The sequence below is a fragment of the Acinetobacter sp. 22323 genome, assembly GCF_052044895.1.
Classification (GTDB): domain Bacteria; phylum Pseudomonadota; class Gammaproteobacteria; order Pseudomonadales; family Moraxellaceae; genus Acinetobacter; species Acinetobacter schindleri.
In genome coordinates this window covers 115344-167083 of the sequence record NZ_JBQEOL010000005.1, presented here as the reverse complement: position 1 = coordinate 167083, position 51740 = coordinate 115344, and the positions used below count along the sequence as shown (strand labels likewise).

The following is a 51740-nucleotide window of genomic DNA, read 5'->3' as shown; positions in this document are numbered from 1 at the left end:
GGCAGAGTAAAACTTGAAGTGCGACATAAACCACCTAATTAATTTAAAGGGTTTATGGAGTATATAAAATTGTCATACCATCATCTTAACTTTGAAGATCGTACTGCATTAATGCTTGAGTCAAGAAAAGAAGGCTTTTCAGCCAGAAAATTTGCTGAACTCATTAAAAGACATCCTAGTACGATCTATCGTGAGCTTAAAAGAAATAGCATCAATGACGTTTATCAAGCTCGATATGCTTCTGATAACACCTTCGCTAGACGTAGACGTGGTCACAGAAAACTCAAAATCGATTCAATCCTCTGGAAATTTATTGTTGAAGCGATCCGTTGTTTATGGTCTCCTCAGCAAATAGCAAAGCGTTTAAAGACATTTCCTGATTTGGATCAAACAATGAATGTAAGCCATACAACGATTTATTCAACGATACGAGCATTACCAAAGGGTGAGTTGAAAAAAGACTTATTATCCTGTCTGCGTCATGAAAATAAAAAGCGAAAAGCTAACGGTGAACCTAAAAAAGATTCTATATTACAGGATATTAAAACTATTCATGAGCGCCCAGCCGAAGTTCAAGAAAGAAAAATACCGGGTCATTGGGAAGCTGATTTAATTAAAGGTAAAGACAATAAAAGTTCGATAGCAACACTTATTGAACGAAATACACGGCTCTGTATCTTGGCAACATTACCTGATGCAAAGGCAGAATCAGTGCGCAAGGCTTTAACTGAAGCTCTGAAATATTTACCTGCAGAACTGCGTAAAACGTTGACCTATGACCGTGGACGCGAGATGTCAGAACATAAAATACTCGAAGAAGATTTAGGCATAGATGTATATTTCTGTGACCCACATTCACCTTGGCAAAAAGGCACATGCGAAAATATGAATGGTTTAATTAGGCAATATTTACCTAAAGGGATTGATTTAAATCAGGCAGATCAGCATTATTTAAATCAAGTTGCCATGTCACTGAATACTCGTCCTAGAAAGGCGTTAGATTGGCTTACACCATTAGAGAAATTTGCTCAGCTTGTTGATTATCATATGGCTTTTGAAACTGTCGCACCTCATGTTTGAATTCGCCACTATTCCAACTTGATTAAAAAATAATTTATTTAATTTATTTGTTTTAAAATAAAAGTAATTTTTTAATATTTTAATTTTTATTAATAAATAATTTTTTTAATATTAAATAAAATGAATTAAATAAGTGCGTTTAATGCAATTAAATGCTATTAAAATGTGCATTTATATTTATAATAATTTCTGTAAAAATAAAAACCCCATTCTTAAAATGGGATTTTCTTCTAAAAAGGCTTATCTGCTTTGCCAGAATTGCTGTTGTAAACTGACCGTTTCAGCTTCAATCTCAGGTACTGGTCCAATCAAATCAATGTCCTTTTGTCCATGGCTAAAGATATAGTGTGAGCTGACACTCATCGTTGGGTTTTCCTGATGATTACCGGTACATTCAAGTAAATGTTCTTCCGAAATACCATAAACTACACGGCCTATATTAGCCCAATAGATGGTTCCAGCACACATACAGCAAGGTTCTACAGCCGTATAAAGCGTACATTGCCATAAATAGTCCGCTGGATAATTGGTCGCAGCAATACGGGCTAATGTTGATTCTGCATGATTGACCGTATCAATATTACATTGGGTGAGCAGCACCGTTTCATGATCTGGCGCCACCAGTACTGCTCCAAAAGGATGATGTCCCAGCTGGGTAGCACGCCGTCCCACGTCATTGGAAAGTCTTAAAAACTTTAATATCTGCTGATGATTTGGACAGCTCATTTATTTATACCAGAATAAATTTTAAATGATTGAATATTTAAATAGATTCTTTTCATTTTAAGAAAGTTTAATTTATTTAAATATAGCTCCTGCTTGTTAAATAAAAATCTAATGGTTATTTTAAACAATATAACGTTTACTTAATCCCCATTCTGCCAATATACGTCGATAAGTTGTTGATGAGCGATCTGCTTCAAAATGTGCTTCCATTGAAATATCCAATGGCAGCTCTTCCGGTTTTTGACTTTCTACCAGTTCCTGGTCTTCAGCAAAGATCTGTGCATTAAAATCATAAACTGCCTGCAAATCGCCAGTGGTATCAAAATTTCGGGTTAATGGTACAAACAGTCTGGTTTGGTTGTGTGACACTGGACAGCATGCATTCAGGATCTTAAGAATGCCTTCATTTGGAAAATGCACAGTTAATATCGCAGAAAATGGTGGATAGACATCAAACACGCGTTTCCATAAAAAGCCTTCAGGTGCCAGATGCTGCATGCCATGAGGATAATTGCTGACATTACTGACATATTCAGTATGCAGACCATAAGGCGTACGTTCGGTATTGTATTTCGGCACCACCGGATTATCACGATCAGCAAAAGCATTGTGATGTACCCAGGCAAAATGCGCTACATCAATAAAGCCTTCTAACTGACGACCACTCGAACCGGCAATATCCACAAATGGCGGTAAAATAGATTGATGTTCTGCGGTATCCCAGGTATCTAGTACCGGGAAATTGGCAGCACTTTCATTCCGACTAAACAGGCTGGTCCAGATCAGACCGTATTTTTCTACGACTGGAAATTTTGTGAGCGAGAAACGGTCTGAGATTTTAGTCAACTCGGGTTGCGCTGGGATTTTGATACATTTTCCCTGTTCGTTGTATTGCAGACCATGATAGGGACAGACAATATTTTCCCCAGAAACCCAGCCCTTGCTCAATGGTACACCACGATGCGGACAGATATCGCGTACCAGATGAATGACGCCGCTTTCAGTTTTATAAATTGCCAGTTTGACATCCAGCAAAGTCACTTGCTGTGGCTTTTCGTTCACGTCCTGAATACGTGCAACCGGATACCAATGATGCGCCAGAATCTCCCAATCCTGATCATCAAACTGGCTGTAGCATGGCTTGCTAAATACATTGATCATTGGAATAGCGTTCATATCAAACCTTTTTTCTGCAAAATCCTGAATGTTTTAATCCCCCTGAAACGCTGTTTGTGTTGGCTAGCGTTCCGGTTATTTACAATTGAAATTACTCGTTTTTTTACTTTTTCGTCTATTAGAATGTTTCGTATAAATCATTCTAAAAATTAGAACAGTACCTTGTAATACTTGATTGGCTTGGACCTTAGCTTCCTGCTTTGGCATAAAACTCGCATAAAGCTTTTATTGAATTTTAAGTACAGGTGAAACAGGCTTGAGTAAATTGATAAATACCCCGTTTTCACGCTTTTCTGATTACTTTATTGCAGTGGCGAAAAGTGGCAGTTTACGTAAGGCTGCAGATCAGTTGTTTATTTCGGTATCTGCGGTTCACAGGCAGATCGCCCTGGCTGAAGAAGAGCTAGGTATTGATCTGTTTGAACGTTTGCCAAACGGACTGAAGTTAACTTTAGCGGGTGAAATGCTATATGCCGATATTCTAAAATGGCAAAAGGAGTTTCAGCAGACCTGTATCCGCTTTGATGAAATTCAGGGACTCAAACGTGGCAGTATCGAATTTGGATTAATTTCTGCCTTGAGCGAAGGCTTTGTAATGCAGTCACTACAGCATATGTATGCGCAGTATCCTTGGATCAATTTCAATATACGTGTGGCAGACAGTGAAGTGATTGCCCGAAAAATTATCGATACCGAACTGGATTTCGGGCTGATTCTTAATCCCAAAGCCCATCATCAGCTGGAAGTACTGCATTTTCTGGAATTACCTTTGGGCTTTGTCATGTCCAAACAGCATCCCCTTGCTGAGGCTGAACGAATCTATTTTTCAGATACCTTGGATGACAATCATTTTATTGCAGCAGAGCCGCTAATCATTCATGACTATGTACAGGCCATGTACAAACATCACAAATTCATTCCGGCACGTAAAACGGAATCTAATGATATCCGCCTGATGAACAGCATGATCAAGGCCAATACCGGTATTGGCATCTTGAGTTATCTGGATGTCTTCCCGGAACTGCAACGCGATGAACTGATCTTTAAACTGATTACGGAAAAAGGTGTACGTCCTTTGACCATTGCCCTTTGCGTGGCACCAAAACGTCAGATTTCAAGAGCCTCCCAGCTGATGATCAAGCATATCATTGAACAGATGGAACAATTAAAAAGTCAGATTTCTCAGCAAGCAGCCTAATAAATGATTTGTGATGTCTACCTTTTCCGTAAAGACGCGTTAATTCTCAAAATATGCTCACATATAAAAGAGAATGATCTTCAAATGGTAAAGAGTGTTCTAATTTTCTCAATACCTCATACAGATTTCTCTAATTTCGGTGAATAGGCTGTTGATCTATATTCAATCGAATAACACCGATTTGAGGCAATCATGAATAGTAAAACCATCCTCACGTATCAGCCTGACTTACCTGTTCATATGACATTTTCAGAACATGACTGGCATCTGTTAGCGCAATACTGGTATCCGGTAGCCTTGGCACGCGAAGTCTCTGAACAGCCAATCGGGACCATGTTGCTGGATATGCCCTTGGTAATTTATAAAATCGGGGATGAAATTATTGTGGCGCGAGATACCTGTCCACATCGAGGGGTTGCTTTAAGTCTGGGAAAAAATGATGGACAAGGTGTGGTTTGTCCTTATCACGGTCTACGCTTTGGATCAGGTGGAAAATGTAATCGTATCCCGGCCCATCCGCAGCAAAAAATCTCTGAGCGTTTCAATCTAAAAACCTATGCCGCCGTAGAAAAATATGGTCTGATCTGGTGCTCACTGCTGGCAGATAAACAGGCTGAAGTAAATATTCCGCAAATGCCTTACTGGGATGAAGCAGATTACCAGCAACTGGTTTGCCCGAAAGTTGATATTCAGTGTTTTGCCGGTCGGCAGCTAGAAGGTTTCATTGATGTCGCACATTTTGCATGGGTACATCCAGATACTTTTGGCGATCCGGATAATTCAGAAGTGCCCGATTACCAAACCTATGAAACCGATGATGGTTTTGCTGCTGATTATATCAGTACCGTTGGACGCTATCCGATCGGGCTGGATCAGCGCGGTGCAAAAGACTTTAAATGGCTACGCCATTTTGAAATCAGTATACCCTTTACCGCTACCTTGACCATTCATTTTCCCAATGATGCCAAACAGGTCATTATGAATGCAGCTTCGCCTATGACAGCACGTACTACGCGGCTGTTTGCACCCATCTGCCGGAATTATGACAAAGACCTGCCAGTTGAAGATGCTTATGACTTTAACCTGAAAATTTTTGAAGAAGACCGGTTAATCGTCGAAAACCAGAAACCTGAATATCTGCCTTTGGACTTGTCTTTAGAAGCACATTTCCCGGCAGATCGCAGTTCCAGCATGTACCGGAAATTGCTGCGTAAGCATGGATTCAGTCCATTATTTGCGGCTTGAGTTGAAATAAAAGGCTCCGGTCTTGGCTGGATTATTTTCAAGCTTTCAGTTTGAACAGTGGATCAGAGTCTTTCTTGAATAACACATACTTTCAAAGAAATGGTAACAAGCGTTAATCATAATATGCCTCTCTTTTCTTGGAGAACCGTTCTAGCTGCTTTAGGAATCCTTCAAAATAATCTTTCTGTTTTTCTTCAGTGCGATAGCCTGCAAATAAAGTACGACGTAACCCTTCAGGTGCGACGCAATCCAGACGGCGTGAGCTTACCCAGCCTTTCTGCTCATATTCATTCACCACCCAGTCCGGTAGTGCTGCAATGCCGCGTCCACTTGCCACCAGCTGAATCAACATCTGGGTTAAATCAGTCGTCCGGATCTGCTTTGGTAAAATATTTGCGGGAATAAACAGGCGTGACATGATGTCCAGGCGATGTTTATCCACCGGGTAAGTCACCAGTGTTTCTTCTGCCAGTTGCTGTACGCTAATCTCTTTGGCACGTACCAATGGATGAGTATTAGAAAGTACCAAACGTGACTCATATTCAAAAATCGGAAAATACTCTATCCCTTTTAATGCGATCGGATCGGCGGTAATCAGTAAGTCAAACTCACCAGTTTGTAACAGCTCATGCGGATTGGCTTCAAAACCTGAGGCAAAGTCTAAATCTACATCTGGATATTGGATGCGATACTGATTGAGTAAAGGCATCAGCCAGTCAAAGCAGCTATGACATTCAGAGGAGAAAATAATACGTCCCGTCTGTCCATGGACAATACGAGTAATATCACTTTGGGCAATCTGTACCTGAGGCAATATTTCATCTGCCAGTTTAAGTAATCGCTGTCCAACATTGGAAAAGCTCACAGGCCGACTACGGCGATTTACGACTTCTACGCCAAACCATTGATCAATTTCACGCAATTGATGAGATAAGGCTGAAGGTGTAAGACACAAATCTCCTGCAGCGGCGACCAATGAACCATGTTCTCGTAAAGCAACTAAAGTTTTTAAATGACGAAGTTCTAACATGTCTTCCTGCAGAATTTTCATAAAGCATTTTCAATATGCTGATCATAAAGCATAAAATTTTTATCTGTTAGTTTTTTTCAGTTTTAAATAATAATAATGATATTTATTCAATTTGTATTTATAGCTACTAACATTCCCAAGAGATAATCCGACTTATATTTTAAAAGCTAATTTTGAAAACAAGAATGATTTGATGGTGAGGCTTTGCCTTCAGCAAATTCTGAATTTTATCCAGCCTTAGAGTAATACCATTCACCGGATCATTTTGAATCGCATCAACTGGTAATACACCCAGCAAGTCAACCAGACTCATCCATAATGGGATAAAGTTGGGATTAAGCTGCCGCCATTGAATAAAATATCACGGTAACCATCACCAATTGGTACCATTGGAAATGCGGCTTTTACGGCTGGATGCTGGGTAGACGCCCCTAGCAGGCTGGTAATATCTAGATAAGAAACACCATAGAGACCAATATTGCCATTTGACCATGACTGTTTGCTGGCCCAGTCAATAATTTCAAAACTGTCCTGCTGTTCAATGCCATCAAATGCCTGCCATCTCCCTTCTGAAGAACCGGTACCACGTATATCGGCAACTACTGTGGCATAACCACAGCGTACAAACTCAGGATTCGGGCCGCCTGCCATATCCGCAATCTGGCCTGCAAAGCCTGTATTGTAGGCTGTCTGGATTAAAATCACTGGATGAGGTTTAGTAAAATCAGGTTGTTTATTCTGATCAGCTGGCAAGGTAACACGAATTGCGATTTTGGTACCATCACGCATTTTAATCCACTGTACAGGCAAAGTGACCATATTGGGATAATCATAATCGCGAGTGTAATTGCTCTATTTTGCATCTGCATTTGTGAGTAATGGTCGTTGAACTTGACTTTCGAACTGTCGTGTTCCTAATTTAGTATTTTTTAATGTAATGGCAGGTTGTGTTATGCCTGTAGAGTCAGTAAAAGATTGTGGTTCTAGGTAACTTAAATCTGAAGTAACTTGCTGGGTGGGGGTGAAAGTTTTATTGACTACACCCACAGTCACTGCAACCACAGTGACCGTCGCTGCCATGGCAGCATAAAGTTTATTGAGCAGCTTCATTGCTTATATCCTAATTATTAGGATGATGCATTCCTCGATCAATGAGTCATGCATTTTTATCTATGTTCATAGTTTTTATTAAGTTTGATTTAACGAAATGATCTCCTTCTCTCTGTTTTTCTTTTTAGGTCACTTCTTAACACCGCATTTATAAACTGACAATGCTCCTTGTCTGTTATAAAAATTCTTATACAAAACTATGCTTATTCATATCTTGATAGATTTTAGAAATTTCTGATTGAGAAAAATTTTTATAGAAATGTGATTTTCAAGACATTTTTACAAGATATTGCAACGTTACAGTAGATAGGTGAAATGTATTATTCATTATAGGAATAAGCAGATCACAGATCTTGACATGTTATAAAAATAATCAATGCATCAAGAGACTGTAATTTATTACACCCTAACAATGAAAACTACAAATGCTGTTCTAGATTCTATTTATACCGAGATAGCGAAAAAGCTGGATCGGAGAGCTAAATATAATTCCTTACCCTGTATTTTATTTTTAGACATTGACGGTACACTTTCAGAATTTCATCCAAATCCTGAACAGAGTTTTATCCCCTCTTCTACCCTAAATAATATTGCACAAATCCAGCAATTTTTACCTTTATATCTGGTTACTGGACGTTCTATCGAGCAAGCACAACGACTGATTCAACCTTATCGCTGGAATATTATCGGATCACATGGCATAGAGCTGCTACAGCAAGACGGTATAGGTCAAAAACTAGTTTATATCAATCACAAAGAACTCGAACAACTCAAATCTAGTGTGCTTGAGCAGCAGCATAAATGGCAGCCGATCCGGGTAGAAAACAAAACCCATTCAGTTGCCCTGCATTTCCGTGAACATCCTGAATATGCAGATCAGGCAAAAGCCATTATTGATAATTATCTTAAACAATTTTCAAGTTTTGAATTAAAAAGCGGCAAATGTGTCTATGAACTGGTTCCCCACGGTTGCAATAAAGGTGCGGCAATCCAGCATATTTTAGAGGATCTTGAAGCTGAGCAGTTTTACCCCATTTTCATTGGGGACGATTTAACGGATGAAGCTGGTTTTCACATCATTAATGACTATGGAGGTATGTCAATCAAAGTTGGCCCAGGAGAAAGCGCAGCCAAAGCTCGTTTAGACGACGTGGCAGATGTCGGTTTTTTCTTACATGAATTTTTAACATCACTAAAAGCGTTAAAACAAGAAATGAAAGGAGAAAAAACGTGTCCCGACTCATTGTATTATCCAACCGTGTAACATTACCGAACCCGAATGCCACTCAGGCAGGTGGTCTTGCGGTTGCTCTGGAAGATGCCCTAAATGGTATAGGCGGCATCTGGATGGGATGGAATGGCAAAAAGACGGCGTATAGGCAGAATTCCTTTGACGTCCTGAAAGATCAGCAGATTGAATATCATACCTGTAGTTTCTCTGAAGCTGAATATCAGGGTTTTTACTGTGGTTTTGCGAATGGTGCACTATGGCCGCTAATGCATGACCAGAATCAATATATTGATTACTCAGATCAGGATTACCGGATCTATCAGGATGTTAATTTCAAGTTTGCCCGTCAGTTGCAGAAAATTATCCAACCGGGTGACATGATCTGGGTGCATGACTATCATTTCTTAAGTGTTGCACATTACTGCCGTCAGCTGGGCATGCGCAATCGTATCGGTTTCTTCCTGCATATTCCATTTCCAGAGACACAAAAATGGCAAGATCTAGCCTGCAGCCAGCATCTTGCAGCGCATCTGGCACAGTACGACCTGCTTGGCATGCAAACGCAGCAGGATCAGAGAAACTGTTATGATTTCCTGAAAACTACCCTATCTCTAACTGCACATACCAACAATATTCTGCGTAATGGACAGCGTCAGGTAGAAGTAAAAGCTTATCCGATCAGTGTGCATCCTACTGCAATCCAGCGTCGTGCGGGACAACTCACTCATACTGAACTGCCATTTGATTTCAGTTCATCACCTGATGTTAAACATATCATTTCAGTAGACCGAATTGACTATAGCAAGGGCTTATTACAGAAGGTGGATGCGCTGCGTCAATGTTTCCAGGAAACTCCTGAAATGTTGTCGAAGATACGCCAGTTTCAGATTGCCTGTCCTTGCAGACTGGAAGTTCCGACCTATGCCAATCTGTATCGGGATTTAAAACTAGGTGTCGATCAGCTAAATCAGGATTTCCCTCATACAGATCAACCGGTCTTTGACTGTCATTATGATGCTTTAGGCCATCATGCCTTGATGCGTTTATATCGCAAGTCGGAAATCTGCTGGGTCAATTCGGTACGTGATGGCATGAATCTGGTAGCGAAGGAATATATTGCTGCTCAAGATCCAGAAAATCCGGGCATTTTGATTCTGTCTAAATATGCGGGTGCTGCTGAGCAGATGCGTGAAGCTTTACTGGTTAATCCTTATGATAACAACAGCATGATCAAAGCCTTAAAGCTGGCAGTGAAAATGCCGAAGTCTGAACGTATTGCACGTTATCAGGCGCTATTTCAAGGCCTGATGGACTATGACATTGTGCATTGGCGTGATTGTTTCTTGAAAGATCTTAAACATGTAAGTAGCCAGTATATTTACCAGCCACTTAGCAAATCACCCTCTCACGATCTTTATTTACAGCATTAAATTGCTTTGATTTAAACAAAAAACACCAGCTTTATGCTGGTGTTTGTGTTTTTTCTGCTTCTGCCGCAGTTGCTGGAGCAGAAGTCAGCTGGTTTAGTACAGTAATGCTGATCAGGCCAACTGCAATGATAAAGAATACCTGGCTTAGACCCATGATCTCGCTTCCGAATCCCACCAATGCTGGCCCAAGCAAAGAACCGGTATAAGCAAATACAGAAACATAAGATAAAGCAATATGTTTTGGTAATTCAGTTTGACGTCCTGCACGTGAGAACATCAGCGGAACGATATTGGCGCTACCCAGACCCAGGATCGCATAACCAATCAAAGCCACATACCACACAGGTGCAAATACTACAGTCAGAAGACCCAAACCTGCCAAAGTGGCACTATACAGAATCGTGTTCTTTTCACCAAAGAATCGAATGATCAGATGGCCACTTAAACGTCCTGCAACCATTAAAGCAGCAAAGCAACTGTAAGCTAGACCAGCTTGAGATGCTTGAACTTTAAATTGAGTATTCAGGTAAATTCCACTCCAGTCCATCGCTGCGCCTTCAGACAGAAAAGCGATAAAACAGATCAATCCCATGCAAAGAATTGCAAATGTCGGACGTGGTTTATGGGCAACTTTCTGGGTAGTATCTTCAGATTCTGTTGCTTCAGGTGCAGCTTCTGCTTTTAGACAGAATGGCACAGCAAATACCATGATCAGTAAAATGCTCATACTGATCACCAGCACACTTAAAGGCAGTGCAAGACCAAATGCCAGCATACTGGTCATACCCAATACACCTGCCAAACCACCTAGGCTACATACGCCGTGGAACAGTGACATCATGCTTTTACGTTGCTGACTTTCCAGTTTAATTGCCTGAAGGTTAACCGATACGCCGAGTGCGCCAGCGCTAGCACCGAAGCAAAATAAAGCGGCTGCCAATAGCAATTTAGTCGGGCTAAATGCCAATGCAGGCAGAATTAAAACAAATGCGGCCAATACTGTAGCGATAACAGAACGACAGCCGTAACGATGTGCCATACGACCTGCCAATGGCATGGCGATCATTGAACCTACGCCCGCGGCAAGCAATAACACACCGAAATCTGAATGACTTAAATTCAGGCGCTGCTGCACCAGTGGAATCAACGGTGCCCAGGCAGCAGTACTAAAACCCAGAGCGAAAAAACATAGTGCAGTGGCAATACGTTGCCAATGACTACGTGGAAGCGCACGAAGAGAAGCAGGTAATAACGGAGCGTACATAGTAAGAACCAGTAAAAATTTCGGTGCGGTATCCCAAACCGTTGATCCATAGAAAAACCCCATGAACTTATACTTGAAATGTATTAGTTCACAGGGCTTAATTTGGATGAATTATAAGCAGTTTTATTTTAAATGGAATAGGTTTTAATCAAAAAAATCGGCCAAATTGTTAAGCCTATGATTCATTGAAAAATATAGTTTCAAAAACTTTCAAATAATTTTTCTCAGGCATTTTGTATTGGATTTGTTATCCTGATTTTGTCGTTCAATGCTCCATAAAAATTGTGAAAATCCTTCACGGACACGTGAAATCAGGCGACTGCTGGTCACCACTCTCAACTGGTTAGACCAGGTAATATGCATTCCCATTTTTTCTGCGCGTTTAACCAGATCTACATCTTCATGACATGGCATAGGTTTGAAGCCGCCAAGAACCTTATAACTCGATGCTTTAAAACAAAGGTTGGCCCCATGAATATGCCGATGCCCCATATAATCCTGATAATGGTGCAGATATTTTTTTTGGGTAGCTAAACTTAAGTGATCCCATTGCGCAATTTCAACGACTCCGCAAATCACATGTGTAGGCTGATGCAGCAGCATGGTCTTAAACCAGTCTGGATGTACTCTGGAATCTGCATCCGTACAGCAAATCCAGTCATAGCCTTGTTGGATCAAATGCTGTATACCGAGATCACGGGTTTTTCCTACACAACGATAATTACAACTTATAGCTAAAACATTATAAGTTTTTAACTTTTCTGCTGTAGTATCAGTACAGCTATCCATCACCACAAGAATTTGAATTTGTATGCCATGACTTTGAGGCATGTCCTGATAAAATTTTTGGCGTGCCCGTTCCAGTGCCTGCAGACAATATTCGATTTCTTCTTCTTCGTTACAGGCCGGAATGACGACACCAATTTTTTTCATAACAATCCTTCCTGTACGGCTATCGAATTTACATCATGTGTCCAGACATCCAGAAAAAAATCGGCATCCTGTAACTGTGTGTGGTGATAATAATGCAATCGCTGTTTTAAAATCTGATGAACCTGTTCTCCATTCAGACTAAAGCCTTCAATCGCATGTCGCCAGTGGCAGGCCACAATACAGCCTTGTGGACTGAGATGCGTATTCATCCATTCAACCAGTTGCAGCAGAATATTTTCTTCAAGGTAATATAGCATTTCGCTGGCAACAATCAGATCAAACTGCTGTGTTGGCAAATCCAGTGGCACAATCCCCTGCACCACTTTGACATGATCATGGATCAGGCGCTGATTCGCTAGCTGTATGGCGGTCGAATTGGCATCCATACACAGTAAAGCTTCGCATCGTTCAGCCAGCTCGGCGCTCAGTACCCCATTACTACAGCCAATTTCAATACCATTTTTAAATTTCGGATAAGGTAGTACAGCCAAGGTCATATCGCGTTTGCGCTTCTCATACCAGCGCTGTTCATACTGCCAGGGATCGCCATTATTTATGCGATACAGCTCGGCGAAGTAGTCATGATTATAGATGGCCTTCGTCATCAATATAGACCTCCCATGGCTGTAAAAGACGTGCTAATGCGCTGCCCGATACGATAGCAGCTTTACCTGTACTGGAGTCCGGTTCAAGCTGGCTTTTAAAACATTGCATGGCTTGTATTTTACGCGCTAACTGCTTTGCGTTGAGTTCAAGTCTAAGGGCTTTATGCCAGGGAATACGATTATCTCCAGGACTGGCCCAATGCCAGGTCCAGATCAGCACCTGTACACATTTTAAAGAATGCGTTGCTGCAAACTGTTTGCTTACCTGACCTGTAATCTCATGATCAGGATGGCCATCATGTTCAAAAGTGGTTACCAGAATATCATTTGCTTGCAAATACGGTTTTAAAGCAGCAACCAACTGGTCACGTTGTTGCGCTACTTCACCATCCTGGATATTCAGCGCAATACGCGGTATCGATTGTTTCAGATCGAGAACGCCTAAAGCATTTATTGTTTCCTGAGGTCGGATATGATCCAGCTGCTCTGGTGTATATAGTATCGAGTCGGGATGACTGGCTGTGCCATTGGTGACTGCAAACAGAACAATCTCATAACCCGCTGCATCCAGCTGCTGAATCAGTCCGCCACAGCCAAGAATTTCATCATCCGGATGTGGAGCAACAATACAAATGCGACTATTTAGGGGAAATATTTTACTCAGTTCAAGCGCTTTTAAATGATGGAGCTGCTGACTCTGCTGCCATTCTTCTAGCGCTGTTCCTTCACCCTGAATAATACGGTCTTCAACGATTGGATGTTTTAAAGTGCCCATGTCTGTTCATCCTCCATCGTCAGTTGACCAATACACTGCAAATCAAATGCAGCATGGCTTTGCCGGATAAATACGGGCAAATCTGCTACACAGCGGGCAAAATCCACCTGCTGGCAATATGGTGCTGCACCCAAGGCTTTACCACAAAGTTCCAGTACTGCCAGTGCAGTGTCTTCGACCTGGGCACGTAAAGCTCGAATTATCAATTCATGGTTATATCTAGGGTCGGCATCAATCAATTTAGCAGTTTCATGAAATAGTGCACGAGTTGCATACAGCTTGCTACTGACCTCACCCAGATACATTTCTCTAAATGGATTAGTTTTATGATGCATGGCATGTTTTAAATAACCAGCCAGTTTGAGTGTTGCACCAAACCAGCAGGCAGCGACGCCAGCCGCACCATGCCAAAATCCATGACGATCCAGATAATAGTTTGGCTTGCTAATGGTTTTGACTTTGACCTGATTGAAGCTGACCTCAGCCGTGCGTGTATATTGCATCCCTACAGCATGCCAGGCACTGGTATTGATCTGAATCCCATGCTGGGTCATATCTACCAGTAACAGTTGCGAGTGTTCTTCTTCATCCCGATAGGTCAATAAAGCCTGCTGTACCTGACCCGCGGCTGAACACCATGGTTTAATTCCGGAAAGCAGATCATCTTCCAGCTGCAAAGGTTTAGGACCACCCTCTGCCGCCCAGATAGCAGTCAATCCGACAATCTGCTCAGGATCAGCATGTAGTTCATGCAGTATCGCCAGTACATCCAGATGCGATTCATATAGCTTGGCCAGACTCAAGTCTATGGCAGAAACCTGACTCAGGATTTGCCAGCGTTTTAAGGTCTGTCCTTCACCCGGGTATGGCACCTCCAGACTGTGTGGAATCAGCTGATGTAAAGCGTGATCAATCCGCTGCTCAGGATCAGTCGAAGAAGAATTAAATTCTACTTTTAATTGTTCGACCAGCTGTTTGAGGTACATTCATCTTCCTCATTAAATATCATTAAGATTCTTTTATCGGGTTTTTAAAGATGAATAGCAAAGTGAGTATTTGACTATTCATTATGTAAATCACTGTTTATGAATTAATTTATGCCCAGTATTGGCGCAAAATACTGTAGCTTTTTGTCAGGAATTTGTCTGATTTGTAAATCTTAGATATTTAAAGCCATCAAAAAACCGCCTATCTTGAGGCGGTTTTTTGATGCAGCTATCTATGGATTACTGCTGGGCTACAAACTTGGCACGTGCTGCATGCAGTTTTTTATAGCTATCAATCAGGCGTAAATGACGATCCAGACCTTCAAGCTTCATACTGGTTTCAGTCAGGCCATAGAAACGAACTGTGCCCTCAACTGAACCCATCACCGCATCCATACGTTCATCACCAAACATACGGCGGAAGTTGTGCTCATAATCTTCCAGTTCCATGTCATCATCCAGCATGACTTCCAGAACGACATTCATGCACTGGTAGAACAGGCCACGTTCAACGGTATTGGTATTAAACTGCAGGAACTGCTCAACCAGATCTTTGGCTTCTTCAAATTGCTGCAAAGCCACATAAATCAGAAGTTTCAGTTCAAGAATAGTGAGCTGGCCCCATTCAGTATTTTCATCGAACTCGATACCGATCAAGGTTTTGATCTCGGTATAGTCATCCTCATCTGCTTCTTCCAGACGCTCAACCAATGCTTGCAGTTGTTCATCATCCAGTCGATGCAGATTCAGGATATCTTCACGATATAACAAAGCCTTGTTGGTATTGTCCCAAACCAGATCTTCTACCAGATAGATTTCCGAATAGCCCGGTACCAGAATACGGCAAGCGGTGGCACCCAAATGCTGATACACCGCTATATAAACTTCATGGCCCATGTCTTCAAGAATCGTGAATAATTCCTGAGCTTCATCCGCATTCGAGTTTTGACCATTATTGGTGAAATCCCACTCGACAAAATCATAATCTGATTTCGCGCTGAAGAAACGCCAAGACACTACACCACTAGAATCAATAAAGTGCTCAACAAAGTTATTCGGTTCAGTTACTGCATTGCTGCTAAAGGTTGGCTTTGGCAGATCATTCAGACCTTCAAAACTACGGCCTTGTAACAATTCAGTCAGACTGCGCTCTAATGCCACTTCAAAGTTAGGATGGGCACCAAATGAGGCAAATACACCGCCGGTACGTGGGTTCATCAGGGTGACACACATCACCGGGAACTGACCGCCTAGTGAGGCGTCTTTAACCAGCACCGGGAAACCTTGCTCTTCTAAGCCTTTAATGCCTTCGACAATTTTTGGATATTTTGCCAGAACCTGTTCAGGCACATCTGGAAGTGCGAGTTCACCTTCCAGAATTTCACGTTTTACCGCACGCTCAAAAATTTCAGACAGACATTGCACTTGTGCTTCCGCCAAGGTATTGCCGGCGCTCATACCATTACTGAGGTACAAGTTTTCGATCAGATTCGACGGGAAATAAACCGTTTCACCATCAGACTGACGTACAAATGGCAATGAACAGATGCCACGTGCAGTATTACCGGAGTTGGTGTCATACAGATGGGTACCCAATAACTCATCTTCAGGATCATAAATTTCACGGGTATGTTCATCTAAAACTTCTGCAGGCAGTTCGCCATTTGGACCCGGCTGAAACCATTTTTCATCTGGATAATGCACAAATTCTGCATTGGCAATATCTTCACCCCAGAACTGATCATTATAGAAGAAGTTGCAGTTCAGACGTTCAATAAATTCACCCAAGGCAGATGCCAGCGCACTTTCTTTGGTTGAACCTTTACCATTGGTAAAACACATTGGCGACTGCGCATCACGGATATGTAGCGACCACACATTCGGCACGATATTACGCCAAGAGGCAATTTCAATCTTCATGCCAAGTCCTGCCAGAATTGCAGACATATTGGCAATCGTTTCTTCTAGCGGAAGGTCTTTACCCGGAATAAAAGTACTATTTTCGGATGCCAGACTTGGAATTAACAAGGCCTGAGCATCGGCATCAATGCTTTCCACTTCTTCAATAACAAATTCAGGACCGGTTTGAATTACTTTTTTGACGGTACAACGGTCGATCGAACGTAAAATCCCTTGGCGGTCTTTTTCAGAAATATCAGCCGGCAGTTCCACCTGAATTTTAAAAATCTGTTTATAGCGGTTTTCAGGATCAACAATATTGTTTTGCGAAAGGCGGATATTATCGGTTGGAATGTCACGTGCTGCGCAATAGACTTTGACAAAATAAGCCGCACAAAGTGCTGATGACGCCAGAAAATAATCGAATGGACCGGGTGCCGAACCATCGCCTTTATAGCGGATCGGCTGATCGGCAATCACCGTGAAGTCATCGAACTTGGCTTCCTGGCGTAGATTATCGAGATAATTGACCTTAATTTCCATGTGGATACCTAAATATTCTTATGTGCCGTCACGGACAGATAAGATGCTGAATCTGAATATACAAGCCGGTTCACGGAGGAGAACTTGAATGAAAAATAGAAAATGGTCAGGTTATGCCATTTGACTAAGTGTCTGGATAACGCTGCCGAGAATGGCCGCTATTATAGAATTATTTTATGAAATTGATAATGTTTGTCTGAAATTCTGGCAGATTAAACTAGGCCCTCAGTCTTTCCTGAGCTACAGGAGCATGAATCTACTTCAAGTCATGAATTATATGATCAATCAAGGTTGCGGATGAGGCAGATTTTCACCTGCCTAGTCTGAATGATTTCATAATTTTAAAAATCATAACTCAGTGCAACTACTGCAAGATTACGCTGCTTGTCATCATAACGGTCATAACCGCCAAAGATATATTCACCAGACACACTCAACTGCGGTAAAAGCGTATAACTAAGTCCGGCAGAAGCATAACGAAAGGCAACCTGCTTTTCGGTATCGCCCAGTTCACCACCCTCATATTTGCCTTCATCGTTAAAATAGCTCCCTGCTGCCGTAACGCTGGCATTCAGACGATCATTTAACTGGTGGCTCAGATTCAGCGTATAAAAGGTATCGCCCTGATTGGCATAAGCCACATCATACAGATAGGTCGATACGCTGGCGCCGATACTGGTCTGATCATTCAATGCACGACTTACATTTAAGCCCAACTCATTTCCAGTGGTGTTCTCACCGCCCGGATAATAATAGGTAGCATTCCATAAATCCCAGTCATAGTTTTCGCTGCTATGGGTATAACCCAGCAAAAAATCATGCTCGAATTTGTCTGAACGATGTCCCGAACGTCCCTGCACTTCTGCATAAGAGTATCCAAGCGTAGATCCCCAATATCCGACATAAAAATTGCCATAAGCCAGATTCAATGCTGCCTGCACAGCAAGGTCGTCATTTTCAGGTGCATTGGTTAAACCACGGGAGACGTACTTGGAGACCACACTCAAGTTTCCGCTTGCTTCTATTTTTTTTACTTCCGCATCATCGGCATAACAGTAAAGACTTGAAACAGCAGCACAGCCAAACAGCACTGCTTTATATAACATTTTCATAAAATATAAATTGTATTAAGCACAGGCTAAATAAGACCTAAACCGGTGACGGCCTTATAAAGCTTGAGGTAAAGTAAATTTTGCTTTATTCCTGTTTGCATTCGGCAACAGAAAATTAAGCTATGAGTTAAGCGTGAGATGCCTTGTAGAAAGGTGCAGATGAAGGCGTAAGAGCAGGCTTGCCACGAATATGATCTGCCAGTTTTTCAGCGATCATAATTGTAGTTGCATTGAGGTTACCGGTAATGATCAAAGGCATGATCGAGGCGTCAATCACACGCAGACCCTGCATTTCATGTACGCGTCCATAACCATCGACAACCGCCATGTCATCCTCACCCATTTTACAGCTACACGATGGATGATACGCGGTTTCTGCATGATTACGAACAAATTCATCAATTTCAGCATCTGTTTGTAGATGTTTTCCCGGACTGATTTCTTCACCGCGATAAGGATCAAGTGCCGGCTGCTGCATAATTTCCCGGGTGATCCGGATCGCATCGCGGAACTCGCGCCAGTCCTGTTCCGTACTCATATAGTTAAACAGAATACTTGGATGCTCAAACGGGTCTTTGGATTTCAGACGGACACGGCCACGCGACGGCGAACGCATTGAACCAACATGAGCTTGAAAACCATGCTCATGAATGGCATTGGTGCCATTGTAGTTAATCGCAATCGGTAAAAAGTGATACTGAATATTCGGCCATTCAAATTCATCTGAAGAGCGGATAAAACCACCTGCTTCAAACTGATTGCTCGCGCCAATGCCCTTACCCAAAAATAACCATTCTGCCCCAATCATCGGCTGGTTATACCATTTCAAAGCCGGATATAAGCTCACCGGTTTTTTGCACTGATATTGCAAGTACATTTCCAGATGGTCTTGCAGGTTTTCACCCACTCCCGGTAAATCCTGAACTACAGGAATATCCAGACTTTTTAACAGTTCAGCCGAACCCACACCAGAACGTTGCAGGATTTGCGGTGATGCAATTGCACCAGCACAAAGTAGCACTTCACGATCGGCAAACACCTGAATCGGCTGCAAGGTATTTTGCCCCTCAAAATATTCCACACCAATCGCCTGATTACGATTAAACAGAATACGGTTGGTCATAGCGTGGGTAATAATCGTGAGATTATCCCGACCTTTGGCCATATCGAGATAACCACGTGCTGTACTGGAACGACGGCCTTGCGGCGTCACAGTTCGATCCATCGGACCGAAGCCTTCCTGTTGGTAACCGTTCAGATCATCGGTACGTGGATAACCGGCCTGTACACCCGCTTCGATCATGGCATGAAACAGTTCATTATTGCCCTGTTTAGGCGTTGCCACCGAAACCGGTCCAGAATCGCCATGATAATCATTGCCACCAATATCACGGCTTTCCGCTTTTTTATAATATGGCAGACATTCGGCATAGCTCCAGTGTTCAAGCCCCTTCAGGCTGGCCCACTGTTCCAGATCCATGGCATTACCGCGAATGTAGCACATGCCGTTAATTAACGAAGAACCACCCAAGCCTTTACCACGACCGCATTCCATCCGACGGTTATTCATATGTGGTTCGGGGTCGGTCAGGTAGGCCCAGTTATAGCGTCGTCCCTGTAATGGATAAGCCAAAGCGGCTGGCATCTGGGTTCTAAAATCCAGCCGATGATCCGGACCACCCGCTTCCAGCAACAAGACTTTGATCTCTGGATCTTCCGTTAAACGCGCTGCCAATACATTACCCGCAGAACCTGCACCAATAATAATATAGTCGTAATTCATTCATCCTCCCCTTATGCGTTAAACACGGATTGGAAAGGACTCAATTCCACCTGAACTGATTTGGTCTGGGTATATTGCTGTAGTGTGACAATACCGTTTTCGCGACCGACACCCGAATGTTTAAAGCCACCCACTGGCATTTCTGCTGGAGATTCACCCCAGGTATTGATCCAGCAAATACCGGCTTCGATTTGATGAATAATACGATACGCACGTGCCAGATTTAGTGTCACGACACCAGCGGCCAGACCATACTCGGTGTCATTGGCGCGACAAATAGCCTCTTCTTCTGAGTCATAACTCAAAATACTCATGACTGGACCAAAGATTTCTTCACGGACAATCGTCATGTCGTCACGGCAATCGGTAAATACCGTGGGTAGCACATAAGCGCCTTGGGCAAATTGCTCATCTTCGGCACGGCCACCACCACAAAGTAAACGAGCGCCTTCTTTTTTGCCCTGTTCGATATAATCCAGCACTTTTTCCATATGAGAGAAGCTGGACACTGGACCAAAATTGGTGTCAGGATCAAGTGGATCCCCCATACGGATATAAGGAATGCGCTGCAGAATCTTTTCTTCGAATTCTGCTTTTAAGGCTAAAGGTACAAATACGCGGGTACCATTGGTACAGACCTGACCGGAACTGTAGAAGTTGGCCATCATGGCTATATCTGCTGCCAGATCCAGATCGGCATCTTCGCAGATAATCAGCGGGGATTTTCCACCGAGTTCCATGGTGACTTCTTTCAGACTGGAATTCGCAGCTTGGGCCATGACTTTTTTGCCGGTGGCAACACCACCAGTAAATGAAACTTTAGCTATGTCCGGATGTGAGGTCAGATAAGCACCAATTTCACCGCCACCTGTCACCACATTAAAGACACCATGCGGAACACCGGCTTCGGTATAAATTTCTGCCAGTTTTAACGCAGTTAAAGGTGTTACTTCACTGGCTTTAAAGATCATGGCATTGCCTGCTGCCAGTGCAGGAGCCGATTTCCATAAGGCAATTTGAATCGGGTAATTCCATGCACCAATTCCGGCCACCACACCCAGAGGTTCACGACGGGTATAAATAAATGATGTTTCTCGTAGTGGAATTTGCTGGCCTTCGAGTGCTGGCAAAATACCCGCATAATATTCGAGCACATCAGCGCCCGTTGCAATATCGACAGTTGAGGTTTCACTAAAAGCCTTACCACTGTCGAGAGTTTCTAAACGTGCCAGCTCGTCATTGCGTTCACGAAGAATAGCGACAGCCTTGTTTAAGATACGGGAACGTTGAATCGCCGTCATTTCTGCCCAGACTTTCTGGCCTTGCTGAGCGGATTTTACCGCACGGTCGATATCGTCTTTGCTGCAAATCTGGACTTCTGCCAGAACTTCGCCGGTCGCCGGATTAATTGTTTCAAATGTGCTGTTGGATGTAGCATCGACAAATTGTCCGTGGATATAAGGACGTTGCAGATTAAAGTGTATCAATGGGATTCCCTCGCAGTTGAGTCATTCTTGAGTTGCTGTCGGATATATTCACTACAAAGTTCTATCGGCATTTCAGGGTCAAGTTCTTCATTGATCAGTGCACCCCTTAACCAGAAGCCATCAATCAGCGCAGCCAGTCCTTGAGCGGCTTTTTCAGCTTGTGCCTTAGGCAGCACTTTCATGAATTCATGCTTGATATTGGAATGCAGGCGGTAATGGTTGACCTGCTGTAAACGGTGTAAATCAGGTTGATGCAGACTGCTGGCCCAAAATGCCAGCCATACTTTCATGGCCGCTTTATCTGTTTGTGGGGCAGCAAAGTTGCCTCGCACAATGGCCAGTAAACGTTGTTCAGGTGTGCTATCCACTTGGGACTGCATTTCTGCAACAGACTTACCTAACTGCTGCAATAAATAACGCATCGTTGCTTCAATGAGCCCATTTTTACCGCCAAAATAATGACTTATGATGCCGGTTGATACTCCGGCGCGCTGGGCAATCTGACTGATTGAGCTTTCAGCAAAACCCAATTCATTCACGGCAGCTAAGGTGGCATCGATTAATTGCTGGCGACGGATCGGCTGCATACCAACTTTTGGCATAGGACTAACCTGAATAACGGATGTAACAATAAAAAATCACTCTGCTAAAGCAAATAGCTGAATGATGTAACAATTCATAAACGCTTTTTTAATTGAACGTTCAATTAATAAAAATTATAGTACCAGCTCACCCTTGATGTACAGCGCAGTTTGTTTTGGATTTGCAAAAGTTTGTAATTCACAAAAACAAGGCAGCTTTACCGCAGGCTCTTGCTTTCAAATCACACTGCACTGTAGATCATCCGGCAACAAAACGATGGTCATGGATTTATGCAAAAGAAAAACGAAGAGGTGCAAGATAGTCTGAATAAAGTGGTCTTTTATTTTTCGGCAACGCTTATTCTGCTGTTTTCTATCATCACCATTTTATTTAATGAACAGGCCAATCAGGTTATTACCAATATTTTAAACTGGGTCAGTGCGACCTTTAGCTGGTACTACCTGTTGGCGGCAACACTGTATCTGGTCTTTATCCTGTTTATCGCCTGCTCACGTTATGGCGAGATTAAATTGGGTCCTAAACATTCCAAACCGGAATTCAGCCTGCTGAGTTGGTCGGCGATGCTATTTTCTGCCGGAATCGGGATTGACCTGATGTTTTTCTCGGTGGCAGAACCGCTTTCCCATTATATGCATCCACCGGTGGGCGAAGGTGAAACCTTTGAAGCTGCACGTCAGTCCATGGTCTGGACCCTATTTCACTATGGTTTAACCGGCTGGAGTATGTACGCGCTGATTGGGGTCGCACTGGGCTATTTCAGTTATCGTTATAACTTGCCACTGACCATCCGTTCGGCACTCTATCCCATCTTCGGTAAAAAAATTAATGGTCCAATTGGACATACAGTAGATACTGCTGCGGTACTCGGGACGATTTTTGGTATTGCCACCACCTGCGGTATTGGCGTCGTACAATTAAATTATGGTCTGCATGTGCTGTTTGGTTTACCGGAAAATCTCTGGGTCCAGACCGCTTTAATTCTGGTGGCCGTGATTATTACTATTTTTTCTGTCGCTGCGGGGGTCAACAAAGGTATTCGCATTCTTTCAGAGATCAATATTTACGTATCGATCGGATTACTGCTGTTCATTCTATTTGTCGGCAATACCGAGTTTTTACTGGGTGCCTTGATCCAGAACTTTGGCGACTACATCAGCCAGTTTCCTCAACTGTCTTTGACCAGTTTTCCTTTTGAGCAGCCGAAAGAATGGATGAATAGCTGGACCTTGTTCTTCTGGGCCTGGTGGATCGCCTGGTCACCTTTTGTGGGGCTGTTCTTGGCACGGATTTCACGTGGTCGTACCATTCGTGAATTTGTCACTGGGACTTTGGTTATTCCATTGTTATTTACCCTGACCTGGTTATCTATTTTTGGTAACAGCGCTTTATATAGCGTCATTTTTGATGGTAATACTCAGCTTGCAGCGACCGTTCTCGACAACCCGGCCCACGGTTTTTATGATCTGTTAGCGCAATATCCCGGCTTTATGTTTACCGCAGGCGTGGCCACGATTACCGGTTTATTGTTCTATGTGACCTCGGCAGATTCTGGAGCACTGGTACTGGGAAATTTCACCACTAAATTTAGCAATATCGAGCATGACTCTCCACGCTGGCTCAGTATTTTCTGGGCGATTGCGATTGGCTTGCTGACTTTGGCGATGCTAATGGCCAATGGCGTGACCGCATTACAGAACACCACGATTATTATGGGCCTGCCCTTTAGTTTCGTGATTTTCTTTGTGATGGCTGGCTTATATAAATCTTTGCGACTTGAAGATTTCCGTCAAGCCAGTACCAGCCTGAATGCAGCACCTGTGGTCGGTAATGTCGATATTTTTAACTGGAAGAAACGCCTCAGTCGGGTCATGCTGCATCCCAGCTTGAGCCAAACCCGAAACATGCTGGATGACGTGTGTAAACCGGCAATTCAGGCTGTGGCCAGCGAGCTAATCAGCAAAGGGATACACGTTGATGTACAGGAAAAACCGGTTGATCATGAACCTGAACTTTATCATCTGGATTTAGTCATTCAGCTGGATGAAGAAGAAAACTTTGTCTATGCCATTTGGCCAGTACGTTATGACACGCCAAACTTCAGTGCCCGCGGGAAACGCACCAAACGTTATTACTACCGTCTGGAAAGTTACCTGTTTGAAGGTTCTCAGGGCAATGATCTGGTGGGTTATAGCAAAGAACAGGTGATCAATGACATTCTGGATAAATATGAACGTCATATGATGTATCTGCATATCAACCGGATTAGCCCGGGTAAACGCCCACTATTTCCGGATCGCGAATCTTAGGATAAGACCCATTAAAAAAGGATTGAATAATGTCAGAAACTTTAAATGCCTTTGCCCTGTTCTTCTCCCTGCTCAATCCTTTTTTGATGAGTATTTACATGCTCGGAATTATCCGTAATTCCGAGGCCAAAGTATTCAACATGGCATTGATTCAGGGCAGCCTGATCAGCTTTATTGTTTTTATCATTTTTGCCAAGACTGGCGAAGCTTTCTTTCAGGAAGTGCTGCACGTCCGCTTTGAATCCTTCCAGATTTTTGGCGGTATTATCTTTCTGGTGATTGGCTATCGTTATGTATTTGAAGGTGCTGATACGATTGGGGTCATGCGTGGTGCACCTAGTCACCTGGCGGGCACCATTGCCATGCCCTTTATGATTGGTCCGGGAACCATTTCGGCATCCGTGATTACCGGCATTCAGCTCAGTTTATGGCAAACCATTCTGGTGATTTTCTCTACCCTTTTTCTGACATGTAGCCTGTTAATTCTAATGAAATATTTACATGATCATTTACAGCATAAATACTCTAACTACATCGATTTATATGTCGATATTGTCGGTCGTGTTGCTGCGCTGCTGATTGGGACAATTGCGATTGATATGATTGTCACGGGCGTCAGTGGCATCATGCAGGGTTAATTCAATCATTATAAAAGCCGTCTTAACTGCTTGTTGCGCGTCACCAGCCCTAAGACTTTTCGGCGTGCCATAATATCTTCTTGACTGCATTTCAGCATTTCAATGAGTTGTTCAATAGGTAAATTATTATTTTCAATCAGTATAATGTCCTGCTCACGTGTCCAATGAGCCGTGAGCAATTTAGCGGTTAATTTCTTGGTATTTACTCTCATTCATTTCAACGCATCATCAATCAATTGATTTCAGTTTAAAACACTTTAAATCATATGCTGTTGAAGTCTGGTAAATCCATGTTTATCAAGTTATAGCACCCTTTTCACTGTGCTCAAGGCGTCTTTGGGTTGACTCACTGGACTTTGACTGGTGACGCTGGTTTGCACATTCGATTTGAGTACATAATGGAGCTTACCTTCTGCATCCTTGGTGATCGACTCAATATCAATATTACGTACCAGTTGACCATTAATCAGTAACCTCGTATTCGGATCTTGTTTGATTTCAATCAGATTTTTAGAGCTCAACTGTTCCGTAGTGCTTTTATCATAAAGCGCCATCGGGCTATCCAGATTTTCTTCAGCATATTTTAAACGCTGCTTTAAAGATGGATGCCGTTGCATAAATGCAGGTAATTTGCTTTGTATCGGGTATTCTTTCAGAAAAGTCGGATAGAACTGAGCGAATACTGCAATTCCCTGTTTAGGGTTATATCCTGCTCTTGCCATGAGTTCGAGTCCCAACAAATCTGCTTCTTTCTCCATGCGGCGCTGATAGGTACTACCATACCCATCATGCAATACGCCCGTAATCAGTGCTGAAGTTCCTGCTGTTGCCCAGGCAGTTCCCACTAAAAGTGGACTTACAATATATTTCCAGCTCTGTGTTTCACGCTGGTGCTCACGAATAACATGTGCCATTTCATGCGCCAGAATGTAAGCCAGCGCTTCATCATCCAGCATCGCACGATTTACCATTTTGTAGCTCATGAAAATCATGCCATTAGCCAAGGCACCTGCATTAGATTTGTCTGAATGATAAAGATGAACGCCCCATTTAATTGTCCGATCTGCTGAAATGTAATGATCTGTATAAGGAATCATCCTATTCATAATTTTCGCACAACGTATTTCAGCTTCACTTAAATATTCTTTTTCGATAAGTCCCGTTTTTTGGGTAAATTTACGCTTCGCCTGTTCAACGACCTGATCTTGAGATAACAACATGAGTTGTTTACGGTCAGCTCCGTGTCCCATATGAGTGGTATTGATACAACCCGTTAGAGCCCCAACAGCAATAAGTGCTGAAAATAAATTTTTCATACAAAAAATTACATTTTATTAACATTTGCTTGTAGTTTTAGCGGAATTCTTTCAAATTGTGAAGCTGTATTTAATAAATGTTTGGTCACTATTCCAGTGCTAATCACTTAGAAAATAATTTTTTAAACTAAGCTTCTGAATTAATTATTTTTATATTAAAAATGAGAATTGGTTAAGGTTAAATCAAGATAAGATGAATTAAAGCAAATAAAGAAGATTAAAAAAGTAGCAGTACTCATTTCCAACTTAATCCTCTCTTTTATTCATACAAAAACAATCTGAAAAATCATTCATGCGGATTTCGTGTCTATGAAGTGAATTTGAAACAGTAAATACATATTTAAATTGTATCTCTCTTCAATGGCTTCTATTTTTAAAGAATTAAGATAAGCCAAGGAGATCGAGATGAAATTAATAACAGCAATTATTAAACCATTCAGACTCGATGATGTACGTGCTGAACTTTCTCATCAGGGTGTTCATGGTTTGACAGTCACTGAGGTAAAAGGTGCCGGACGCCAGAAAGGTCACTCTGAAATGTATCATGGTGCTGAGTATAGTGTTGAATTCCTTCCGAAAGTAAAAGTAGAAGTTGCCGTCCCGGATGAAAAGGTAGATCAGGTGATTGAAGGTATCATTAAAGCGGCATGTACCGATAAAATTGGTGATGGCAAAATTTTTGTCACTCCTTTAGAGCAGGTCGTGCGAATCAGAACCAGCGAAACTGGAGTAGCAGCAATTTAGGCATCTTTTGTAAAAGTAAAAATTTATCTCTACAGAAATGCTGTTTATGAATCTATGCAAATTATATTTCAGTTAGTGGATCTCTATACTTGCAGAACAGCTCACCCATCTCATGATGAAGTGAGCTTTATTCTGGAAAGCTTAAATATTTATTTTTGAATTTTAGCTTCGACTGTTTTGGCATGTAAGACTTCGCTATCTGCTACCGTTACTTTCTTTTTCTCAAGGTATTCTGCTGCCTTAGCAATATTTTTTTCTGCAAAATGCAAACCACCCTCACCTGCCATAGTGACGGTCGTAAACATGCAAATGCCACCTAATAATGCGAGAGTAAATATTATTCTTACTTTCATCGCTTCCCCTCCAAATTTGTAATTACTGAATTGATTTTTCTTTGTTTTAGATTAAGCAATTATTATTCCAATTCTTAAATTGGATATATTTTATTCATTATAATCTAACATAATATTTATCAAATAAAGCAATGTAATATCAATCACATATTTTTACCTAATCTTCCCTTTATAAAGTTCAGATGAAATATAAAGAAAACCTCAAAAATGCTTCATCTTTGAGGTTTTAAGATAGGCAATATTCTGTTTTGAACGTAGGTCTTGATCCTGTTTTTATTTTTGAGTTTTAGGCAGGAAGAAACTCAGTATGCCCAATAATGGCAGGTATGAACATAACTGGAATACCCAGGCAATGCTGGTATGATCTGCCACATAACCTAATCCTGCTGCTGCGATCCCACTGATGCCAAACATTACGCCAAACATCAAACCGGCAATCGTACCCACACGGCCTGGTACTGCTTCCTGAGCATACACCACCATCGCTGAAAATGCTGATGATAAAATCAGGCCAGCGAAAATTGAAAAGATACAAGTCCAGAATAAATTGGCATACGGCATGAGTAAGGCAAATGGTGCCATACCTAAAAAGGAAAACCAGATCACTGCATTACGGCCGATCCGGTCTCCAATGGGTCCACCAAAGAAAGTGCCCAAAGCGACGGCGCCCAAAAAGGCAAATAGATAGAGCTGCGCATCTCGGATTGAGATACCAAATTTATCAATCAGGTAAAAAGTAAAATAATTACTGATGCTCACGGTATAAGTAAATTTGGCGATCATCAGGATACCAATGACACCAAGCGCACGGATTAAAGTGATTCCATGCAGTTTGGACGCTGCTGTAGCACCCATCTTTTTCAGTTGTGTCTGGCTATTTGTGATGGTCCAGCGGCTAACCTTAAATAATACAAATATGCCAAAAGCAGCAAACAGCATCAGCCATGCCGAAGATGCCTGTCCATTCGGAATAATAATTAGTGCAGCCAGTAACGGTCCTACTGCAGAGCCACTATTGCCACCGACCTGAAAGGCTGATTGTGCAGTACCGAGCTTGCCACCAGAAGCCATACGCGCTACACGCGATGCTTCCGGATGAAAAGTCGAAGAACCGATCCCAATAATTGCAGCGGAAACCAGCAGCATTACAAAGCTCTGCGATAAAGCTAACAGCAGAATCCCAAACAGGGTAAAGCCCATACCGATCGGCAAAAGATAAGGCTTTGGATATTTGTCAGTATAGAAGCCCACCCAAGGTTGTAATAAAGACGCCGTCAATTGATATACGAGAGAGATTAAGCCGATCTGACCAAAACTCAGGTCATAATTAGTTTTCAATAAGGGATAGATGGCTGGTAAACAGGCTTGAATCAGGTCATTTAAGAAATGTGCAAGGGCAACAGCAAAGACAATGGGTAAAACCATTTTTGAGGCAGACCGCGTTACTTCGGTCTGTGCAATATCCGTCATATTCATCCATGTAGCATTCGGTAATGGCTGAAGATTATACGCCAAGCCAAATTACTTGAAATTTATTTTATTTTCTATTTATAAATATTCTTAAAAAAGGTATTTCAGTGAATTACTTAGCTGATGATCCTGTAATTCAATAATTTCTGCATCCAGCTGTTCCAGCTCTTCATGATGATGGGTCACATAAATCATCGGCACCTGTATTTCATCGCGGATGCGAGTAAAAAATGGCAGGATCTGCTGTTTCAGTTTGGCATCCAGGCCAGTCAACGGCTCATCCAAGAGCAATAATTCAGGACTGGACAACAGCGCCCGCCCGATCGAAATACGCTGTGCTTCCCCACCCGATAATTGCTGAACCCGACGCTGCAATAGATGATCAATTTCCAATAATTCAGCAATCTCCTTTAATTGGAATTTTTCCTGTTCCAATTTGCCCCATTTTTTGGCGTAAAGCAGGTTCTGTTCAACATTCATATGTGGAAACAGCATCGCCTGCTGAAATACCAAGGCGATTTTACGCTGATGGATGGGAATATGAATTTTCTGGTTTGCATCAGTCAGGATCTGTTTATTTAAATGAATATGGCCAGATTGTGGTTGATAGAGCCCAAGGAGTAATTTAAGAAAAGTAGTTTTGCCTGCTCCCGAAGGTCCAACAATTCCCAAGACAGAATTCTGCATCTGGACTGCTGCATCTAAACTAAAGGCATCCTTTTGATAATGAAACTCACATTGCAGCATTAGCGCTCCTGAATTTTCTGCTGATATTTTTGCATAATCCAGTAATTCGCTAATAATGCTGCAAAAGCCAGACCTAGAGATAAAAGCACCAGTCGTAAAGCCATCTGTTCGCCATCAGGTTGCTGTAATAGGGAATAGATCGCAATCGGAATGGTGCGGGTTTCGTCAGGAATGTTGCCAACAAAGGTGATAGTGGCACCAAACTCGCCCAGACTGCGGCTAAAACAGAGAATACTGCCAATCAGAATACCGGGCAACGCCAGCGGTAAGCTGATACTGCAAAAAACTTTATAGGGCTGAACACCCAAAGAATTTGCTACCTGTTCCAGTTGCGGATTAATCATTTGAAAGGACAACCGGATCGGTTGCACCATTAAGGGGAAAGCTACAATCATGGCGGCCAGCACTGCACCTTTCCAGTTAAAAGCCAGCTGAATGCCCCACTGCTGCAACCATTGTCCAATCCAGCCATTGCCACCAAAGACGATCAATAATAAATAGCCCAATACCACAGGTGGTAAAACCATCGGCAGGTGCAACAGTGTTTCCACCACATATTTCAGACGAAACTCATAACGTGCCAGAATCCACGCCAATAAAATGGCAAACGGCAAACTGATCGCTGTGGCAAAACCTGCAACCTTTGCTGACAGATACAATGCACTGAGTTCCTCTGGTGTCAGCATACTGGAACCATCCTAGAGTTTAAAACCATAGTGCTGATAAATCTTTTTCGCCTCGGTATGCTGACTCATAAAACGTATGAATTTGACTGCATCGGCATTTTTACTGCCCTGCTGAGTCAAGGCAATTGGATAGACAATCGGGCTATGCGTATGAGCTGGAAAGACCCCAGCAATTTTCACTTTTTTACTCTGTAACGCATCGGTCTTATACACGATCCCGGCCTGACATTCACCACGTTCCACAAAAGCCAACGCCGAACGAACACTATCTGTTTCGACAATGCGGCCTTGCAGACCCTTTAACCATTTCAGATTGGTTAGACTCTGTTTGGCATATTTGCCAACAGGCACAGATTCCATTTGTCCGGTACATACATACCCCTGAAAGGACTGGGCAAAATTAAATTGAGAACTGGCCTGAAAGCTTTGCTGACGCTGTAAAGGACTGATTAATACCAGTTCATTGCTTAATAAGGGCTTTACTTGAGATCTAGCTATTTTTTGTTTTTTTACCAGATAATTCATCCAGTCCTGATCGGCAGAGAAAAAAATATCAGCCGGTGCGCCAGTTTCAATTTGTCGGGCGAGCGATGAAGACGCTGCAAAGACCAGCACTAATTTGATTGAGGGATACTGTTTTTCATAACGTCTGGCAATCTCCGTCACCGCATTGCTCAGACTGGCAGCCGCATAGACTCGGACGGTACTTCCGGCCTGGATTGAACAGGACAGGAAAACTGCACTGAATAAGATCAATCCCTTTTTCATCGGTGACATATTCCTTAAATAAACAGACCTTGCAGGATTTGACCGGCCTGGATGCTTTGCGCTGCCGGAATACGGACAATACAATTGGCCTGCATCAAGTTACTAAGCATATGCGACTGTTGCTTCGGCAAGCTGGAAAGCTTTAGCATTCCCGATTCAAAACTTACTGCCATACGCAAAAAACGTTCCCGGCTATCGGCTTTCAAGTCATGACTCATTACTGCACTAAACCATTGTGGTAATTGCTTTTGACCTTGCAACGTACTGATTAAGGTTGATACATAGACCTGCATGCCTATATAGACTGCAGCCGGATTACCCGGCAGACCGAGTAAATAACATGGACTTTGATCGGGTCGCTCAGATTTGGCGAAGAACATTGGCTTGCCAGGTTTCTGTTTGACTTTCCAGAATAACTGTTCAAAACCAATTTTCAGTGCGACCGGACGGACAAAGTCATAATCTCCTACCGATACACCACCGGTGGTCAGAATCAGACCATACTGGGTTCTCAGCCTTTGAAATAGCGCGCTGACCGCCTGTTCGGTATCGGCAACATGCATGATCTCAACCTGCTGGTTTCTGGACTGGAACCAGGCTTGAATTAAAGGAGCATTGGCATCAAAAATTTTGCCGGAATTCAGGTCTTCCACAGTGTCAGCCACTTCATCCCCAGTAATCACCACTGCAATTTTAGGATAGTGGTAAACTGAAACTTCCCGGATACCTGCCATACTTAAGGCTGCAATTGTCCCAATACTGAGCTGCTGCCCCTGAACAGCCAGGCATTGGCCCATGCAAATTTCTTCACCCGCTTGACGAATATTAGCATCCAGTCGCAAGGCTTCAGTCAAGATAATGGTCGAGTCCCTGAGCTGTACAATTTCCTGTCGTGCCACCGTCGTGGTCTGCAACGGAATTTTCGCACCAGTAAAGATGCGTACTGCCTGACCTGGTTCAAGTATCAGATCAGCTCCCTGTCCAGCACGAATTTCACCGATCAGTTCAAAACTGCTTTCTGCTGGCATGTCGATATCCATACAGATGGCATAACCGTCTACAGCACTTTGCGAAAATATCGGCAGCTGAGTTTTTGAATAAATATCTTCGGCTACGAAACGGTTCAGTGCCTGACTTAAGGGCAGTGTTTCAATGGCTAAATGATCAGTATGATCTAGAATCATCTGCAGAGCCTGATCGACAGAAATTAGGCCGGGTTCACTGCCACAGGCGGAATATTCTGTCGTTACAGCAGAGTTCATTCATAGCCTCCTGCATGAGGAATATTTTTCTGTACATCAAACAGATGTACGAGTGCAGGTAAAATCGCCACTAAAGATTCTTTGGCCCCTTGACGGCTACCCGGTAAGGTAAGGATCAGGCTGTTTTCAATATAACCTGCGACACCACGGCTCAGTGCTGCGTAAGGTGTACGACGTTGACCAAAACTGCGTGCAGCTTCCATCAGTCCCGGAATTTCACGGGTTAGTAAGGGTTGAATAGTTTCCACCGTCAGATCTTTAGGGCCAAGTCCCGTACCACCCACTGTCAGAATTAATGGATAATCATTTTTTTGCTGTTCAATTAAAGCTTTTAGCTGTTCAGGACTGTCCGGAATCACCTGATACTGGATATAGCCAAAATTAGCTTCTTCCAGAATTTCCATCACATTCTGCCCGGCTGTGTCGGCTTTCTTGCCAGATGCCACGGTATCAGAAAGTACAATGACAGAGGCTGGTAAATGTTCTTTCAAAACACGAGTGAAATGTGATTTTCCACCCTTTTTTTGCCCCAGTTTAACCTGATCCAGACATAATTCTTCCGGCTCACAATGTGGTTTCAGCATATCGTAAAGGGTCAAACCTGCCAGACTGACTGCTGTCAGTGCTTCCATTTCCACACCCGTTGGACCAATCGTTTCCACTACCGCAGTAATCACTACATGGGCTTCTTCAAGCTCATATTCCACATCGGTCCGATAAATTGGCAGTGGATGACATAGAGGAATGAGTTCATCAGTACGTTTTGCGCCTAAAATCCCTGCGATCCGGGCGGTTTTTAGCGCATCACCTTTGTCGGTATTACCATTACGCAGTAATTCAATGCAGTGTGGCGGCGCATGCAGAATCCCGGTGGCAATAGCAGTGCGGTAACTCTCCGGTTTCATTCCGACATCTTTCATGGCTTATCCTTCTTGAATCTTTTCATTTTTTACTCAAACTTGAATTTATAGCGGCCATTGATAAACAGGAACATCTGGCTGGATCAGGTTCAAAGGCAATTTTTCCGATTTATGTGCATCAGTACAGTTATGCGTATGCACATGCTTTCTATGAGTGTGATGATCTGAACCCTGGTCACGACGAATGCAGCAACCTTCGACATATTGGCTACTGCCATCCATATAGAATTCTTCTTTCCAGACCGGTACTTCATGCTTGACCCGTTCCACGGCTTCTTCGCAGGCTTGAAAAGCTTCCCGACGATGTGATGCATAGGCCATGGCAATAATGGCGATATCACCAATATCCAGTGAACCGATACGATGTACAACTCGGACATAGGACACGTCATATTCAGCCTGAATTTCCTGCTCGATCTGGCGAATCATCTTTTCAGCAACAGGTGCATAAGCGGTATATTTCAGTGCTTTAACCGCTTTACCTTCATGATGATTTCGTACTGTTCCAATAAAAATACCGATTCCCCCACATTCAGGAAAATATTGAATCCCATCAAATACGTCCTGTTGCAGCGGTGTGTCCTGAATACGGGCAAATTGTTTCAGTTCCATCTCAACCTCCTGCGACCGGTGACAGCAACACTAGAGTACTGTCCTGATTTAATCGAGTCTGACGAGAAATAATGTCTTCACCGATGGCACAGGCACAACGCTCTAACAGGTTGAAAGCTTCTGGAAAGGACTGAATGACTTTATTGAGTACATCGGCGACCAGACTGTCTATCTGACATTGCACAGTTAAATCTTGAGGTAACTGACGTTCGATCGCACCGAAAGATTCGATTTTGACGGTAATCGATGATTGAAGTTTTGTAGTCATCTTAGCCTCCTATCATATGCATGCTGATTTTTCGGAAATTTGAATGGGTTTTATGGGAGGGATTGAACAGTCTTTGCTGAGCCTGAATGGCCTGAAAGCCAGCAGCTTTATTCCAGATATAGGGTTGCAGCTGTTGTTGCAGGGTTTGTTCAGCTGATGCTAGGTGCTGTCTTAACTGTTGAATACTGTTTTTGAGTTTTAGACCTTGAGTTGAGAATAAGCAGTTAAATAATTCACCTTGAGCATTCAGTCGTAAACGGTCACAGTTACCACAGAATGAATTGGTAATCGTTGAAATAATGCCGATCGACATACCGTCAATGTAATAGCTTCGTGCTGGATTAGCCCCCTGACCTTGTCTGATCTTTACTTCAAATACTTGTGCCAGTTGATCCAGAATGTCCTGCTCGCTAACCACATGATCACGTGACCAGTTCTGGTCGCCATCGAGTGGCATAAACTCGATAAAACGCAATTCAACTTGTTCGCGTTTGGCCCAGTGTGCCAAAGACAGAATCTGGTCATCATTGATGCCTTTGATGAGTACTGTATTAATTTTGATTTGAAAGCCAGCCTGCTGGGCTGCTTGAATGCCTTCTAATACGGGTTGCAGTTTTTTTGCAGTTAACTGTTCAAATTGCTCTGCATCCAGACTGTCCAGACTGATATTCAGGTCATCTAGCCCAGCCTGCTTTAATTCTGCTGCATATTGTTTGAGATAATGACCATTCGTAGTCATTGAAATACGTTTCAGGCCGATTTTTTTCAGTTGTTGTACTTCAGCAATAAAATGCACCACACCTTGGCGCATTAAAGGTTCGCCACCGGTAATCCGAATCTGTTCAATACCACGGCGAACCATGAATTCACAAAAATGATAGAGTTCTTCAAAGCTGAGTAAATCGTGTTTTTTCATCCATTCCGGATGTTCTGGCATGCAATAAACACATTTAAAATTACAGCGATCCGTCACAGAGATACGGAGCTTACGCTTATTGCGTCCAAACTGATCCTGAAATACCGGGACTGGTTCAGCCTGCTGTAAAGGATTGATGTGGTTCATTGCTTATTCCATCAGGGTCGATCATCAACTTTTTTTCTAGCCAAATTTTTGCTGACCGATGCCCTATTAAATTGCTATTGCTCTAGGGTTAAAGTGCAATAAGTGTTCCAACTTTGCGCAGAAATTGCGGCTTTTTAATATTTGAGTGCGATTTATTGGAATTTAAGAAAAATAAGAGTTTTAAACAGGTGTATTGCCCTACTTTTAAGCACTACTCACTCAGCACTTAGAGAAAATGCAGTTGCTGATGCTGCTGCAATTCATCAAAGGAGTTAATGCTGTGAAAAAACAGTGCATGATTTTTAAATCGCGCCATTTGCATGTGCATTTTCGCAAAACAATGTCTTAAACTGCGCTGATTTTGTTCGAGATGCTGAACCAGTGTCGGCAAACTGCTTCGTTTAAGTAAGCAGAATGGATACAATGCTATATCATTTATTTCCACTACAGCCACTTCACAAAGAAGATCTCGCTGCATGGCCCGATGTAATCCAGAAATAACCTTTTTTGGAATGTAAGTCACATCGCACGGTACAAATAGCACATAGTCAGACTGCACATGAGACCAGGCACTTTTCATGCCCATCAAAGGTCCTTGAAAGCCCGGTTCATCATCCTGAAAATAACGGATTGATGGAATAAGGCGTTCATAAATGGAGTGATCACGGTGGCTGTTGATCCAGACCTGACCAACACGCGATCTAAGCTGCTGGTGAATCTTGATCAGTTGAATTTCATCATCAAACTTTTGCAGCAGCTTGTTAATGCCATTCATCCGACGCGCCTGGCCACCGGCCAGGATGACTAAATCGGTGGGTGGATAATTCATGCTCTTATGGATTCTTTTCATTATACAGACTCCGTCTGGCAAGCTTTAATCAGGCCACGAATTTCAGGTAAGCAGGAACCGCAGTTGCCGCCGGCTTTTAGACATGCGGTCACCTGTTTTTCATTGGTGATATTTTTTTCTTTTATGGTTTGGATGATGCGATTTTTACCGACTTTAAAACAGCTGCACACTAGCGCACCTTCACTCTTGCTCATTGAGATCGCCTGACCGGCCAGCAACGCTTTACGGTGCATGGCACTGAGTCGTTCACGCTGAAATAGCCCCGATAACCAGTCGCGATCTGGTAACAGTGCTTTCGGAGCGATATACAGGCTGGCAATCAGCTTGCCGTCCTGCAACACTATGCTATGGCTGATATGCGCGGTCTGGTCCTCCAGATTTAGCCATTCAAAGTCCTCTTCAGTAAAAGGCAATAAGTTCTTTAACTGTTGGGTTGTGGTATTGAATTTCTGACGATCCGCAATTTCATAACGTGTCGCACGAATAGCCTTTACCTTGGTCCACCAGATGGTTTTATCAATAAAGGGTTGCACATAACTTTCATAACCTTCACGTACATACAGCACACCCTGCCACTGGGTATGGAATGGCTGAATCAACACTGGCGTATGCTTAAACTCAGGCTCGCCTGAAATGGCATCGACCACCGGATTCACCAGCTTGCCGATACGTGCATCGGATGCCATCTGATCATTCCAGTGGATTGGTGTAAAGACCTGACCTCGACGGATATTGTCACTAACCTGAGCACGTAAAATACATTGTCCCCATTCAGAACGAACTTCGACCAGCTCACCATCCTGAATCCCGTATTTCAGTGCATCATTCGGGTGAATTTCACAATACGGTTCGGCACGATGTGTACTGAGATTGGCAGATAATCCAGTGCGGCTCATAGTATGCCATTGGTCACGAATCCGACCAGTATTCAGAATTAAAGGATATTCACTGGAAACCTGATTGACCGGATCAATCGCAGTAGTCGTAATAAATCTTGCTTTACCATCAGCATGACTGAACTGACCTTGGGCAAATAATCGTCCTACAGATTGAGCAGGTTGCTGTTTATCCCAAACCGGCCATTGCACTGGTTCCAGTTTGTCGTATTCTTCTGTGGTTAAATTACTCAAGCCTTGCAGATTAAAATAACGGAAATATGGGGTTTCTAGACGTTGGGAAATTTCTACATTCTGATAGGCAGAGAGTCCGGCATGTTCTTTAAAAATTTCATGGCTATTTAGAAAATCAAACCCTCTGAAGCCCATTTGCTTCGCCACCTGTGCAATCGCCCACCAGTCAGCTTTGGCTTCACCCGGCGCATCTAAAAAGGCATGTTGCCTTGAAATACGGCGTTCCGAATTGGTGACGGTTCCATCTTTTTCGCCCCAGCCTAAAGCTGGAAGTAATACATCAGCATATTGAGTAGTATCCGTATCCTGACAGATATCAGAGACCACTACGAATTCACATTTGTCCAGAGCACGCTTCACTTGATCGGCATCGGGCAAGCTGACGACCGGATTTGTGGCCATGATCCAGATGGCTTTGATCTTGCCGCTTTCGACTGCCTGGAATAGATCAACTGCCTTAAAACCCGCTTGCTTGGCAATATATGGACTTTGCCAGAAGTTTTGCACCAGCTGTTGATGCTCCGGATTTTCTAAATCCATATGGGCTGCCAGCATATTGGCCAAGCCACCGACTTCACGTCCGCCCATCGCATTTGGTTGGCCGGTCATGGAAAATGGAGCTGCACCGAGTCTGCCAATTTTTCCGGTGAGCAAATGGCAGTTAATAATACTGTTGGCTTTATCTACGCCACGGGAGGATTGGTTTACACCCATGGAGAACAACGTCATGACTTTGTCAATCTGGGCAAATTTTTCAAAGAATTGACTCAGCTTAGCAGCTGAAATACCGGTGCGTGCCGCAACATCTTCAATCGAAGCTTCCGCAGTACTGCTGGCCAAGGCCTGTTCCAGCCCTTGGGTATGTGCAGCAACAAATTCCTGATCTACATCACCATGCTGATATAAGTACTGTAATAGGCCATTAAATAGTGCAACGTCTTGCCCTAGCAGAATAGGCAAATGCAGATCTGCTGCTTCACAGGTACTGGTAAAACGCGGATCAATCACGACCACGAACAGGTCACGCTGTTCCTTGGCTTTCATGATGCGCTGGTAGAGCACCGGATGACACCATGCAGTATTGGAACCCACCAGCACCACCATGTCAGTATGTTCAAAATCTTCATAACTGGCTGGAACCAAATCTTCACCAAAAGCTCGTTTATGTGCAGCAACAGCCGAAGACATACACAGGCGTGAATTGGTATCAATATTTGCCGTGCCGAGATAGCCTTTGACGAACTTATTGACCACATAATAGTCTTCAGTCAGCAGCTGACCCGAGACATAAAAGGCAATGCTGTCACGGCCATACTGCTCAATGTATTGCTGGAATTTATGGGCAATCGTTGAAGTTGCAGTATCCCAATCAGTAATTTCACGCTGGTCTTTACGGCCTGACATTGGATGCAATAAACGGGTTTCCAAGCCTAAAGTATCGGCCAGATTACTGCCTTTGATGCACAATTTTCCGTAATTCGAAGGATGTTTGACATCACCTTCAACAGTCACTTTCGGACCTGATGTGGTCGGCGTTACATGTGCAGTCACACCACAACCCACGCCGCAATATGGACACGTAGTCTGTGTGGTTTTAGTTTTTAATTCTGTGGAGCTATGCAGTTCCACCACTGGGATACTATTCATTGCTGCTGTGCTCCTAAATTATCTAAATTCACTTATCTCGCCAAATCTATAATGTCTAGCTTTTACAGGTTTGGTTTAAATTTTTTCTTGGCCCCAAAAGCTTTAATCCTCCCCAACCCTCCTTTGTTAAAGGAGGGAGGTTCCCCTCTTTTTAAAGAGGGGTTAGGGGAGATTTATGTGATGGATTAACCTGCTTTCTTTAATGCAAAATCCCGACCAAAAAGTAGCTTGTTACGAATCGTTGCAATTGGGGTTTGATCTGCAATTAGCTCAGCATACCAAGCACCATCCTCAGTATCACCAAACAGCACTGCACCAATTACTTTATCTCTTTGAATAATAATGCGTTTATAGATCTGACGTTTCTCATCATTTAGTACGATATCTTCAAAATCCTCTTTTGGTTCGAAATCACCTGCCGAGAATACATCACAGCCACTCACTTTTAATTGAGTTGGTACGGTTGGCGCTTTGAACGTCAGACTGCCATGCTCGGCCAGATGTGATGCACAAATAAACGCCTGGCCCCAAAGTGGTTCAACCAGACCAAAAGTTTGACCTCGATGTTCAATACATTCACCCACCGCATAAATACTTGGGTCAAAAGTCTGCATGGTGTCATTCACTAATACACCACGGTTACAACGTAAGCCTGCGCTTTGTGCTAAAGCCATGTTTGGACGGATCCCCACAGCAAACACCACCAGATCAGCATCCAGCACAGTCCCGTCTTTGAGTTTGACTTGAGTCACATGACCCTCTTCACCAAACAGGCATTCGGTATTCGCTGCAGTCAGAATCGTGATACCTTTCTGCTCAATTGCTGTTTTCAGCATCTGGCTAGCTTTGCTGTCCAGCTGGCGATCCATGATGCGATCCATCAGATGCAATACTGTGACATTCATGCCTTGCTGTTTTAGTCCATACGCTGCTTCCAGACCTAAAAGTCCTCCGCCAATCACTACAGCATTTTTCCGGGTCTTGCAGTAATCCAGCATGCTGTTGACATCATAAATATCACGGAAGCTCAGTACACCTTTTAAGTCACTCCCCGGAATCGGTGGAACAAATGGTTTGGAACCAGTCGCCAGAATCAGGCGGTCATAACTGATCACTTCGCCTTTTTCGGTATATACGTGTTTACGAGGACGGTCGATGCGAACTGCCGGATCACCGGCAATCAGACGGATGCCTTTGTCAGCATACCAGGCATGCGAATGCAGCATGATGTCATCAATGGTTTTCTCACCAGACAATACTGGTGACAACATGATACGGTTGTAATTGCCCCAAGGTTCTTCACCAATCACGGTAATTTCATAACGGTCAGGTGCCATATCCAGCAGGTCTTCCAGACAACGCATACCAGCCAGGCCATTGCCCACCAAAACCAGCTTCATCTTTTCCTGAGAAGTACCATTATTGGTGATATAGGTTTTTTGAGGGGTCGGACTGATCCAGACTTTGCCATTTTCAATCTTGCTCGGAAATACCAGCAGCTTTTGGTCTTTATCTTCCAGACAGCGTCCGGTTGCCAGACTGAAATGCTGCTTGTAAATCGGTGAAGCGACGACGCGTTCCCCTTGCAGATCACCCAGAATCCCGCGTGACATTACAAATGCTTTACTAAATGGATCTTGGTTACTTAAGGCATAAACACGCTTTTCATGACCTACACGGAACAAAGCAATTTGCTGATTTTCAATTAATGCACCTACACCGGTATTCGGGGTAATGTCATCCAGTGCACACACTTCCACCCAATTCAGTTCATTCATATCTTTTAAAATGGTCATCTTCTTTCTTCCTTATGCTTTGAATCAGGCTTCAACTACTGGAATACGTGTGATATCACGTTCAGCTTCAGTTTTCGGACGGATCTGGCCGCGTACTTCAGTAAATTGAACATGAGGATCATTTTGCAGTTCAGCTTTGGCATTAATAAAGGTTTTAAAGCGTTTACGAACTTTAGGATCTTCAATCGCAGTACGCCATTCGTCCTGATAAGTACCCACCACATGCTGCATACGGTGTTCCAGTTCAGCGGCCAGACCAAGCGAGTCATTCACGATGACATCTTTCAGATAATCTAGGCCACCTTCCAGGTTGTCACGCCATACCGAAGTACGTTGCAAACGATCTGCAGTCTGGATATAGAACATGAAGAAACGGTCGATATAGCGGATCAAGGTTTGAGTATCCAGATCAGATGCCAGCAGTTCCGCGTGGCGTGGTTTCATACCGCCGTTACCGCAAACATATAGGTTCCAGCCTTTTTCAGTGGCAATCACGCCCACGTCTTTGCTTTGTGCTTCGGCACATTCACGGGTACAGCCAGACACGGCCATTTTCAGTTTGTGTGGAGAACGCAGGCCTTTGTAACGGTTTTCCAGGAAGATCGCCAAGCCAACCGAATCATCTACGCCATAACGGCACCAGGTGCTACCGACACAAGATTTCACCGTACGTAAGGATTTACCGTAAGCATGACCTGATTCAAAACCTGCATTGATCAGTTTTTCCCAGATTTCCGGCAATTGATGCACTTGTGCACCAAACATATCGACACGTTGACCGCCTGTCAGTTTGGTATATAGGCCATATTCTTTAGCAATCTGACCAATCGCAATCAGGCCATCCGGTGTAACTTCACCACCCGCCATACGTGGCACGACTGAGTAAGAACCATCTTTCTGGATATTGCCCAGGTAGTAGTCATTACTGTCTTGCAAGCCAGCATGGCTTGGTTTTAAGACGAAATCATTCCAGCAAGATGCGAGAATGTTCGCTACTGTCGGTTTACAGATGTCACAGCCCAGCCCATGTCCATGTTGATGAATCAGGTCATCAAACGTTTTGATTTCATTAACTCGAACCAGGTGATACAGCTCTTGACGTGAGTAAGCAAAATGTTCACACAAATGGTTATTTACCGTTACGCCTTGGCGTTGCAACTCGGACTTCAATACTTGAGTGACGAGTGGCGCACAGCCACCACAGGCGGTTGCTGCTTTGGTGCATTTTTTCAGAGCGCCGAGTGAAGTTGAGCCATCAGCAATTGCAGAGCATATATCTGCTTTAGACACGTTATTACATGAACAGATGGTTGCACTATCTGGAAGTAGATCCACACCACTACCACCTGCTTTAGCAGTCGCCTGATCAAAGCCCGGCATAATCAGGCTTTCAGGATTCTCAGGTACAGCCAGTCCATTCAGCATCATTTGCAGCAGGTCGTTATATTCTTTGGCACAACCGACCAGTACTGCACCCAACAGTTTGGTCTTTTCGGCATTGACCACGATTTTCTTATAGACTTGAGCCGCTTCATCGGCGTAGAAGTAGCTCAGTGAACCTGGTGTCATGGCATGTGCATCGCCTACCGAAGCAACATCTACACCCATCAGTTTCAGCTTGGTGCTCATGTCTGCACCAGCAAATGCTGCACATTCTTCTTGCAGCACATGCTTTGCAGCGATACGTGCCATGTCATAGCCTGGAGCCACCAGACCAAAAATCTTGTTATTCCAGAGTGCACATTCACCAATCGCGTAAATATCTGGATGAGAAGTCTGACAATAATCATTGATCATGATTCCGCCACGTTCACCAATGGCCAGCCCGCTTTGACGTGCCAATTCATCACGTGGACGAATCCCTGCAGAGAACAGGATAATATCGGTTTCCAGTTCCGCACCATCACCAAACTTCATCACATGTTTGGCATTGGCACCGTCTTCAATAGATGAGGTTGCTTTTTGGGTATGAACTTTAACACCCAGATTTTCAATTTTTGAGCGTAAAACTTTTCCGCCAAGATCATCAATCTGGACTGCCATCAGACGTGGCGCAAATTCAACCACATGTGTTTCCAGATTTAGATCACGCAGGGCTTTAGCTGCTTCCAGACCCAACAGACCACCACCGATTACCACACCAGTTTTTGCATTTAAACTCGCTGCACGAATGGCATCCAGGTCTTCAATCGTACGGTAAACAAAACAATTTTCACGGTCATTCCCCGGGATTGGCGGAACAAAAGCATAGGAACCTGTTGCCAGAATCAGCTTGTCATAAGTTAACTCTTCACCATGCTGGGTAGTCACAGTACGAGTGTGCTGATTTATTGAAACTGCTTTAGTGCCCAAGCGCAGGTCGATCCCATATGCATCCGCAAAGTCGCTACGGCAAAGGGTCAAGTCTTTTGCTGATTTTCCACTGAAATATTCAGTTAAATGAACACGGTCATATGCCAAACGTGGTTCTTCAGCCAGAATAGTGATTTCAACCTCATCGCCCGCCTGTTCAAGTACAGATTCGATAAATTTGTGGCCCACCATGCCATGACCAATCATGATAATTTTCATATGTTTACTTCCTACTAATTTTAAAATATCTGGTCTTAATTTTGCGCTTCAACAAGGTTGCGATCCTGGATCGCCTGTTCAAACAGACGCTGTTCTTTTTCCTTATGCTCAACCGAGAAACGGATCATCAATACACAGCTCGCAGCAATCACTACCAGCCCACCCAGCACCATTAATGTGGTCTGGATATCCAGCATGCCTTTTAATAAGAAGCCCGCTGCAACTGCGCCTACGTTACCGCCTGCACCGATAATGCCCGCCACGCCACCCAGTGCATCACGATCAATAAATGGCACCAGCGCATAGGTCGCACCGCAGGCCATGTGGGTAAACAGGGCAAATACCGTCATGGTCAGGATTGCCAGCATTGCACTGTTCATTTGTGAGAACACCACCAGGAACACACCTTCCAGCAGGATCATCAGAAACAATACTTTGGTACGGCCATCCAGACCTTTGCTTAGTGCGACTCTGTCAGATACGATGCCGCCCAGGGCGCGTGCAAATAACGCCAGCAAACCAAAGATCCCCGCAGCCATACCCGCTTCTTTCAGGCCAAACTCGAAGTTTTCTACGTAGTACATTGCCACGATGTTATGAATGAAGATTTCGATACCGAAACAGGCAGCATAGGCACCAAACAGGATCCAGACGCGGTAGTTTTTCGCTGCATGCATCAGAATCGCCATGCCGCCTTTTTTATCGCTGCCGACACTGACGCCTTGGGCACGTAATTCACTAAAGTTGCCTTGCGGACAGTCTTGAGTCAGTTTCCAGTACAGGAAGCCTACTATCACCATCATCACACCTGGCACAATCAGTGCAATTCTCCAGCCCATTACCTGTTCAACACCGAACATCACCAGGGCAGCCAGCATTAATGGCATCAATACCTGCGTGGCGCCACCACCTGCATTGCCCCAGCCTGCAGTTGCCGCATTTGCCGTACCTACGACATTTGGCGCAAACATGATGCTGGTGTGATATTGGGTAATCACGAAGCTGGCACCAATGGCGCCAATCAATAAGCGGAAGAACAGGAAGGATTCGTAGCTATTAGAAGCTGCAACACCAAAGACAGGAATACTGCCGATGATCAGTAATGCAGAATAGGTTTTACGTGGACCGTATTTGTCACATAAAGGCCCCACAATCAGACGAACCAGAATAGTGATAGCAACCGCAGCAATGTTGATATTGGCGATTTGTGCTTTGGTCAGATTGAATTCACCTGCAATGACCGGCATCAGCGGCGCACAGGCAAACCAGGCGAAGAAACAGACAAAGAATGCCAGCCAGCTCATGTGGAAGGCACGCATCGCTGCGCTGGAAAAACTGAATAGACTTATTTTTGTTGCTTTTTGAGCTTGTAAATTTGAAGACATGACCATCTTCCTCCAGAACTGAACGTTATAAATATCCTGGCCTGTGGCTTTGGCAGGTCAGAATCGAACAGAACGGACGTCATTGGCCGTCTAAATTTTCAGGTATAAGTCGCCTTTGACTCAATACTCTTATCTTGTTAAATACTTAGCAGGATCTGTGCCAATTTTATAAAAAAGGCTTTTTTACTTATTTTTTAAGGATAAAGCGCTAGTCCAACTTATTTATAAGCATTGCAATCCCCTACGACATTGATGGAATTGCACTGTTTCAAAGCTTTTGCACAAAAAGGAATCATAAAAATACAGAAAACCCTGCTTAACATTGCATAAAAATGGCGCAAAAATTGCATATAAATGCGTTCAAGATGTACCGATCATTGGATCAAAAATAAAGCTGTAATATGCCAAAACTTAAAATTGCACTCATTGATGACAATGCCGAACGTGCTGAATTTATTCAGGATTCATTAACTGCGCATGATTTTATCGTCGTTGCCTGCCTGATCGTCCATGATCTGAGTATGGCGCATGTCAAGAATCTGCAGGCAGATGTCATTCTATTGAATATGGATCACCCGCATCGAGACATTATCGAAAGCTGCGTGAGCCAGTATGAATTACCTACGGTTCTGTTTACCCAGAACTCCAACAAGGACACCATCAAAAGCGCGATTGATGCCGGTGTGACGGCGTATATTGTTGATGGTATTGATCCGAGCAAGCTGAATAGCATCATGGAGATTTCCATTGAGCAATTCCATAAGCATAAAAAACTGCTGAATGATCTCAAGGAAACCCAAGATAAGCTGGCAGACCGCCGTGACATCGACAAAGCTAAATCCTTGCTGATTCAACTGCATTCCATGAGCGAAGAACAAGCTTTTGCTCTGCTGCGCAAAAATGCCATGAGTCACCGCATAACTTTGGGCGAAATGGCAAGACGTCTGCTGGATGCACAAAAACTGTTATCGGGCGAATAAGGAGAAGAAAATGTCTGAACTGGAACAGCATGAAATTAATATCGGCTTTATTCCTTTGCTCGATTGTGTCGCGATCTTATGGGCGGAAAAACAGGGTTATTTTCAGGAACAAGGTTTAAAGGTGAACTTGATCCGGGAAGCTTCATGGGCCAGTCTGCGTGACCGTCTGGCTTATGGCTTCCTTGATGTCGCGCACTGCCTGTCTGCAATGTTGCCAGCTGCAGCACTTGGTCAGGATCAACTGAAAGCCAATCTGCAAACGCCTTTGGTACTCAGTATTAATCAGGCCTTTATCAGTCTGCGCCAGGATATTTGCTATGCGCTGAATTTACATCCGGATTTCGATGAAAAAACCAGTTCGGAAAAAGTCGTGCAAGCACTGAAAGAAAATAAACGCGTGAATCTGGCGCATGTATATAAATATTCAATCCATCATTTCTGTTTACGTGAATGGCTGGCACTGACCGATCCAGATTTGGCTAAAAACTTTCATATGCTAACCTCGCCACCGCCCTCGATGGTGAAAGGTATTGCCCAACATGTCTTTGATGGCTTTTGTGTGGGTGAGCCGTGGAATATTCAGGCGCAGATTGAAGGTCATAGTTTTATTGTGGCCTCCGGCCCAAATATTATTCCTGCAGTGGCAGACAAAGTACTAGCAGTCTGTCAGGAGTGGGCAGAACAACATCCACTGACCTTAAAAGCTTTAGTGACTGCGATTCAGAAAGCCCAAGCCGATTTGCAACAGAGAACTGACCTGTCTGAAGTCTGGGAGATGCTGGTCGATTATAAGATTATCCAGTTTGAATGTTCTGATCATCAGCATGTTTATGACTTCCATAAGATTCAGACAATTATCCGTAATATGCATGGTGAAAGTGCCCAACCCAAATTGGAAGATTTTAGCTGGCTCTTGCAGCAAATGGAAAAATGGGAAGATATTGAAATGACCGCAGCCGAGAAAAAACAGATTGCGCAATCCTGTATTTATCAGCAAGAATCGACTGCTGTTTAAAACATTATCTATTCTCATAAAAAAGACCCAGAAAATTCTGGGTCTTTTTAATTTAATACTTTATTTAGCTGAATGCCTGTTGTAAATCCAGTTGCATGAATTTCTGCAAGGACAGTTTTCCAGCAATGATCTGATTGATGAATTGTGCCATTTCGTCATACAACATCTCATAGAGCTGCGGTTCTAATGACATATGTCTTAATTGGATCTGCAAATGCATCAAAAGTTCCTGCTGCTCGCATTCGCCCTGCTCCAGCGCATAGACATAACCAAGTACTGCTCCTTTTAAAACCACATCAAAAGGCAAGCTATATTTGAGCAAGGTGGACAATGAGCCCATCACCCGCTCATTATGCTCAAGTTTTCTTAAAGGCTCACGACCTACACGTGCGCATGGGTCCTGATAAGCATGGGCACAGGATTCACTAAAACTTTGAGCCAGACGTTCCAGATCTGAGGCATGTTTTGGAATCTGGTAACATAGACTATGCTTCACCTGAGCTAAGGACTGGTGCATAAATTTTCTGACTGCATGATCTGACATGGCAATACCAATAGTCGGATGTCCACGCAGGCTGGCATACCAGGCCATCATCGCATGTACGCCATTCCATAAGCGGTTTTTAATCAGCTGGATATTGGCAATATCATCCACCAGAATCATTTGTCGCATTTTGGCCAGTAAGGGACTGTTATTTTCCACATAAATTGGCATATCCGTTTCAGCATTAAACAGGATCAGATCCATTGACTGCAGGATATGGCTCGGCTGGAAATTACGGCGTAGGTCTTCAATATATAAACCTGCCTGATGTTCCTGCTCGGCATTCAATGCGGTTGAATCATCCAGATCAACGGTGGATAAATCCTCATCCAGTTGATACTGCTTGAACATGTTGTATTTGATGCGTAACTGACGATATAGCTTCTGGTCGGATAACTTGGAAACCATGCGGTTGACCACAGTGTCACAGAAATAATGCTGATCCATAATCTTCTGTACGGTCTGATCATCGGTAATCATTCGCAGACTGTTCAGAATCTGCTGCATCACCTGCTGTTTAGCACCGATTTTATTCAGGATAATCAGTACTGTCAGTGGCTGATCCTGCTGTTCATAGGCCAGATAACGCGCATATAAGCCCTGTGCAATCACTTCTGCTTCAGAAACCAGTGCTTCCTCTGGTACGCAAATGGCGACCAGACTGGATTCAATATACATATTCTGCATTTGTTGCAGATCATGTGCATCAATCACGCTCATATTTTCAATACGCTGGTCAAACGAATTTTGCCCATAGCGAATACAATACGTGCCAAACGCATTGACGCTGGATTGATACAGCGGGTTACGTGTCGACGCAATTATTTTGCGTGGACGTGTGTATCCATCCCAATGCGATAACACCTGAGCCAGATAACCACCACCAATTGCACCAAAACCGTGTATTCCGACTGTCAACTGATTCAGCGTTTGCGGAAAAGCAGTCTGTAATTCTGGCATATCCAGGACTGGCACAAACTGGTTCAGTTCCGTCAAGAAATCTTCGACCGTTTCATAATAATACTGGGCTTGTGCCAGCATCGACTCGTTCGGTGTTTTGATGTCTTTGAAAAGCACCGTCATCCCGCCTGCATCATAGGCAGAGCGCAGACCATTTTCAGAATCTTCAAACATCAGGCACTGGGCCGGACTTAAATTGATTTTTTCGGCTGCACTGATAAAAATTTCCGGATGAGGTTTCCCCTGTTTAATCTCATCGCCACAGACCAGTACATCAAAAAACTTATAGACATTGGCATTGATCAGATATTCTTCTGCGATCGCACGTCGGCTGGATGTCGCTACCGCCATTTTCAGACCAGCTTTGCGCAGGCGCTCCAGCACTTGTAATAAACCTTTTTTAATCGGAACGCCGTACTGACGCACATGCTCCAGTTCCAGCACATCGGCACGTTGACGAATCTCAGCATAAGGTACATCTTCTCCATAACGCTCTTTAGCCAATTGCTCTGCACTACGAGCACTAAGGCCCAAACACTGCATTAAATAACTTTCAGAAAATTCAATACCAATCAGCTCACGTGAAGCTTGTTGCAAGGTTTGAAAGCGCAAGCGTTCGGTATCAAACATGGTTCCATCCATATCGAAAATTGCGCCGTGTACGATTTGATTTTTAAATTCTAGCATTGCTCCCCTTTTATAATTCAATGAGTTAAGAAGTGAGCAATACCTTAAAGAAAAACAAAACCGAATTAAACCAATGTAAAGATATGAAATAGTTTGGGTTAAAAAATAACCAATAAAGACTGAAATGCCATGTTTTATGTTTTTATACGTAACCAGAAGGTTAATTTAAGTAAGTCAAAAACTTTATTTTTTAATGATTTTTGAATATCAGATTCTTTTATCAAATTGAAGATTTTAGTTAATCATGGCATCCATTTTGCTTAGTCAGTATTACGTTTTATAAAATTTGTAATATTGAGGGGCAACACTATGAGTTACGTTGCACGTGAACTCAGTCAAAGAAATAAGTTACTGTTTGGCTTGGGGTCGTTTTTAATACCAATTCTCATCTGGTGTGCAGTCAGCTATTTGCCATTTATCTGGCATCCACAAGTCCAGATTACGGATTCAGGTAGTGTTGCCTATTTACAGGTGGATAGTCGTATTGATAAAAACCTGTTTTTTTCTGCTGCCCAGTCTGCGGTAGATCAGGGTCTGGCTCCGCCGCAAGGTATTCTGGTGAATCCGATTTATCTGCCTGCACCCCATGAAGTTGCCATTGCACTGGTCACGGCTTTTACCACAGAGCCTGCTCAGGCCAATGCGCCCTGGTTTCATGAAAGTCTGTGGCACAGTATCAAACTGGTGTTTACTGCCTTCTTTATTTCTTCCCTGGTCGGTATTCCACTGGGTATTTTATGTGGGTTTTCAAATAAAATTTCCCAGCTGACCGAGCCCTTTGTCGAATTTTTTCGTTATTTGCCTGCTCCGGCCTTTGGTGCACTGGCAGTCGCAATTCTCGGAATCAATGATGCACCCAAAATTGCCATTATTGTGATTGGAACCCTGTTCCAGCAAATCCTGATTATTGCCAATACCACACGTCTGGTGGATCGCAGCCTGATTGAAGCCGGTTTTACTCTGGGCACCAATAAACTCAAAAGTCTGTTACATGTGGTGATTCCTGCCGCCCTGCCTGAAATTTACCGTAATCTGCGTGTGTTGCTGGGCTGGGCATGGACGTACCTGATCGTAGCAGAATTGATCGGCAGTACCTCAGGAATTACCTGGTTCATTACCCAGCAAGCACGCTATCAAAACTTCGACAATGTCTTTGCCGCGATCCTGATTATCGGGGTGATTGGTCTGCTGTGTGATGTGATTTTAATGAAACTGGGACAACGCTTATTTAAATGGAAACCGGGAGCTAACTGATGCAAAACACTGAATTTAATACCCGCGAATACTTTAACAAGATTTATAGCCGTCCGGTGATTCTGGAAGCGAAGCAATTGACACAAAAATTCAGTCATGGCAAAACTGAACGTACGGTTTTAAATGCACTCAATTTGAAAATTCATAAGCGTGAATTTATCTGTGTGATTGGGCCTTCCGGTTGCGGCAAGTCAACCTTCAGCCGTGTAGTCGCCGGTCTGGATCCTTATAGCAGCGGTGAGATTCTGGTGGATGGCCAGCCGATTACCGGCCCAAGTCCGGAGCGTGGCATGGTGTTCCAGGGCTATACCCTGTTTCCATGGAAAACCGTCAAGGAAAATGTCATGTTTGGTCCGCGCATGAAAGGCCAAAGTAGTGCGGCGGCAGAAGCACAGGCACGTGAATGGATCAATATTATTGGTCTGGAAAAGTATGAAAACCAGTATCCAAATGAGCTGTCTGGTGGGATGAAACAGCGTGTTGCGATTGCCCGGGCCTTAGTCAATGAACCGAAAATCCTGTTGATGGATGAACCCTTTGGAGCACTTGATCCGCATACCCGGCAAAAAATGCAGCGTCACCTGATGGACCTGTGGCAAAACATCGACATTACCATCATCTTTGTAACGCATGATATGGATGAAGCCATCCTTTTGGCCGATCGTATTGTGGCATTAAAAGCCAATCCGGGTGAAATCAAGGAAATTATCGAAGTTGATCTACCTCGACCACGCCATCCAGACGTCATGCTTAGCCCTGAATTTAAACAGTTAAGACAACGTGTCGATTATCTGGTGCATGCTGAAGAAGATGAACTGGATCCGGCACTCGCAGAACTGCCAGTTATTCCGCGTATGACCAAGGTTAGCAGCAATAAATAATCTTATCCAAAATACCTTTGGGACGACCCGAAGATTTTAATCGCTGTGTTGGACGACCAACATTAGAGGTGATTGCCATGCAAGCGCAATATGTACTCCCCCTTGTTGATATTTCTAAACTGCAAAGTCCGGATTTAGCCGATCGTATTGAAGTAGCAAATGCTCTGGATCAGGCCTGCAAAGAGGTCGGCTTTCTCTATCTGCAAGGTAGCCAGTTTAATTTTGACTACGCCAAAGCCCTGACTGAAATGGCCCAGTCCTATTTTGCACAGGATCTGGACACCAAAATGCGGCACTATATTGGCAAATCAAAAAACCATAGTGGCTATGTGCCGATTGGCGAAGAACAGTTTGCCGGTAACAGTTATGACTTAAAAGAAGCCTATGACGTCAATTATGATTATCAGGGGGTAAGAAAAGACTGCCCTTTACTCGGCCCCACCTTATGGCCAGACCATCCGGATTTCAAGTCTATTGTCAGCCAATACTACAGCCATCTGCGTGAGATCAGCCAGCAGATTTTTTCTGCCTTTGCACTGGCTTTGGGCGTTCGCGAGGACTTTTTTGAAAGCAAAATTACTGATGCACCAAGTCAGCTACGCTTGATTCATTATCCTTATAATCCGGAAATACAAGATACTGAAGGTATTGGCGCGCATACCGACTATGAA

At 43.4% G+C, this 51740-nt stretch carries 46 protein-coding genes (1 of these 46 only partly in view); 13 read left to right on the top strand and 33 right to left on the bottom strand.

The genetic code is table 11. From position 1 onward, the window contains the following. The first annotated feature begins 54 nt into the window (after window positions 1-54). Entirely contained in the window at window positions 55-1080 is a 1026-nt protein-coding gene (locus ACTJIX_RS05325; RefSeq protein ID WP_004994718.1) for an IS30-like element ISAba125 family transposase, read from the top strand. A 240-nt stretch (window positions 1081-1320) separates the two neighbouring features. Here ACTJIX_RS05325 and ACTJIX_RS05320 read toward each other — a convergent pair whose 3' ends face one another. Further along, window positions 1321-1806 carry a nucleoside deaminase gene (locus ACTJIX_RS05320; protein ID WP_314295803.1) on the bottom strand — a complete coding sequence of 162 codons (486 nt, stop codon included), beginning with the start codon at window positions 1804-1806 and terminating at the stop codon, window positions 1321-1323. A 120-nt stretch (window positions 1807-1926) separates the two neighbouring features. Beyond that, on the bottom strand, window positions 1927-2982 hold the full coding sequence (locus ACTJIX_RS05315) for an aromatic ring-hydroxylating oxygenase subunit alpha (RefSeq protein ID WP_005222075.1): 1056 nt from the start codon (window positions 2980-2982) through the stop codon (window positions 1927-1929). 268 nt (window positions 2983-3250) lie between these two features. Here ACTJIX_RS05315 and ACTJIX_RS05310 point away from each other — a divergent pair, with 268 nt between their 5' ends. Together ACTJIX_RS05310 and ACTJIX_RS05305 are read left to right on the top strand one after the other, a co-directional pair. Continuing rightward, window positions 3251-4180, top strand: coding sequence for a LysR family transcriptional regulator (locus ACTJIX_RS05310; RefSeq protein ID WP_034434237.1), 930 nt, complete (start codon window positions 3251-3253; stop codon window positions 4178-4180). A 192-nt stretch (window positions 4181-4372) separates the two neighbouring features. After that, window positions 4373-5425, top strand: coding sequence for a Rieske 2Fe-2S domain-containing protein (locus ACTJIX_RS05305; protein WP_314295802.1), 1053 nt, complete (start codon window positions 4373-4375; stop codon window positions 5423-5425). Window positions 5426-5537: 112 nt separating this feature from the next. Here the strand turns inward: ACTJIX_RS05305 and ACTJIX_RS05300 are convergent, their stop codons facing one another. The 3 genes from ACTJIX_RS05300 to ACTJIX_RS05290 form a co-directional block, all read right to left on the bottom strand. Continuing rightward, window positions 5538-6455: a LysR family transcriptional regulator gene (locus ACTJIX_RS05300; protein WP_004894786.1), complete on the bottom strand. Its 918-nt coding sequence runs from the start codon at window positions 6453-6455 to the stop codon at window positions 5538-5540. A gap of 309 nt (window positions 6456-6764) precedes the next feature. After that, entirely contained in the window at window positions 6765-7274 is a 510-nt protein-coding gene (locus ACTJIX_RS05295; protein WP_314295801.1) for a CocE/NonD family hydrolase, read from the bottom strand. A 33-nt stretch (window positions 7275-7307) separates the two neighbouring features. Next, entirely contained in the window at window positions 7308-7565 is a 258-nt protein-coding gene (locus ACTJIX_RS05290; RefSeq protein WP_314295800.1) for a hypothetical protein, read from the bottom strand. A 376-nt stretch (window positions 7566-7941) separates the two neighbouring features. Here ACTJIX_RS05290 and otsB point away from each other — a divergent pair, with 376 nt between their 5' ends. Continuing rightward, the gene (otsB, locus tag ACTJIX_RS05285; protein ID WP_314295799.1) at window positions 7942-8829 is read left to right on the top strand and encodes a trehalose-phosphatase; all 888 of its coding nucleotides are present in this window, start codon (window positions 7942-7944) and stop codon (window positions 8827-8829) included. After that, a complete protein-coding gene (locus tag ACTJIX_RS05280) occupies window positions 8796-10226 on the top strand; it encodes a trehalose-6-phosphate synthase (RefSeq protein ID WP_440611245.1) in 1431 nt (476 codons plus the stop codon). The genes otsB and ACTJIX_RS05280 overlap by 34 nt, the downstream gene beginning before the upstream one ends. A 31-nt stretch (window positions 10227-10257) precedes the next feature. On the opposite strand, the gene ACTJIX_RS05275 is transcribed toward ACTJIX_RS05280, so the two are convergent. The 10 genes from ACTJIX_RS05275 to betI form a co-directional block, all read right to left on the bottom strand. Next, window positions 10258-11490, bottom strand: coding sequence for an MFS transporter (locus ACTJIX_RS05275; protein ID WP_314295797.1), 1233 nt, complete (start codon window positions 11488-11490; stop codon window positions 10258-10260). 210 nt (window positions 11491-11700) lie between these two features. Then, window positions 11701-12423, bottom strand: a complete 723-nt coding sequence (locus ACTJIX_RS05270) for a glycosyltransferase (RefSeq protein WP_314295796.1) — start codon at window positions 12421-12423, stop codon at window positions 11701-11703. Further along, window positions 12420-13028 carry a class I SAM-dependent DNA methyltransferase gene (locus ACTJIX_RS05265; protein ID WP_314295794.1) on the bottom strand — a complete coding sequence of 203 codons (609 nt, stop codon included), beginning with the start codon at window positions 13026-13028 and terminating at the stop codon, window positions 12420-12422. Before ACTJIX_RS05265 ends, ACTJIX_RS05270 begins: the two co-directional genes overlap by 4 nt. Continuing rightward, entirely contained in the window at window positions 13009-13803 is a 795-nt protein-coding gene (locus ACTJIX_RS05260) for a PIG-L deacetylase family protein (protein WP_314295793.1), read from the bottom strand. Before ACTJIX_RS05260 ends, ACTJIX_RS05265 begins: the two co-directional genes overlap by 20 nt. Beyond that, window positions 13791-14789 carry an acyl-CoA dehydrogenase gene (locus ACTJIX_RS05255; protein ID WP_103799999.1) on the bottom strand — a complete coding sequence of 333 codons (999 nt, stop codon included), beginning with the start codon at window positions 14787-14789 and terminating at the stop codon, window positions 13791-13793. The genes ACTJIX_RS05260 and ACTJIX_RS05255 overlap by 13 nt, the downstream gene beginning before the upstream one ends. A 240-nt stretch (window positions 14790-15029) precedes the next feature. Then, window positions 15030-17231 (bottom strand): OsmC domain/YcaO domain-containing protein, encoded by a 2202-nt coding sequence (locus tag ACTJIX_RS05250; RefSeq protein ID WP_314295792.1) that lies wholly within the window; start codon window positions 17229-17231, stop codon window positions 15030-15032. Window positions 17232-17572: 341 nt separating this feature from the next. After that, window positions 17573-18343, bottom strand: coding sequence for a hypothetical protein (locus tag ACTJIX_RS05245; protein WP_103800001.1), 771 nt, complete (start codon window positions 18341-18343; stop codon window positions 17573-17575). 127 nt (window positions 18344-18470) lie between these two features. Beyond that, window positions 18471-20126 (bottom strand): choline dehydrogenase, encoded by a 1656-nt coding sequence (gene betA / locus ACTJIX_RS05240; RefSeq protein WP_004894819.1) that lies wholly within the window; start codon window positions 20124-20126, stop codon window positions 18471-18473. Window positions 20127-20137: 11 nt separating this feature from the next. Then, a complete protein-coding gene (gene betB, locus ACTJIX_RS05235) occupies window positions 20138-21613 on the bottom strand; it encodes a betaine-aldehyde dehydrogenase (RefSeq protein ID WP_440611244.1) in 1476 nt (491 codons plus the stop codon). Then, the gene (betI, locus tag ACTJIX_RS05230) at window positions 21610-22215 is read right to left on the bottom strand and encodes a transcriptional regulator BetI (RefSeq protein WP_314295791.1); all 606 of its coding nucleotides are present in this window, start codon (window positions 22213-22215) and stop codon (window positions 21610-21612) included. Before betI ends, betB begins: the two co-directional genes overlap by 4 nt. 270 nt (window positions 22216-22485) lie before the next feature. On the opposite strand from betI, the gene ACTJIX_RS05225 reads away from it, so the two are divergent. Further along, entirely contained in the window at window positions 22486-24522 is a 2037-nt protein-coding gene (locus ACTJIX_RS05225; RefSeq protein WP_005222100.1) for a choline transporter, read from the top strand. Between the two features lie 29 nt (window positions 24523-24551). Continuing rightward, window positions 24552-25160, top strand: coding sequence for a MarC family protein (locus tag ACTJIX_RS05220; protein ID WP_004894827.1), 609 nt, complete (start codon window positions 24552-24554; stop codon window positions 25158-25160). Window positions 25161-25168: 8 nt separating this feature from the next. Here ACTJIX_RS05220 and ACTJIX_RS05215 read toward each other — a convergent pair whose 3' ends face one another. Beyond that, a complete protein-coding gene (locus tag ACTJIX_RS05215; protein WP_004894830.1) occupies window positions 25169-25372 on the bottom strand; it encodes a hypothetical protein in 204 nt (67 codons plus the stop codon). 90 nt (window positions 25373-25462) lie between these two features. Then, window positions 25463-26476, bottom strand: a complete 1014-nt coding sequence (locus tag ACTJIX_RS05210; RefSeq protein WP_334136289.1) for a M48 family metallopeptidase — start codon at window positions 26474-26476, stop codon at window positions 25463-25465. Between the two features lie 405 nt (window positions 26477-26881). Here ACTJIX_RS05210 and ACTJIX_RS05205 point away from each other — a divergent pair, with 405 nt between their 5' ends. Next, window positions 26882-27220, top strand: coding sequence for a P-II family nitrogen regulator (locus ACTJIX_RS05205; RefSeq protein WP_440611243.1), 339 nt, complete (start codon window positions 26882-26884; stop codon window positions 27218-27220). Between the two features lie 149 nt (window positions 27221-27369). On the opposite strand, the gene ACTJIX_RS05200 is transcribed toward ACTJIX_RS05205, so the two are convergent. From ACTJIX_RS05200 to ACTJIX_RS05130, 15 genes are all read right to left on the bottom strand, one after another. Continuing rightward, entirely contained in the window at window positions 27370-27573 is a 204-nt protein-coding gene (locus ACTJIX_RS05200; RefSeq protein WP_004894837.1) for a hypothetical protein, read from the bottom strand. Between the two features lie 273 nt (window positions 27574-27846). Further along, window positions 27847-29049, bottom strand: coding sequence for an MFS transporter (locus ACTJIX_RS05195; protein WP_004809388.1), 1203 nt, complete (start codon window positions 29047-29049; stop codon window positions 27847-27849). An 84-nt stretch (window positions 29050-29133) separates the two neighbouring features. After that, window positions 29134-29790: an ATP-binding cassette domain-containing protein gene (locus tag ACTJIX_RS05190; protein WP_440611242.1), complete on the bottom strand. Its 657-nt coding sequence runs from the start codon at window positions 29788-29790 to the stop codon at window positions 29134-29136. After that, window positions 29790-30476: a molybdate ABC transporter permease subunit gene (gene modB / locus ACTJIX_RS05185; RefSeq protein WP_048882720.1), complete on the bottom strand. Its 687-nt coding sequence runs from the start codon at window positions 30474-30476 to the stop codon at window positions 29790-29792. Before modB ends, ACTJIX_RS05190 begins: the two co-directional genes overlap by 1 nt. A gap of 12 nt (window positions 30477-30488) precedes the next feature. Continuing rightward, window positions 30489-31244, bottom strand: a complete 756-nt coding sequence (modA, locus tag ACTJIX_RS05180) for a molybdate ABC transporter substrate-binding protein (RefSeq protein ID WP_440611241.1) — start codon at window positions 31242-31244, stop codon at window positions 30489-30491. A gap of 14 nt (window positions 31245-31258) precedes the next feature. Then, a complete protein-coding gene (locus ACTJIX_RS05175; protein WP_314295786.1) occupies window positions 31259-32506 on the bottom strand; it encodes a molybdopterin molybdotransferase MoeA in 1248 nt (415 codons plus the stop codon). Then, window positions 32503-33426 (bottom strand): bifunctional molybdenum cofactor biosynthesis protein MoaC/MoaB, encoded by a 924-nt coding sequence (gene moaCB, locus ACTJIX_RS05170; RefSeq protein WP_334136288.1) that lies wholly within the window; start codon window positions 33424-33426, stop codon window positions 32503-32505. Before moaCB ends, ACTJIX_RS05175 begins: the two co-directional genes overlap by 4 nt. A 45-nt stretch (window positions 33427-33471) precedes the next feature. Further along, window positions 33472-34038 carry a molybdenum cofactor biosynthesis protein MoaE gene (locus ACTJIX_RS05165; RefSeq protein WP_005222117.1) on the bottom strand — a complete coding sequence of 189 codons (567 nt, stop codon included), beginning with the start codon at window positions 34036-34038 and terminating at the stop codon, window positions 33472-33474. A 1-nt stretch (window position 34039) separates the two neighbouring features. Further along, a complete protein-coding gene (locus ACTJIX_RS05160) occupies window positions 34040-34306 on the bottom strand; it encodes a MoaD/ThiS family protein (RefSeq protein WP_004809395.1) in 267 nt (88 codons plus the stop codon). A 1-nt stretch (window position 34307) separates the two neighbouring features. Beyond that, the gene (gene moaA / locus ACTJIX_RS05155; protein WP_163171323.1) at window positions 34308-35369 is read right to left on the bottom strand and encodes a GTP 3',8-cyclase MoaA; all 1062 of its coding nucleotides are present in this window, start codon (window positions 35367-35369) and stop codon (window positions 34308-34310) included. A gap of 226 nt (window positions 35370-35595) precedes the next feature. Then, on the bottom strand, window positions 35596-36219 hold the full coding sequence (mobA, locus tag ACTJIX_RS05150; RefSeq protein WP_163171322.1) for a molybdenum cofactor guanylyltransferase: 624 nt from the start codon (window positions 36217-36219) through the stop codon (window positions 35596-35598). After that, window positions 36219-38996: a molybdopterin-dependent oxidoreductase gene (locus ACTJIX_RS05145; RefSeq protein WP_334136286.1), complete on the bottom strand. Its 2778-nt coding sequence runs from the start codon at window positions 38994-38996 to the stop codon at window positions 36219-36221. Before ACTJIX_RS05145 ends, mobA begins: the two co-directional genes overlap by 1 nt. A gap of 185 nt (window positions 38997-39181) precedes the next feature. Then, window positions 39182-40792: a nitrite reductase small subunit NirD gene (gene nirD / locus ACTJIX_RS05140; protein WP_071320265.1), complete on the bottom strand. Its 1611-nt coding sequence runs from the start codon at window positions 40790-40792 to the stop codon at window positions 39182-39184. A 24-nt stretch (window positions 40793-40816) separates the two neighbouring features. Continuing rightward, window positions 40817-43363 (bottom strand): nitrite reductase large subunit NirB, encoded by a 2547-nt coding sequence (nirB, locus tag ACTJIX_RS05135; RefSeq protein ID WP_071320264.1) that lies wholly within the window; start codon window positions 43361-43363, stop codon window positions 40817-40819. 35 nt (window positions 43364-43398) lie between these two features. Continuing rightward, window positions 43399-44748, bottom strand: a complete 1350-nt coding sequence (locus ACTJIX_RS05130) for an MFS transporter (RefSeq protein WP_440611240.1) — start codon at window positions 44746-44748, stop codon at window positions 43399-43401. Between the two features lie 401 nt (window positions 44749-45149). Between ACTJIX_RS05130 and ACTJIX_RS05125 the strand changes: the two genes are divergently transcribed. After that, window positions 45150-45728 carry an ANTAR domain-containing response regulator gene (locus ACTJIX_RS05125; protein WP_071320262.1) on the top strand — a complete coding sequence of 193 codons (579 nt, stop codon included), beginning with the start codon at window positions 45150-45152 and terminating at the stop codon, window positions 45726-45728. 10 nt (window positions 45729-45738) lie between these two features. After that, window positions 45739-46743: an ABC transporter substrate-binding protein gene (locus tag ACTJIX_RS05120; protein WP_184103871.1), complete on the top strand. Its 1005-nt coding sequence runs from the start codon at window positions 45739-45741 to the stop codon at window positions 46741-46743. Window positions 46744-46807: 64 nt separating this feature from the next. On the opposite strand, the gene mtlD is transcribed toward ACTJIX_RS05120, so the two are convergent. Next, window positions 46808-48934 (bottom strand): bifunctional mannitol-1-phosphate dehydrogenase/phosphatase, encoded by a 2127-nt coding sequence (gene mtlD / locus ACTJIX_RS05115; RefSeq protein ID WP_440611239.1) that lies wholly within the window; start codon window positions 48932-48934, stop codon window positions 46808-46810. A gap of 309 nt (window positions 48935-49243) precedes the next feature. On the opposite strand from mtlD, the gene ACTJIX_RS05110 reads away from it, so the two are divergent. The 3 genes from ACTJIX_RS05110 to ACTJIX_RS05100 form a co-directional block, all read left to right on the top strand. Then, window positions 49244-50188: an ABC transporter permease gene (locus tag ACTJIX_RS05110; RefSeq protein ID WP_071320259.1), complete on the top strand. Its 945-nt coding sequence runs from the start codon at window positions 49244-49246 to the stop codon at window positions 50186-50188. Next, window positions 50188-51069, top strand: coding sequence for an ABC transporter ATP-binding protein (locus tag ACTJIX_RS05105; RefSeq protein ID WP_334136284.1), 882 nt, complete (start codon window positions 50188-50190; stop codon window positions 51067-51069). The genes ACTJIX_RS05110 and ACTJIX_RS05105 overlap by 1 nt, the downstream gene beginning before the upstream one ends. Window positions 51070-51146: 77 nt before the next feature. Next, window positions 51147-51740: the 5' portion of an isopenicillin N synthase family dioxygenase gene (locus tag ACTJIX_RS05100; protein ID WP_184103867.1), read on the top strand. 414 nt of this gene lie beyond the right edge of the window; 594 of the gene's 1008 nt are visible here — the first part of the coding sequence; the start codon lies at window positions 51147-51149; its stop codon lies off the right edge, out of view.

Bases quoted from the DNA above. Each gene is read 5' to 3' on its own strand.
- ACTJIX_RS05325 (WP_004994718.1), top strand. From the start codon at position 55: ATGGAGTATATAAAATTGTCATACCATCATCTTAACTTTGAAGATCGT.
- ACTJIX_RS05320 (WP_314295803.1), bottom strand. From the start codon at position 1,806: ATGAGCTGTCCAAATCATCAGCAGATATTAAAGTTTTTAAGACTTTCC.
- ACTJIX_RS05315 (WP_005222075.1), bottom strand. From the start codon at position 2,982: ATGAACGCTATTCCAATGATCAATGTATTTAGCAAGCCATGCTACAGC.
- ACTJIX_RS05305 (WP_314295802.1), top strand. From the start codon at position 4,373: ATGAATAGTAAAACCATCCTCACGTATCAGCCTGACTTACCTGTTCAT.
- ACTJIX_RS05300 (WP_004894786.1), bottom strand. From the start codon at position 6,455: ATGTTAGAACTTCGTCATTTAAAAACTTTAGTTGCTTTACGAGAACAT.
- ACTJIX_RS05295 (WP_314295801.1), bottom strand. From the start codon at position 7,274: ATGGTCACTTTGCCTGTACAGTGGATTAAAATGCGTGATGGTACCAAA.
- ACTJIX_RS05290 (WP_314295800.1), bottom strand. From the start codon at position 7,565: ATGAAGCTGCTCAATAAACTTTATGCTGCCATGGCAGCGACGGTCACT.
- otsB (WP_314295799.1), top strand. From the start codon at position 7,942: ATGCATCAAGAGACTGTAATTTATTACACCCTAACAATGAAAACTACA.
- ACTJIX_RS05275 (WP_314295797.1), bottom strand. From the start codon at position 11,490: ATGTACGCTCCGTTATTACCTGCTTCTCTTCGTGCGCTTCCACGTAGT.
- ACTJIX_RS05270 (WP_314295796.1), bottom strand. From the start codon at position 12,423: ATGAAAAAAATTGGTGTCGTCATTCCGGCCTGTAACGAAGAAGAAGAA.
- ACTJIX_RS05265 (WP_314295794.1), bottom strand. From the start codon at position 13,028: ATGACGAAGGCCATCTATAATCATGACTACTTCGCCGAGCTGTATCGC.
- ACTJIX_RS05260 (WP_314295793.1), bottom strand. From the start codon at position 13,803: ATGGGCACTTTAAAACATCCAATCGTTGAAGACCGTATTATTCAGGGT.
- ACTJIX_RS05255 (WP_103799999.1), bottom strand. From the start codon at position 14,789: ATGTACCTCAAACAGCTGGTCGAACAATTAAAAGTAGAATTTAATTCT.
- ACTJIX_RS05250 (WP_314295792.1), bottom strand. From the start codon at position 17,231: ATGGAAATTAAGGTCAATTATCTCGATAATCTACGCCAGGAAGCCAAG.
- ACTJIX_RS05245 (WP_103800001.1), bottom strand. From the start codon at position 18,343: ATGAAAATGTTATATAAAGCAGTGCTGTTTGGCTGTGCTGCTGTTTCA.
- betA (WP_004894819.1), bottom strand. From the start codon at position 20,126: ATGAATTACGACTATATTATTATTGGTGCAGGTTCTGCGGGTAATGTA.
- betI (WP_314295791.1), bottom strand. From the start codon at position 22,215: ATGCCAAAAGTTGGTATGCAGCCGATCCGTCGCCAGCAATTAATCGAT.
- ACTJIX_RS05225 (WP_005222100.1), top strand. From the start codon at position 22,486: ATGCAAAAGAAAAACGAAGAGGTGCAAGATAGTCTGAATAAAGTGGTC.
- ACTJIX_RS05220 (WP_004894827.1), top strand. From the start codon at position 24,552: ATGTCAGAAACTTTAAATGCCTTTGCCCTGTTCTTCTCCCTGCTCAAT.
- ACTJIX_RS05215 (WP_004894830.1), bottom strand. From the start codon at position 25,372: ATGAGAGTAAATACCAAGAAATTAACCGCTAAATTGCTCACGGCTCAT.
- ACTJIX_RS05210 (WP_334136289.1), bottom strand. From the start codon at position 26,476: ATGAAAAATTTATTTTCAGCACTTATTGCTGTTGGGGCTCTAACGGGT.
- ACTJIX_RS05205 (WP_440611243.1), top strand. From the start codon at position 26,882: ATGAAATTAATAACAGCAATTATTAAACCATTCAGACTCGATGATGTA.
- ACTJIX_RS05200 (WP_004894837.1), bottom strand. From the start codon at position 27,573: ATGAAAGTAAGAATAATATTTACTCTCGCATTATTAGGTGGCATTTGC.
- ACTJIX_RS05195 (WP_004809388.1), bottom strand. From the start codon at position 29,049: ATGAATATGACGGATATTGCACAGACCGAAGTAACGCGGTCTGCCTCA.
- ACTJIX_RS05190 (WP_440611242.1), bottom strand. From the start codon at position 29,790: ATGCTGCAATGTGAGTTTCATTATCAAAAGGATGCCTTTAGTTTAGAT.
- modB (WP_048882720.1), bottom strand. From the start codon at position 30,476: ATGCTGACACCAGAGGAACTCAGTGCATTGTATCTGTCAGCAAAGGTT.
- modA (WP_440611241.1), bottom strand. From the start codon at position 31,244: ATGAAAAAGGGATTGATCTTATTCAGTGCAGTTTTCCTGTCCTGTTCA.
- ACTJIX_RS05175 (WP_314295786.1), bottom strand. From the start codon at position 32,506: ATGAACTCTGCTGTAACGACAGAATATTCCGCCTGTGGCAGTGAACCC.
- moaCB (WP_334136288.1), bottom strand. From the start codon at position 33,426: ATGAAAGATGTCGGAATGAAACCGGAGAGTTACCGCACTGCTATTGCC.
- ACTJIX_RS05165 (WP_005222117.1), bottom strand. From the start codon at position 34,038: ATGGAACTGAAACAATTTGCCCGTATTCAGGACACACCGCTGCAACAG.
- ACTJIX_RS05160 (WP_004809395.1), bottom strand. From the start codon at position 34,306: ATGACTACAAAACTTCAATCATCGATTACCGTCAAAATCGAATCTTTC.
- moaA (WP_163171323.1), bottom strand. From the start codon at position 35,369: ATGAACCACATCAATCCTTTACAGCAGGCTGAACCAGTCCCGGTATTT.
- mobA (WP_163171322.1), bottom strand. From the start codon at position 36,219: ATGAAAAGAATCCATAAGAGCATGAATTATCCACCCACCGATTTAGTC.
- ACTJIX_RS05145 (WP_334136286.1), bottom strand. From the start codon at position 38,996: ATGAATAGTATCCCAGTGGTGGAACTGCATAGCTCCACAGAATTAAAA.
- nirD (WP_071320265.1), bottom strand. From the start codon at position 40,792: ATGACCATTTTAAAAGATATGAATGAACTGAATTGGGTGGAAGTGTGT.
- nirB (WP_071320264.1), bottom strand. From the start codon at position 43,363: ATGAAAATTATCATGATTGGTCATGGCATGGTGGGCCACAAATTTATC.
- ACTJIX_RS05130 (WP_440611240.1), bottom strand. From the start codon at position 44,748: ATGTCTTCAAATTTACAAGCTCAAAAAGCAACAAAAATAAGTCTATTC.
- ACTJIX_RS05125 (WP_071320262.1), top strand. From the start codon at position 45,150: ATGCCAAAACTTAAAATTGCACTCATTGATGACAATGCCGAACGTGCT.
- ACTJIX_RS05120 (WP_184103871.1), top strand. From the start codon at position 45,739: ATGTCTGAACTGGAACAGCATGAAATTAATATCGGCTTTATTCCTTTG.
- mtlD (WP_440611239.1), bottom strand. From the start codon at position 48,934: ATGCTAGAATTTAAAAATCAAATCGTACACGGCGCAATTTTCGATATG.
- ACTJIX_RS05110 (WP_071320259.1), top strand. From the start codon at position 49,244: ATGAGTTACGTTGCACGTGAACTCAGTCAAAGAAATAAGTTACTGTTT.
- ACTJIX_RS05105 (WP_334136284.1), top strand. From the start codon at position 50,188: ATGCAAAACACTGAATTTAATACCCGCGAATACTTTAACAAGATTTAT.